Source organism: Pseudomonas sp. TH37, assembly GCF_016650735.1.
GTDB classification, from domain to species: Bacteria; Pseudomonadota; Gammaproteobacteria; order Pseudomonadales; family Pseudomonadaceae; genus Aquipseudomonas; species Aquipseudomonas farris.
Map to the genome: position 1 here is coordinate 1 of NZ_JAEKFD010000005.1, position 55,086 is coordinate 55,086.

Below are 55,086 nucleotides of genomic sequence, written 5' to 3' on the forward strand. Positions count from 1 at the left end.
ACACCCTACCAACTCCTTCTGGCTTCGATGAACTGAAGCGTAACCGCTGCCGGAAACTGCATAACTCTTTGTTTACCAAGGAGTTTTCCGCTTCGACTGCGCCGGAAGTGGGGCGAATTATAGACTTCCAGAATCTGCCGTCAACCCCTGATTACGCTTTTCTATCAATAACTTGCGAAAAGCCGGAAAACTGCGCATTCCCCTCTATATAGGAGAGCAAAACCAGCCCTGCTATATAGAAGGAATACTCAGAGCACTCCAGACGCCTTGAACCCAGCAACGACGCCGGCATCCAGACCCAACACCCGCTGCAGAACCTCCAGCGTGTGCTCACCCAACAAAGGAGGCGCGCTACGGTATTCCACCGGAGTCTCGGACAGACGAATCGGGCTCGCGACCTGCGGCACCTTCCCGGCCAAAGCATGAGGCAGCTCAATGGCCAACCCACGCGCCTGAACCTGAGGATCGGCAAACATCTGAGCCAGATCATTGATCGGTCCACATGGCACGCCTGCCTGCTCCAGCAGCGCCACCCATTCGGCAGTAGTCTTGAACACGGTTGCCTGGCGGATCAGCGGAATCAATACTGCTCGGTTAGCCACCCGCAATTTGTTGGTCGCAAAGCGCGGATCATCCGCCCACTGCGGCTGACCAGCCACCTGCGCAAACTTGCGGAACTGCCCATCGTTACCCACGGTGAGGATGAAATCGCCATCGGCCGTAGGAAAGTCCTGATAAGGCACGATATTCGGATGAGCGTTGCCCAGGCGTTTAGGCGCAACGCCTGTTGTCAGGTAGTTCATCGCCTGATTGGCCAGACAAGCCACCTGAACATCCAGCAATGCCATGTCTATATGCTGACCGCCACCGCCCTGATCCCGATGAGCCAAGGCCGCCAGGATCGCTACCGTTGAATAGAGACCGGTCAAAATATCTGTCAGCGCCACACCAACCTTCACCGGGCCCGCGCCTTCATCTCCTTCGGGACGACCGGTCAAACTCATCAGACCGCCCAAGCCCTGAATCATGAAGTCGTAACCCGCACGCTTGGCATACGGACCTGTCTGACCGAATCCAGTGATCGAGCAATAGATCAGCTTCGGATTAATCGCCTTGAGCGACTCATAGTCCAGCCCATAAGCCGCCAGACCACCGACCTTGAAGTTTTCAATAAGGATGTCCGACTTCGCCGCCAACTCACGCACCAACTGCTGCCCCTCTGGCCGCGTGAAGTCGATGGTCACTGATTGCTTGTTGCGGTTGGCGGACAAGTAATAGGCCGCCTCGCTGGTGTTCTCGCCATAGGCGTCTTTAAGGAACGGAGGCCCCCAGGCGCGCGTGTCATCGCCATTGCCCGGGCGCTCGACCTTGATGACTTCGGCGCCAAGGTCCGCCAGGATCTGCCCGGCCCAGGGCCCGGCAAGCACCCGCGATAAATCCAGTACCCGTAGATGCGAAAGCGCGCCCATGGCCGTTCTCCTATTAATAGAACGCCTGGATGCCGGTCTGCGCGCGACCGAGGATCAGCGCGTGGACGTCATGCGTACCTTCATAGGTATTCACCACTTCCAGGTTGACCAGGTGACGAGCGACACCGAACTCATCGGAGATGCCGTTGCCACCCAGCATGTCGCGCGCCATGCGGGCGATATCGAGGGATTTGCCACAGGAGTTGCGCTTCATCATCGAAGTAATCTCGACGGCAGCAGTGCCTTCATCCTTCATACGCCCCAGACGCAGGCAGCCTTGCAGCGCCATGGTGATTTCGGTCTGCATGTCAGCCAGCTTCTTCTGGATCAACTGTGTGGCCGCCAATGGACGACCAAACTGCTTACGATCCAGGGTGTACTGGCGAGCGGTGTGCCAGCAGAACTCGGCAGCGCCCAGTGCGCCCCAGGAAATGCCGTAACGCGCCGAGTTAAGGCAGGTAAAAGGACCTTTCAAGCCCCGGACATCCGGGAAGATGTTCTCTTCAGGGACAAACACGTTGTCCATGACGATCTCGCCGGTGATGGATGCACGCAGGCCAACCTTGCCGTGAATCGCCGGGGCGCTAAGGCCTTTCCAGCCCTTCTCCAGAACAAAACCACGAATATCGCCCGCGTCGTCCTTGCCCCAAACCACGAACACATCGGCGATCGGGCTGTTGGTGATCCACATTTTGCTGCCGGTGAGGCTGTAGCCGCCTTCCACTTTGCGTGCACGAGTAATCATCGCGCCCGGATCGGAACCGTGGTCAGGCTCGGTCAGACCGAAGCAACCGATCCATTCACCCGAGGCCAGCTTCGGCAGGTATTTCTGCTTCTGTGCTTCGGTACCGAATTCGTTGATCGGCACCATGACCAACGAGGACTGCACGCTCATCATCGAGCGATAGCCGGAGTCGACACGCTCGACCTCACGGGCAATCAGACCGTAGCTGACGTAGTTAAGGCCGCTGCCACCGTATTGCTCAGGAATGGTCGCACCCAACAGACCCACTTCACCCATCTCGCGGAAGATCGCCGGGTCGGTCTTCTCATGACGGAAAGCTTCGAGAACGCGTGGCGCGAGCTTCTGCTGAGCGAATTGCTGAGCGGTGTCGCGAATCATGCGTTCTTCTTCAGTGAGCTGTTGATCCAGCAGCAGGGGATCGATCCAGTTGAAGCTAGCTTTACCGCCCATGAGTGAGTCCTCTCGAATCGGGTCAAATAACGTGGAGTGATCCTAGGCCGGGTTCGGTTTCACGGCAAACGAGGATTTTGCATACTGCTGTGCTAATTTCTCACTCCGTAACGTCGCAAAAATAGCCTATATGCGATGTATTAGTGAGGTTGACGTACATGCGCAGGAAGATCCCCAGTACAACCGCCCTGATCAGCTTTGAAGCTGCAGCGCGCCACGAGAGCTTTACCAAGGCCGCCCAGGAACTTTCCCTTACGCAGGGAGCGATTTGCCGACAGATCGCCAGCCTAGAGGAGTTCCTCAGCGTCGAACTGTTCCGACGCTCCCGGCGCGGAGTGAAGCTGACGGAGGCCGGGCTTTCCTACAGCCGCCGAGTGGCCACCCAACTCGACGCGGTTGAACGCGACACCTTGTCAGTGATGGGCCAACAAGGCGCCAACGTGATCGAGCTGGCGGTGGTACCAACCTTTGGCACTCAATGGCTGCTGCCGCGACTCAAGGACTTTCAGCACAAACACCCGGAAGTGACGGTCAACCTCACCAACCGCACCCGCCCCTTCCTGTTTGCCGATACCGATTTCGATGCCGCAATCTATTTCGGCGACGCCGACTGGTCGGGTACCGAATCCCACAGGCTAATGGGCGAAAATCCGATGCCGGTGTGCAGTCCCACATTACTGGGTAAGAAAACCAATCTGAGCCCCAGTGAAATCGCCGAACTGCCCCTGCTTCAGCAGACCACACGCCCTTATGCCTGGCGCCAGTGGTTCAACTCTCAAAACCTGAATATCCCGCGAGACATGACAGGGCCTCGTTACGAGCTATTCTCCATGCTTGCTCAAGCGGCGATGCACGATATGGGGATCGCGCTGATTCCACCGTTCCTGATTCAGCGCGAATTGGCAGAGAAGCGCCTGGTGATTGCCAACGCCCAGGCACTATCGAGCATTAAGGCCTACTACCTGATGATTCCCGAGCGAAAGGTCGAATCAGCCTCTTTAAAGGCATTTCGCGATTGGCTGGTGAATCAGGCACAAAGCTACAGCCTAGAAGGATAAAGGCTCGCACTTATTAGCTGACCTCGTAGTCAGGAAAACAAAAGCACTACAGATGTAAGTATTTGTCGCATATTGGCAGACTGTACCGAGGAGTAGCACAAACGTCCTACAAAGGCCTGAATACGTGGCCTTGAGCCTCTATTGGCAGGCAATGACGCCTCATTCACCGTGCCGATGTGTAAATTCTTGAATTTTGGACAGAATCCTCGCAAGCCACGGCCTGCAAGGGATTGCCCCGATAAGTGCGACATTCGGTCACGGGGTGACTTGTAGTTAATTTTCCGTCACCCGTCATAATCCCTTGAAGGGCACAAAGTTCGCCTGCAAAATGCCGCGCCCCGCCCTGATTTGGCGGGATCGTGCTGATCGGCCGCCCCAGACGCACCATCCGAAGTGCTTGGGTTTACTCAATAAGATCACGCAGGAGATTTGACGTGCACATTGGTGTTCCTCTCGAAACCCAGACGGGTGAAACACGGGTTGCTGCAACCCCGGAAACCATCAAGAAGCTGATCGGCCAGGGTCATAAAGTCACTGTGCAAAGCGGCGCCGGTATTAACGCCAGCGTTGTCGACAGTGCTTATGAAGCGGCAGGCGCGACCATTGGCAGTGCCAATGATGCATTTGGCGCAGAGCTGATTCTCAAGGTGGTCGCCCCCAGCGACAGCGAGCTGACTCTGATCAAGAGCGGCACCGTTGTGGTGGGCATGCTCAATCCGTTCAGCAATGAAACCATTGCCAAGCTGGCTGAGTGCGGCATTACCGCTTTCGCACTGGAGGCCGCGCCGCGCACCTCCCGCGCTCAGAGCCTGGATGTGTTGTCCTCCCAGGCGAACATCGCCGGCTATAAAGCCGTGTTGCTGGCTGCTCACTACTATCCACGCTTCATGCCGATGCTGATGACCGCTGCGGGCACCGTGAAAGCGGCGCGTGTGCTGATTCTTGGCGCTGGCGTAGCCGGTTTGCAGGCGATTGCCACGGCAAAACGTCTGGGTGCAGTCATCGAAGCGTCCGACGTGCGTCCTGCCGTGAAGGAACAGATCGAATCCCTGGGTGCGAAATTCGTCGATGTGCCGTACGAAACCGATGAAGAGCGCGAATGCGCCGTCGGTGTCGGCGGTTACGCACGCCCCATGCCGGCCAGCTGGATGCAGCGCCAGGCCTTGGCCGTGCACGAACGCGCCAAGCAGGCTGACATTGTCATCACCACCGCACTGATCCCGGGCCGCAAGGCACCGACACTGTTGAGCGCCGAAACTGTGGCGCAGATGAAGCCCGGCTCGGTGGTCATCGACCTCGCGGCAGCCCAGGGCGGCAACTGCCCGCTGACTGTGGCCGACCAGGTAGTCGTCGAAAATGGCGTGACCATTTGCGGCCCGACTAACCTGGCCGGCGCAGTCGCGGCCGATGCTTCGGCCCTGTACGCGCGCAACCTGCTGGACTTCCTGAAGCTGGTCTTCAACAAAGAAGGCCAGTTTGAAGTGAACCTCGAAGACGACATCGTCGCCGCGTGCCTGATGTGCCGCGACGGCCAAGTCATCCGCAAAAACGCCTAAGCAGGGATTCAGACGATGGAAGAGCTTATCTCCCCCGGTATCTACAACCTGATCATCTTCGTGCTGGCGATTTATGTCGGTTATCACGTGGTGTGGAACGTTACACCTGCACTGCATACGCCGTTGATGGCGGTGACCAACGCCATTTCGGCGATTGTGATCGTCGGCGCCATGCTGGCGGCAGCTTTGACCGTCACCCCACTGGGCAAGACCATGGGCACCCTGGCGGTAGCTCTGGCAGCGGTGAACGTATTTGGTGGCTTCCTGGTTACCCGCAGAATGCTTGAGATGTTCAAGAAAAAAGCCCCGAAAGCCGTAAAAGAAGAGGCGCCCAAGTAATGAGCATGAATTTGGTAACGACGCTCTACCTGATCGCGTCGATCTGCTTCATCCAGGCCCTCAAAGGCCTGTCGCACCCAACCACGTCGCGGCGCGGCAATGTCTACGGCATGCTCGGCATGGCGTTGGCGATCCTCACTACCGTGGGCCTCATTTATAAGCTGGGCGCCGAGCTTGCTACTGCCGGCATCGGTTACGTCATCGTCGGTCTGTTGGTCGGCGGCACCGCCGGCTCGATCATGGCCAAACGCGTTGAAATGACCAAGATGCCGGAACTGGTCGCCTTCATGCACAGCATGATCGGTATGGCCGCAGTATTCATCGCCATCGCGGCGGTGGTCGAGCCGCAATCCCTGGGCATCGTCAAGGAACTGGGTGATTCCATTCCTGCCGGTAACCGCCTGGAACTGTTCCTCGGCGCGGCCATCGGTGCCATCACCTTCTCCGGTTCGGTGATCGCGTTCGGCAAGCTCTCGGGCAAGTACAAGTTCCGCCTGTTCCAGGGCGCACCGGTACAGTTCAGCGGTCAGCACAAGCTGAACCTGCTGCTGGGTCTGGCGACGCTGGCACTGGGCATCACCTTCATGCTGACCGGCAATCTAAGCGCGTTTGCTCTGATGCTGGCCCTGGCCTTCGTGATGGGCGTGCTGATCATCATCCCGATCGGCGGCGCAGACATGCCCGTCGTGGTGTCCATGCTGAACAGTTACTCCGGCTGGGCAGCAGCAGGCATCGGCTTCTCGCTGAACAACTCGATGCTGATCATTGCCGGCTCCCTGGTGGGCTCAAGCGGTGCGATTCTCTCGTACATTATGTGCAAGGCAATGAACCGTTCGTTCTTCAACGTTCTGCTCGGCGGTTTCGGTAACACCGCGGACGCGGCTGGCCCGGCTGGTTCGAAAGAAGCCCGCCCGGTGAAATCCGGCTCGGCTGACGACGCGACCTTCCTGCTGACCAACGCCGACACCGTGATCATCGTTCCGGGCTACGGCCTGGCGGTGGCTCGCGCGCAGCACGCATTGAAAGAGCTGACCGAGAAGCTGACCCACCGTGGTGTGACCGTGAAGTATGCGATTCACCCGGTTGCGGGTCGGATGCCTGGCCACATGAACGTATTGCTGGCCGAGGCCGAAGTGCCTTACGACCAGGTGTTCGAGATGGAAGACATCAACTCCGAGTTCGGTCAGGCCGACGTGGTGCTGGTGCTCGGTGCCAACGACGTGGTGAACCCGGCGGCCAAGAACGATCCGAAATCGCCGATTGCCGGCATGCCGATTCTCGAAGCGTTTAAAGCCAAGACCATCATCGTCAACAAGCGCTCGATGGCCAGCGGCTATGCCGGTCTGGACAACGAGCTGTTCTACCTGGACAAGACCATGATGGTTTTCGGTGATGCCAAGAAAGTCATCGAGGACATGGTTAAAGCCGTCGAGTAATACCCTTCGGCAATCTGAAACGCCCCGACTCGTCGGGGCGTTTTTGTTTGTGGCTGTTACCGATCCTGTAACGGTGTTTTGTCTGAAAGACCCAGAATAGACGCCTCGAATGCGACCTTGGTAGCGGGACGCAGGCTCATCAAATTCACTAGACTGCGCACCTTGCTTCCGTTGCCCCGAGAAAATAATTATGTACCGTGACCGTATTCGCTTGCCTTCGTTGCTGGACAAGGTGATGAGCGCCGCCGACGCTGCCGCTCTGATTCAGGACGGCATGACCGTCGGCATGAGCGGCTTTACCCGAGCCGGCGAAGCCAAGGCCGTGCCTCATGCACTGGCCGAGCGCGCCAAGGTCACGCCGCTGAAAATCACCCTGATGACCGGTGCCAGCCTGGGCAACGATCTCGACAAACAACTGACTGAAGCCGGCGTACTGTCGCGACGCATGCCATTCCAGGTGGACAGCACCCTGCGCAAGGCGATCAATGCCGGCGAAGTCATGTTCATCGACCAGCACCTGTCGGAAACCGTAGAGCTACTGCGCAACCAACAACTCAAGCTACCGGACATCGCAGTGATCGAAGCCGTGGCAATCACCGAGCAGGGCCATATCGTGCCGACCACCTCGGTAGGCAACTCGGCCAGCTTCGCGATTTTCGCCAAACACGTGATCGTCGAGATCAACCTGGCGCACAACCCGAATCTCGAAGGTCTGCACGACATCTATATCCCGACCTACCGGCCGACCCGCACGCCTATTCCGCTAGTGAAGGTCGACGACCGCATCGGCAGTACCGCCATCCCGATACCGCCAGAAAAAATCGTCGCGATTGTGATCACTAACCAGTCCGACTCGCCGTCCACTGTCTTGCCGCCGGACAGCGACACACAGGCCATCGCTGACCACCTGATCGATTTCTTCAAACAAGAAGTGGCTGCCGGTCGCATGACCAACAAGCTCGGCCCGCTGCAGGCCGGTATCGGCACTATCGCCAATTCGGTGATGTGCGGCTTGATCGACTCGCCGTTCGAAGACCTGACCATGTACTCCGAAGTGCTGCAGGATTCGACTTTCGATCTGATCGACGCCGGCAAGCTGAGCTTTGCTTCCGGCAGTTCGATCACCCTGTCGAGTCGGCGCAATGCCGATGTGTTCGGGAATCTGGAGCACTATAAGGACAAGCTGGTGCTGCGCCCTCAGGAAATCTCGAACCATCCCGAAGTGGTGCGACGCCTGGGCATTATTGGCGTCAACACTGCGCTGGAATTCGACCTGTACGGCAACGTCAATTCCACCCACGTCTGCGGCACGCGGATGATGAACGGCATCGGCGGCTCCGGCGATTTCGCGCGCAATGCGCACCTGGCGATCTTTGTCACCAAGTCGATTGCCAAGGGTGGCGCGATTTCCAGCGTGGTCCCCATGGTCAGCCACGTCGACCACACAGAACATGACGTCGACATTCTCGTGACCGAGATAGGCCTGGCCGACTTGCGTGGCCTGGCACCGCGTGAGCGCGCCCGGGTCATCATCGACAACTGCGTTCACCCGGACTATCGACCAGCCTTGAATGACTACTTCACTGCCGCTTGCGCAGTCGGCGGGCATACCCCGCACATTCTTCGCGACGCCCTGAGTTGGCACATAAACCTGGAAGAAACCGGGCGCATGCTGGCGGTGTAATTGATACAGATTGCAGCTGACGCAAACACAGTTTCGTCAGCTCGCGGTACTAACACTCCACACCGTCAAAAACTGTACTGCTGTACCGGTATTTTCCTACGGTATTTTCCTACCTTTTGTGCTGAATTGAGCAATAATGCACCATATTAGTGCTGACAGGTACAGTTGCCTCAATTTAGACCAGTACACTGCCTTTTAACAGTTAACTGGTCTCTCACAATACAGGTGAACTGTATCTACAGAGACTGGCCAAACGAGAGGATCATTGGCATCAGTTAAACCACTACCTAGTCCCGCCATAAGCGGAAGGATGTCAACCATGGAACGTACACTCAGTTCCGAACTGTTCTTCGAAGATACTGCTGCAAAAACCCAGGCTTCCATGCCTCTGCGCGTTATCGCCAACCTGATGCTGTGGCAGCGCCGCATCACCAGCCGCCATCAACTGGCTCGTCTGGATTCGCGTCTGCTGGCTGACGCCGGGATTAGCGAAGCACAACGCTACGAAGAGCTGAGCAAGCCGTTCTGGCGCTAAGTTAGCGTCGCTGGCTCTGATCCTCCGGATCCACCGCCAGCACCCCGAATTGAACAAACAAAACCCGTCGTGGGAAACCACGACGGGTTTTGTCGTTTTGGAGCTTTCATATTGGGCCGTATAGAAGAGATAAACACTGACAGGTACAGTTTATAAATGTACAAAATTAACCAGTACAATTTCATCGAAGGGTGTCTGTGCCCGCAGGCATTAGGGGGTCACCCTTGAATCCCGACAAATTGGCAAAAGGTCTCCATTAAAAGACGGGACTGTTCTAACCGAGGTGCATAGGCCTAATATCCAGATAGAACGTGGCGAACGCTTTACGACAGGCGTCTGAGCCTGAGCCACCTCTAAATCGGTCTATCCAAAGGAGCTACCCCATGTCCCGTCTACGTCTGCTCAGCGCTGCCGCCCTGCTTGCCGTTGCTGCCAATTCCCACGCCACCAGTTTTATCGTGACCACCGATTCCATTGTTGGCGGACTGAAGGCGTCCTCTGACGCAACGTCGGATGTCTCGTCTTCCTTTCGCGACGACAAAATCGTTCGTGCTGCTCGTGACGATGCCGCCAGCTTCGTCGCCAGTGAAGGCGCCATTCGTGGTGTGAAACTGGAAAGCGCGCTCGACCACATCCGCCAACAGACTCCACAACTGAATGCGACCGACGCACAGCTGGCTCAGGCCATCCTGACGATCTAAGCGACAGCTCTGACGGGACACGCCCTAATGCTGTTCAGTTAAACGCAATCCATGGGGGAGCGGGCTTGCTCTCGAAGGCGTCAGCACATCCAACATTGATGTCGCCTGACACACCGCCTTCGCGAGCAAGCCCCCTCCCACAGGTGTCCCAATGTTTCGGCACTGGCTCTAGTCCGGGCATTGCGCTAGCCTTGGGACTCGCTTTCAGCTAACGAGTCTCATGCGTTTTCTTTCCAATCTGTCGATCACTGCGGTTTTTCTTGCGGCTTGCTGGTCGGGTTCGGCCCACGCCTTCGATGCTTTCAACCTTTCTACGCAAGGCACCGTGGCCAGTGGTTATGCCTCCAGCATGGTGACCTCCGCGCCCTTCGACCATAAACTGCTGATCGCCGCCCGGGATGACGCTGCCGCGTTCGTTGCCAGCGACGGTCAGCTGCGTGGATCGCAACGGAGTCCGCCTTGATTTACCTGCGTCGGACCCAGCCAAAACTTCATGCCAGCGACCTTGAACTGGCGCAGGCAATTCTCGTCCAATAGTTATCCCTTGTTCCTCCGGAGTCGTTCCATGCGTAGCCCTCTGATTGCTGCCACCCTTGGCCTGCTGTTGTTGGCCGACGTGGCCCAGGCGCACACCCTGGTAGCCACCAGTAACATCCTCATCAACGCCACCCAGCGCACACTTGATTTCACGTCCGATACCACCACGTCCATCCGTGATTCGAAGATTGTCCGTGAAGCCCACGACGATGCGGCCAGTTTCGTCGCCAGCGACGGTGAAATCCGTGGCGCGCACCTGGAAGCGGCCCTCAACATGTTGCGCACCCGCGTACCGGAAGCCCGCGACGCCAGTGATCAGGTTCTCGCCGAAGCCATCCTCGCACTGTGAAGTCGCTAGGCGCCTGGCTGCTGACCGGGGTTGTATTGCTGCTTGGCAACACAGCTCAGGCCGGCCTGCAACTACGGCTCAAGACCGACGGTCTGAGCCCCGCGCAACAGCAGGCCAGTCAGGCGCTGCTTGATGAAGCCATGCAGGCGTTACCGCCGCGCTTCATCGAGCAACTGGACCGACGCATTGATGTCGGCTGGACCGACGACATGCCGAGCGATGCTTACGGTCAGGCATCGCTGGTGTCCGAGCTGGACCTGAATCGCAATCTGCTCGCCAGCCTCACCAACGGCAGCGCCGCGACCCAAAAAACGTATCGTCCCCACGGTACCGTGCGCCGGGAAATGCTCGCCACGGTGTTGCACGAACTCACCCATATTTATGACCGTGCGCGCCTGTGGCCAGCTGCCGAGCGCACACTGATCCAGCGTTGCATGCAACGTAACAGCAGCTCCGGGCTGATCGGCATCCCCGATCAATGCCGTGGGCAGACGGAGCGACGCTGGACCCTCAGCGATGACCCTCGTCTACTGGATTTGGCCGGTTGGCCGCAATACGTCGGTCGGCGCGGCGAGCGCGAACAGCACAACCGGCAGATTGCCCGCAGCCCGGACATCTACGAGACGAGCAGCCCGAAGGAGTTCGTCGCGGTCAATATGGAGTATTTCCTCCTCGACCCAAGCTATGCCTGCCGTCGTCCTGCGCTGTATCGCTACTACAAAGAACATTTCGGTTGGGCGCCCGCCGCCAAAGACACATGCGCCCAATCATTCGCCTTCCTCAATGCGGGTAACGACTTCGCCAAGCAGCCCCTGGGCCAGGTCGATCCGGAACGGGTTTACGCTGTTGACTATCTACTGGCGGAAGCCAACCAGAACTGGGTCAGCCGCTGGGGCCACAGCATGCTGCGACTGGTGATCTGTGCACCGGGTCGGCCTCGCGGGCCGGATTGTCGACTGGATCTGGATCAGCATCTGGTGTTGTCCTACCGCGCCTTCGTCGGTGACTTACAGCTGTCGAGCTGGGATGGGCTGGTGGGTAAATACCCGTCCCGCCTGTTTGTCTTGCCGCTGGCCCAAGTGATCGACGAATACACCAAGACCGAACTGCGCAGCCTGGCATCGGTGCCGCTGAACCTGTCGCACAGCGAGATCGAAGACGTGGTGGAACACGCCGCGGAGATGCACTGGAGTTACGACGGAAACTATTTTTTCCTGTCCAACAACTGCGCGGTAGAAGGCCTGAAATTACTGCGCAGCAGCACCAACAATGCGCAACTGGTTGGCCTCGACAGCATCATGCCCAACGGTTTGCTGGAAGTGCTCAAGGGCCGCGGATTGGCGAACACCAGCGTGCTGGACGATCCCCGCGAAGCGTTACGTCTGGGCTATCGCTTCGACTCCTTCCGCGAGCGTTATCAAGCGATGTTCGAAGTGCTGAAGAAGCATTTACCGATTAAGCAGAACAAGGTCGAGGACTGGCTGTCCTTGAAAGCTGAGGAACGCCGCAAATGGATTGATCAGGCTGACTTACGCACCAGCGCGGCATTGCTGCTGCTGGAGCAGGCCAGTTTCCGTCAGCAGATGGTACTGGCCCAAGACGAAGTGAAACAACGTTATCTGGGCGCTCGGGAACTGAAGAATCGCGGCATGGATAAAGCCAATGCGACCTTGCAGGAGATTCTAGCCAACAGCGGCTTCCTCAGCCGTCCGGCCGAACTGCTCGGCACCGATGGTTATGGTTTGCCGCAACCGAACGAGTGGACGCGTCTGGAGTCGGAAAGCAACCTGCGCCAGAAGCAGCTGCAAGCGCTAACTGGGGATCTCGACAAGGAAGTGAGAGCGTTGCTCGAGCCGAGTCGTGCCGCCGAGATGGCCGCCAACGAAGCCAACCTGAAGCAGGTTGGCGAGCATTTGCGGAAGCTGCACAAGGCTGCAGGTGGGTTGGAGCTGCCCTGAAACCCAGGACCCCGAAAGAGCTGAAGCCTCTGGGCGAGGGAGCTTGCTCCCGTTCAACGGCAAAGCCGTCGCTATAAGGTGTCTGGTCGATTCTAGGGCCGCTTCGCGCCCCAGCGGGAGCAAGCTCCCTCGCCACAGTGGGTCGCCTGATTGCTTAGCTGTGGGTCAATACAAAACCCCATCAAGAATCTCATAAACAATCCCGGTGCCTACGGCGATCAGCACAATATCGCCGCCCGCACGACGCCACTCGTAACCCGGGTAATGCGGCAGTCGGCCCAACGCGCGGTTATCCAGGCGTTCGCCGTAATAACCGTGAGGCAACGGCCGGCCACGGACCAGATGAACACCTGGAGGTGGCGGCGCACCGCGTACGAAATAACCATGGTTATCATGGATGGTCTGGCGAACCGGGCCGAAATCTCGTGGCGGACCGCCGCGATGATTGTCCTGCGGGCCACGGTGATCATCGCCACGATTGTCACCGCGGTTATCGTAATGGCCCTGCTGCGGCCCGCCTCGGTCGTTATCGTCGCGCTGATCGGCGCTGGCGTGCAGCAATGGAGTCGCACTGAGCATCAGCACACCCAGGCTGGCAATCAGACGTTTCGGCATTTTCATCAGGTCTTTCCTCACAGCCATACAGCAAAAAGGGCTTCAGAACGTAGTCCTGAAGCCCTCGGTCTTGCTGTTTAGTCTGTGCTGCGAGGCTCTAATTCCTCTGTATCAGGAACTTTACCTTCAGCTGACCCGCGCTTTACGTACGCCGTCAGACAAGGCTGCGCACAGGCTGAGTACACCCTCCACAGCCTGATCCGGCGTTGAGGCATTGGCGATGTGGTCGATCAGTGCCGACCCCACCACCACACCGTCGGCCAGACGCGCGATGGACGCCGCTTGCTCCGGTGTGCGGATACCAAAACCGATGCTGATCGGCAGATCGGTATGGCGACGCAGACGGGTGACGGCTTCTTCGACATGTTCCAGAGTCGCCGCGCCCGCACCGGTCACACCCGCCACCGACACGTAGTAAACAAAGCCGGAACTGCCGTTCAATACAGTCGGCAAGCGCACGTCATCAGTCGTCGGAGTGGTCAGACGGATGAAGTCCAGGCCCGCCGCCTGTGCCGGGTCGCACAGCTCGCCGTTATGCTCGGGCGGCATGTCGACCACGATCAAGCCATCGACACCGGCCTCTTTGGCTTCAGCGATGAAACGCGGCACGCCGTACATGTGAATCGGGTTGAAATAACCCATCAGCACCAGCGGAGTCTCGTTATTGCCTTCGCGGAACTCGCGAACCATTTGCAGGGTTTTCGCCAGGTTCTGTTTGGCGCCCAAGGCACGAATGTTGGCCAGTTGAATCGCCGGGCCATCGGCCATCGGATCGGTGAAGGGCATGCCCAACTCGATCACGTCGGCACCCGCTCCCGGCAAGCCTTTGAGGATCGCCAGAGACGTGTCGTAGCTTGGGTCGCCAGCGGTCACGAAGGTCACCAGGGCGGCGCGGTTCTGTTCCTTGAGTTCGGCAAAACGCGTTTGCAGGCGGCTCATCAGTGTTTCTCCTGCTTGGATTGCTCTTGTTGAGAGTGTTCCATGTGGTGCATCACGGTTTGCATGTCTTTGTCGCCACGGCCGGACAGGTTGACCACCATCAAGTGATCTTTCGGCAGCGTCGGTGCGCGTTTGAACACTTCGGCCAGGGCATGGGCGCTTTCCAGTGCAGGAATAATCCCTTCCAGACGGCAGCATTTGTGGAACGCGTCGAGGGCTTCATCGTCGGTCACCGAGGTGTACTGGACGCGGCCGATGTCATGCAACCAGGCGTGTTCCGGGCCGATACCCGGATAGTCGAGGCCGGCGGAAATCGAATGAGCGTCGATGATCTGGCCGTCGTCGTCCTGCAGCAGGAAAGTACGGTTGCCGTGCAGAACACCCGGTACGCCGCCGTTCAGGCTGGCCGCGTGCTTGCCGGTTTCGATGCCATAACCGGCAGCTTCGACGCCGATGATCTCAACGCTCTTGTCATCGAGGAACGGGTGGAACAGGCCCATGGCGTTGGAACCACCGCCAATGCACGCCACCAGGCTGTCGGGCAGACGGCCTTCCTGGGCTTGCAACTGCTCGCGGGTTTCCTTGCCGATCACAGCCTGGAAGTCGCGAACCATGGCAGGGTACGGGTGCGGGCCAGCGACGGTGCCGATCAGGTAGAAGGTGCTGTCGACGTTGGTCACCCAGTCACGCAGGGCTTCGTTCATCGCATCTTTGAGGGTGCCGGTGCCGGCGACCACCGGGATCACTTCGGCGCCCAGCAGCTTCATGCGAAACACGTTGGCTTGCTGACGTTCGATGTCGGTGGTGCCCATGTAGATCACGCAATCGAGGCCGAAACGCGCAGCCACGGTGGCGGTCGCCACGCCGTGCATGCCAGCGCCGGTCTCAGCGATGATGCGTTTCTTGCCCATGCGCCGCGCCAGCAGGATCTGGCCGATGCAGTTGTTGATCTTGTGCGCGCCGGTGTGGTTCAGCTCTTCGCGCTTGAGGTAAATCTTCGCGCCGCCGCAGAACTCTGTCAGACGCTCGGCGAAATACAGTGGGCTTGGACGTCCGACGTAATCTCGTTGGAAGTAGGCCAATTCTTCTTTGAACGCCGGATCTTCCTTGGCCGCTTCGTATTCGCGGGCCAGATCGAGGATCAACGGCATCAGGGTTTCGGCGACGTAGCGGCCGCCGAACGCGCCAAACAGGCCGTTGGCGTCGGGGCCGTTGCGCAGATTAGTCTGGGTCATGGGTCGCTCCAGTTGTATTCGAGAGGTGACGATGGGGTTCACTCTACCCCTGACATCCCGCACTGAAAACCGATAAGATCGCCACAACCTGTCAGGAAAACTCACAGATCCCATGAGCCACGACCTTCCGCCACTGAACGCTCTTCGCGCCTTCGAAGCCACTGCCCGCCTGAACAGCGTCAGTCAGGCCGCCGAACAGCTGCACGTCACTCATGGTGCGGTCAGCCGACAACTCAAGGTGCTGGAAGAGCACCTCGGCGTGAGTCTGTTCATCAAGGATGGACGCGGCCTGAAACTCACAGATGCCGGAGTCCGTTTGCGCGATGTCAGCGGCGAAGCCTTCGAGCGATTGCGCAGCGTTTGCGCCGAACTAACCCAAAGCACCGCCGATGCGCCATTCGTGCTCGGCTGCTCGGGCAGCCTGCTGGCGCGCTGGTTCATTCCGCGTTTGGGGCGGCTCAATGCAGACCTGCCGGATCTGCGTTTGCACCTGTCGGCTGGCGAAGGCGATCTCGATCCACGGCGGCCCGGCCTGGATGCTTTGTTGGTATTTGCCGAGCCGCCATGGCCGGCGGACATGCAGGTCTACGAATTGGCCAGCGAACGCATCGGCCCGGTCATGAGCCCACGATTCGTCGGCTACGAAAGGCTGCAGAACGCACCGGCAAACGCACTGTTGACCGAACCCTTGCTGCACACCACCTCACGCCCGCAAGCCTGGCCGAGTTGGGCGCAGCAAAGCGGCCTCGACGCCAAGGCGCTGAAGTATGGTCAGGGGTTCGAGCATTTGTATTATTTGCTGGAGGCGGCAGTGGCCGGGCTGGGTGTAGCCATCGCGCCCGAGCCGCTGGTGGCCGAGGATTTGAAAGCCGGTCGCCTGGTTGCGCCATGGGGTTTCTGTGAAACCCCGGCGCAACTGGCGTTATGGCTACCCAAGCGCGCCGCGGACGGGCGCGCTCGGCAATTGGCGCAGTGGCTTAAAAACGAACTGCGTCAGGCACCTTAATTACCGCGTTTGCACAGCAGGTAGGCTGCCAGAAGACCCAGCGCACCAACGGCGACGCCGGCTGTAGTCCAAGGATGTTCCTGGGCGTAGTCACGTGTCGCGATCCCGGTTTCACGGGTTTTGACCTTGACCTCTTCATAGGCATCGGAAAGCAGATGACGCGAATGCTTCAGCGCGTTCTCGGCGTTGATTTTCAGCGTTTTAAGGGTTTTACGCGACTCGTCCGAGGCGTCGTCCTTCAGGCTTTCCAACGATTTCAGCAGACTCTCGATCTCGGCTTCCATGCTTTGCAATGAGGCTTTGCGTAACGAGGTATTGGCCATGGTGGCTCTCCTGCATTGTTGATGAGTGGCGTGTGTTGGTTGGGACTTCAAGGGTTCGAGAAAGTGCAGTAAATCTGAACTTCCCCCCGGATTAGTCGACAGAAGAAATAAGAAAAATCACTGCTAGGCTGTATTTCACACCTCAAGGAGAACGCCATGACTGACCATCACACCTACAAGAAAGTCGAGCTGGTTGGCTCATCCACCACCAGCATTGAAGATGCGATCAACAACGCCCTGGCCGAAGCCAACAAAAGTCTCAAGTACATGGAATGGTTTGAAGTGACCGAAACCCGTGGGCACATCAAAGACGGCAAAGCTGCACACTTCCAGGTGACGCTCAAAGTCGGATTCCGGATTGCCAGTAGCTGAGTTTGAGCTGGTTTTCTGAACTTGCGCGCCGGCCGAATGCCATAGGGAAGGGCAAAGCGCTACGCGGTGAGCGCATCCAGCCGATAGCTGGATGCCCTCCCCCTATTGATCCGACCAGAGAGTGCAACCCATGAAGAAGTTTATTTTGGCGGTAGGTTTGTTGAGTCTGGCGGGAACAGCCTTTGCCCAGGGCAAGTCGTGCGACGAGCTGAAAGCCGAAATCGCAGCGAAACTGGATGCCAAGGGTGTTTCCAATTACACACTGGAGATCATCGACAAAGGCGCTGCTGCTGACGGAAAAGTCGTCGGCACCTGTGAAAAAGGCTCCAGGCAAATCGTCTACAAGCAGGGCTGACCGCCCTCGAAAATGAAAAAGCCGACGCAATGGCGTCGGCTTTTTTGTGGGTGCGGTTTGCGCCTCAGCCTTTCATGACCTGCGCCAGCAACTCATAGGAATGCAAGCGATCGGCATGTTCGTACAGGTCACAGGTAAAAATCAGCTCATCGGCCTGAGTCTGTTCGATCAGCACTTCCAGCTTGGCGCGGATTTTTTGCGGGCTGCCGACCATGGCCAGGCCAAGGAAATCACCGACCGCTTCTTTCTCATGGGGCAGCCACAGGCCCTCCATGGTCTTCACTGGCGGGCGTTGCACCAGGCTCTGGCCACGCATCAACGCGAGAATCCGTTGGTAGACCGAGGTTGCCAGGTAATCGGCCTGCTCGTCAGTGTCTGCGGCCACCAGTGGCACGCCGAGCATCACGTACGGCCTATCCAAAACCGCTGAAGGCTTGAAGTGGTTGCGGTAAACGCGAATCGCCTCATGCATGAAGCGCGGTGCGAAATGTGAGGCGAAGGCGTAGGGCAAACCGCGCTCACCGGCCAACTGAGCACTGAATAAACTCGAACCCAATAACCAGATCGGAACGTTGGTGCCGGTACCCGGCATGGCAATGATCCGCTGGTCCGGCGTGCGCGGGCCGAGGTAGCGCATCAGTTCAGTCACGTCTTCCGGGAAGTCGTCGGCGCTGCCGGAGCGCTCACGACGCAAGGCGCGGGCGGTCATCTGATCGGAGCCGGGGGCGCGCCCCAGGCCCAGGTCGATCCGTCCCGGATACAGGCTTTCAAGGGTGCCGAACTGCTCGGCGATCACCAGTGGCGCGTGGTTGGGGAGCATCACGCCACCCGAACCGACACGAATGGTCGAAGTTCCGCCAGCCAAGTAGCCCAGCAGGACCGAGGTCGCCGAACTGGCGATCCCGTCCATGTTGTGGTGCTCGGCGACCCAAAAACGGTTGTAGCCGAATTTTTCGACGTGCTGCGCCAGGTCCAGGGAGTTGTGCAGGGACTGGGCTGCACTACCGTTTTCCCGCACGGGCACCAGATCGAGGGTCGAAAACTTGATATCGGATAGTCGTTTCATGAACCTGCTTCTCCAATGGGTAAGCAGGTTTTTTCACGAACGAAAACCTGCCGAGTCTATAAGCGTGTTCTATGCAATGAGGGCATATACCCGAGTTTCAATAGGAGAGACAAAATTCCTACGCAATTAGAAGACTGATCAGATGAGGTGAACTTTGCCGGACGGTCTATCCTCAGAACCCTGGTAACCGAAAACCACGAAGGCGCGACGTTTCGCGCCGGATCTTGAGGAGGCAGACATGGCGATCACAAAGAAAGCATCGGCTCATTGGGAAGGTGATCTGAAAACCGGTATCGGCTCGATTTCCACGGAAACCGGCGTTCTCAGAGACGCGCCCTACGGCTTCAAGGCTCGTTTCGAAGGGGGTAAAGGCACCAATCCGGAAGAGCTGATCGGCGCGGCTCACGCGGGCTGTTTCTCCATGGCGTTTTCAATGATTCTCGGCGAGGCCAACCTTAAGGCCGACAGTATCGACACCACTGCTGAAGTTACCCTGGACCAGGTAGACGGTGGCTTTGCAATCACAGCGGTAAAACTGATTCTCAAGGCGAAAATCCCCGGGGCGACCCAGGCGCAATTCGAGGAACTGAGCAACAAAGCCAAAGAAGGCTGCCCGGTGTCCAAAGTGCTGAATGCGAAAATCAGCCTGGATGCGACGTTGGTCAGCTGATAATGGGTTGATACGTTAGCGGGTAAAAGATCGCAGCCTTCGCGGGCTCCCTTCCGCAGGTTGCGGTCTTTTTTTGCCCTGAAACATAACCTGACAGACAAAACTGTGGTCGAATAAATGACAGCAGCTTCAGCGCATCACCATGCGCGCTGCCTTAAGGGAGCTTCAACCATGAAACGTTTTGCCTTGGCGGTTATCTGTTGCACGCTGGCCACATCGGCCTTCGCGGCACCGAAATCCTGTGAGGAACTCAAGGCCGAGATCGAAGCCAAGATCCAGGCCAACAACGTCTCGTCCTACACACTGGAAATCGTCACCAACGACGAAGTGCACGATCAGAACATGGTCGTCGGCTCATGCGAAGGCGGCACCAAGAAAATCATCTACCAAAAAAATGACCGTTGATTCGTCTCACATGACGCAATTGGTCAGTCGATCCTCGGCGACAATCTCCCGCTTGGCGTTGTACAGCCGGGCGCTGGGGGTGAACGCTATAGAACGCGCTTCCAGCAGGTAACGCTGGCCGGCCTCGAAATGGTCGTAGTTGATGGTCAGGTAGCACAGCCGCTCCAGCGGAGCATTCATCAAGCCCGAGCCACCACCAAACACCTCAAAATCGAAACGTACCCTCAGTTCATGGCTACCCGGGGTGACCTGGAAGTAACGCCCGTCGCTCAGTCGCTGGTTGTCCAGCCGTTCGGCCATCAGCAGTTTCCCGCCGGGGCTCGGCGTAGCGAAGTCGACCCAGGCCATCTGCGGATCGACCGCCGGCAACGGACTCGTGCAACCGACAAAGGCGCCTGCAGCGAGCAACAGCAACAACCTGCGCATGATGAATTTCCCAAGGACTGATAATTCAGCATAGCGTCGATCAAGTACGTTGGCAGCCTGCCGGTGTGCCCTGCCCAATCACTTTTCGCTGTTGATCATAGAGCTTCGCCCACGGCCGAAAGCCGATATATCCCGCTTGCAGCTGATATCGCTGACCGGCGTTGAATTCCTTGAATTTCACATTCAACTGGCAGTCGCGCCACAGCGGCTCGGCGTTGGGGCCAATGTTGGTCGGCTGGACAGCAAACAAGTAGCGAACTGTCAGCTCATGGCTACCGGGCTGCACCTCGAAGTAACGCTTGTCGATGGAAGCCTTGTCATCGACTTCTACCGCTTGCAGCGCGGTGTCTTCCTGCCGTGAATCCAGATCGATCCACGCCTGCGAAGGATCAGGGGTGGGCAGTCCAGCACAACCGGCCAGCATCAGCAGGCCTCCCGTCAGCATCAACTTGCGCATAGCGGAGCTCCAATAGGCGGGATAGTCTTGCGGGCAGACTTTCCAGGGATGATTCATTTTGATCAGGCCGCGTCCAAGCCTTGGGTTACTTGATCGCGTTTTACGCATTTTGTTTCCGGGGATGTTTCTTTTGTTATTGAACGGCTGCACCAGCATCAGCTATTACGGCCAATTGGCCAGTGGTCAGCTGCACTTGCTGCGGGCACGTGAGCCGGTTTCCAGTGTGATTGCCGATCCCGGCCGCGATCAGCAATTGCGCGCGCATCTGACCCAATCACAAAAGGCCCGGACATTCGCCAGCCAACGCCTGCACCTGCCGGACAACCAGAGCTACCGCTTGTACGCCGACATCGACCGACCGTTTGTAGTCTGGAACGTCTTTGCCACGCCGGAGTTTTCGCTGAAGCCGCAGAACCATTGTTTCCCCATCGCTGGCTGCGTCGCCTATCGCGGGTATTACAGCCAGAGCGCTGCCCGCGGTGAGGCCGCGTTGCAACGATTGCAAGGTATGGACGTGTCGATTGGCGGCGTCGAGGCCTATTCGACGCTCGGTTGGTTCAACGACCCGATCATGAGCTCGATGATGGGTTTGGGCGACGAACGGTTGGCCACGCTGATTTTCCACGAACTCGCCCATCAACGTTTTTATGTGAAAGACGACACCGAGTTCAACGAGTCCTTCGCCACCTTCGTCGAGCAGGAAGGCACTCGGCAATGGCGCGCATTCCGAGGCATGCCGCCGGATAATGGAGCTTTGGAGCAGCAACGCGATCAGTTCATCCAGTTGGTGCTGGACACCCGCACCAGGTTGGAACGGCTTTACGCCCTGCCGCTGCCTGCCGAACAAATGCGCGAGCAAAAAGCGGCAGAGTTCGAACAATTGCGCCGTGAATACCGGACACTACGCGACAGCCAATGGGCTGGGAACAAACGCTACGATGCCTGGATCAACACCCCGATGAACAATGCTCGACTGCTCCCGTTTGGTTTGTACGACCAGTGGGTGCCGGCATTTGCCGCGTTGTTCGGGCAGGTCGATGGGGATTGGGTCCAGTTTTATGCAGCGGTGGAGAAGCTGGGCGCGTTACCGGTTGAGGAGCGTAAGGCGGCGTTGAAGGTGTTGGCCGGATCATGAATTTTTGGTGACTGAACGGGCCTCTTCGCGGGCAAGCCCGCTCCCACATTAGGTCGGTGTATGCCGATGTCCTGGGCGAAAACCCACGGTTTGGAAGTCGCGATGTACAGCTGTCGCCCTTGCCCACCGAGGGTTTCCAGCAGCGGCGTGACGCCGTCGAACACGCGGTTCTCATACAGGCCGGTGACCTTGAAGCGCTCGCGATAGAAGTTCACCGCTTCCCAGGCCTTGGGCTCGTCGAAGTCGTAGAACTGCATGAACGCCTGCAACAACGGCGGGCCGATGAAGTGCTCGAGCCTGGTCAGGTCCGGTTCATCGATGCCCAATTTGCTCAGGGCGAACTGGATGGAGCGGGTGATGCCTTCGCGCGGGTCGGTCAGCGTGCCATCGAGGTCGAACAGTACGGTTTGGTAATGCATGAAAACTCCTGAGCAATAGGGAGACACTTTCCATTATCAGGAGGCTTAGAGCTGGTCGTAGCCTTCGGCCAGATGCAGATCCTTGAGCTTCACGTAGTTCGCCGCACTGTAGGTGAAAAAGGCTTTTTCCTTGTCAGTCAGCGGCCGGATCTGTTTCACCGGGCTACCGACGTAGAGGAAACCGCTTTCCAGACGCTTGCCCGGGGGTACCAGACTGCCGGCGCCGATGATCACATCGTCCTCGACCACCGCACCGTCCATGACGATGCTGCCCATGCCGATCAGAATCCGGTTACCCACGGCACAACCATGAAGCATGACTTTATGCGCGATGGTCACATCGTCACCGATCAGAAGCGGGAAGCCATCGGGGTTGAATGGTCCGGCGTGGGTAATGTGCAACACGCAGCCGTCCTGCACGCTGGTGCGTGCACCGATTCGGATGCGATGCATGTCGCCGCGGATCACTGTCAGGGGCCAGACGGAGCTGTCTTCGCCGATTTCGACGTCGCCGATCACCACTGCCGAGCCGTCGACAAAGGCACCTTTGCCCAGCAGCGGCGTGTGGTTCTGATACTTGCGAAGGGTCACGATAGGCTCTCTCTCTTTTGCTGATAGCTGCGGTGAGCGTCGATTGTAATTAAGATGGGGCCATGTTTCTTCCCGCATGTTTTCCAGCCAAGGTGCCAACCGTGAGCGTGAACAACCCTCTTCTGCAGTCCTACGACCTGCCGCCGTTCTCGGCGATCCGTGCCGAACACGTGCAACCGGCCATTGAAAAGATCCTGGCTGACAACCGCGCCGCCATCGTCGATATCCTCAAAATCCAGGGTAAACAACCGACCTGGGCCGGCCTGGTGCTGGCGATGGATGAGCTCAACGATCGTCTGGGCGCCGCCTGGAGCCCGGTCAGCCACCTCAATGCCGTGTGCAACAGCGCCGAGTTGCGCGAAGCCTACGAGTCCTGCCTGCCGGCCTTGAGCGCCTACGCCACCGAGCTGGGCCAGAACCGTGAACTGTTTCAGGCCTATGAAGCGCTGGCCAACAGCCCAGAGGCCGCCGGTTTCGACGTGGCGCAGAAAACGATCCTGGAACACGCCCTGCGTGACTTCCGTCTGTCGGGTATCGACCTGCCTGTGCCTGAGCAAAAGCGTTACGCCGATGTGCAGAGCAAACTGTCGGAGCTGGGCAGCCGCTTCTCCAATCAATTGCTCGACGCCACCCAGGCCTGGACCAAGCACGTCACCGACGAAGCCGCCCTCGCCGGCCTGACTGAGTCGGCCAAGGCGCAAATGGCCGCCGCCGCGCAAGCCAAAGAGCTGGATGGCTGGTTGATCACCCTGGAATTCCCGAGTTACTACGCGGTGATGACCTACGCCCAGGACCGCGCCCTGCGTGAAGAAGTCTACGCCGCCTACTGCACCCGTGCGTCGGACCAAGGCCCGAATGCCGGTCAGAATGACAACGGTCCGGTCATGGAAGAAATCCTCGACCTGCGTCAGGAACTGGCAAAACTCTTGGGCTTCACCAGCTTCTCGGAGCTGAGCCTGGCCACCAAAATGGCCGAGTCCAATGATCAGGTGCTGAGTTTCCTGCGCGACCTGGCCAAACGCAGCAAGCCGTTCGCCGCCCAGGATCTACAACAGCTCAAGGCCTACGCCGCCGAGCAAGGTTGCCCGGATCTGCAAAGCTGGGACAGCGGTTTCTACGGTGAAAAACTTCGCGAGCAGCGCTACAGCGTCGCCCAGGAAACCCTTCGCGCGTACTTCCCGATCGACAAGGTTTTGGGTGGGCTGTTCAGCATTGTCCAGCGCCTGTACGGCATCGAGATCGCCGAGCTGAAAGGCTTCGATACCTGGCACCCGGACGTTCGCCTGTTCGAAATCAAGGAAAACGGCCAGCACGTCGGCCGATTCTTCTTCGACCTGTATGCCCGCGCCAACAAGCGCGGCGGGGCCTGGATGGACGGCGCCCGCGATCATCGCCGCACAATCAACGGCATGCTGCAAAGCCCGGTGGCGAATCTGGTGTGCAACTTCACCCCCGCCGACAGCGGCAAGCCAGCCCTGCTGACCCACGATGAAGTGACTACGCTGTTCCACGAATTCGGCCACGGCCTGCATCACCTGCTGACCCGAGTCGAGCATGCTGGCGTGTCCGGCATCAATGGCGTGGCTTGGGATGCGGTCGAGCTGCCAAGCCAGTTCATGGAAAACTGGTGCTGGGAGCCAGAAGGTCTGGCACTGATTTCCGGTCACTACGAAACCGGCGAGCCGTTACCTCAGGATCTGCTGGAGAAAATGCTCGCGGCGAAGAACTTCCAGTCCGGCCTGATGATGGTCCGCCAGCTGGAGTTCTCGCTGTTCGACTTCGAATTGCACGCCACCCACGGCGACGGTCGTAGCGTGCTGCAAGTGCTCGAAGGTGTGCGCGACGAGGTTTCGGTCATGCGTCCGCCGGCCTACAACCGCTTCCCCAACAGCTTCGCCCACATCTTTGCCGGCGGTTACGCGGCGGGTTACTACAGCTATAAATGGGCTGAAGTATTGTCGGCCGATGCCTTCTCGAAATTCGAAGAAGAGGGCGTGCTCAATGCCGAGACCGGGCGCGCCTTCCGCGAAGCGATCCTGGCGCGGGGCGGTTCCCAAGAACCAATGGTGCTGTTCGTCGACTTCCGTGGCCGTGCGCCATCGATTGACGCACTCTTGCGCCACAGCGGCCTGAGTGAGGACGCGGCAGCATGAGTGAGGGACCTGTGATCACCAAAAAACGCTTTATCGCCGGGGCGGTCTGCCCGGCCTGCAGCGAGCCGGACAAGTTGATGATGTGGAGCGAAGACACCGTTCCGCATCGCGAGTGCGTGGCCTGCGGTTATTCCGATACGCTGAATGAACAAGGTCTGTCGGTGCCCAAGGAATTGGGCACGCGGGTCAATACTTCGGCAATCAAGGTGCCGGACACCAAGGTCCAGGCCGTGCAGTTTTTTCCGAACCCGAAGTTGAAGAAGAAGCCAGACGAGCAACACTGAGTGCTGGAAACAACCTTCCACTGCGCAATGCAGTGGGAGGTATTACTTACTCGACATGGGCCGATTTGAACCAGTTCTTCATCGAGCAACTGGCAAATGGACTCGTGCTGCAATCACCGTTGGCCAGTGCCGTACGAAGTTTGTCGACATCGACCTGCATCATGTAACGCACTCCCTCCTTGAAATGGGTGCTGTCACCAAAGCCGCCTTGGGTCATTTCATTCAGCGCGTCTTCCTTGCTCCAACCCTGCACAACCACCCGGTACATTGCGGCCATCAGGCCGGTGCGATCAGAGCCGTGCTTGCAGTGCATAAGCACAGGACCTTTGGCCTCGGCGGTCTGAATCGTGCGAAGGGCCTTGAGTACGTCCGCATCATCCACGTGATTGGTGCGATAAGGCAGCTGTACCTGTGCGATACCTGGTGTGGATAACCAGCGTGAATCCGATTCGGGCAGGAAGTTGATAACGGTTGCGACCTTGAGCCTTTTCAGCAACGGCACCGCCCCCCGGTCCGGTAATGCGCTGCGATAGAGCGTCGGGGACATTTGATAGAGGTTGTATTGCACCTCGACTGATTGAGCCCACTCTGCCGGGCGAGGCAAAGCAGTGTCGTCAGCGAATACCGGTGTCAGGTTGAAAAATGCGATCAGCGATAGGCCCATCACAAAGATATAACGCGGTAGGGACATGCTCGGGCGACCGTTCAGGGAGGCTGGATATTGGCGTCGAGCTTGCGCCCTGAACGGTCAAAGAGCTGTGAGGGAGGTGTCAATGAAACGTGAAACGACTCTGCCGGGATTGCCTGACAGCCAATGAGCGTCGAGTTCTGGTTCTTCACCATCTTCCAGATCCAGTACTTCAATTCGCCGAACGGCACTAGCCCGCCGACAACCCTCGGGATACTGTATGCACATACAGCAATCAGGACCTCTCCCATGAATGCGCCATTGCCCCCTCGCGGCCGCGGCACCGCCACCAACCCGCACAACCGCTTCGCGCCTAACCGTTCAGTGGCCGAGGATGACGGCTGGTATCAGGAAGCGCCGATAACCCAAGGCACCGAGGTGCGCATCGAGACCGCGAAAACCATCATCACCCGTAACAATTCGCCGGATTTACCCTTCGATCGCTCGATCAATCCCTATCGCGGCTGCGAGCATGGCTGCATCTATTGCTACGCACGGCCCAGCCACGCCTATTGGGACCTGTCACCGGGGCTGGATTTCGAAACCAAACTGATCGCCAAGACCAACGCCGCCGATGTGCTGGAAGAACAACTGTCCAAGCGCGGCTATCAATGCGCGCCGATCAACCTGGGCTCCAACACTGACCCTTATCAGCCGATCGAACGCGAACACAGAATCACCCGCAAGACACTCGAAGTGCTGCTGCGTTACCGCCATCCGGTGACCATCATCACCAAGGGCTCGCTGATTCTTCGCGATCTGGACTTGCTGGCCGAACTCGCCGAACAAAGGCTGGTGGCGGTGATGATCAGCCTGACCACGCTGGATGATGAGCTCAAACGCATCCTCGAACCGCGCGCCGCGGCACCCAAGGCACGACTGCGGGCGATCCGGGTGATGCGCGAAGCCGGGATTCCGGTGGGCGTTTTGTGCTCACCGATGATTCCAATGATCAACGACAGCGAACTCGAAAACCTGCTGACCGAAGCCCATGCGGCCGGCGCGCAAAGCGCGGCCTACATGATGTTGCGCCTGCCGCTGGAAGTGGCGCCGCTGTTCGAAGAGTGGCTGGCCGCCCACTATCCTCAGCGTGCAGCTCATGTGTTGAGCCTGATCCGCCAAAGCCGTGGTGGTGAGCTCTACGACAGCCGGTTCGGCGCGCGAATGCGCGGTGAAGGGCCGTTTGCCGATCTGTTGGCGCAACGCTTCGCCAAAACCATCAAGCGCCTGGGGCTCAATCGTCGGGAAGGTTTCAATCTGGATTGCGAAGCCTTTTGTCCGCCGGGTCGCCAAATGTCATTGATTTAAAGACAATTGGCCCTATGGTTGAGCAGAGAAAACGATACACCGCGTTTAGGCTGGTCACATTTCTGGTGACCTGGAACACTCGTTCTAGAGCGCTTTATTCAGTTTGAGTTAAGTTTCAACAGCTACCTTGTTCATCGAGTGACTGACGGGTCTGGCCTTTCGACCTGGATGTTTTTTAAACAGCCACTGGCTTCATATCGGACAAAACGGGAAAATTCCCTGACTCCGCCAAAGAGGATGAATTATGAGTGACAAGGATAAACAGCCGTTGGCTGCGTCGGCTTCAGCCCAACCCGAGGCGGAAACCGCCGATGCAGCGCTGAAGCATATCGTTGACGGCTTTTTGCACTTTCATCACGAGATCTTTCCGCAGCAGGAAGAACTCTTCAAAAAACTCGCCACGGCCCAGCGGCCTCGGGCGATGTTCATCGCGTGTGCCGATTCACGCATCGTTCCCGAACTGATTACCCAAAGCGCCCCTGGCGACTTGTTCGTAACCCGCAACGTCGGCAACGTCGTGCCGCCCTATGGGCAAATGAACGGCGGCGTTTCCACAGCCATCGAATACGCAGTGCTGGCTCTCGGCGTGCAGCACATCATTATCTGCGGGCACTCCGACTGTGGCGCCATGCGCGCAGTGCTCAACCCGCAGAGCCTGGAAAAAATGCCGACGGTAAAGGCCTGGCTGCGTCATGCGGAAGTGGCGAAAACCATGGTTCAGGACAACTGCCATTGCACTGATGAAAACGAGAGCATGCATATTCTCACCGAGGAGAATGTGATCGCTCAGTTGCAGCATTTGCGCACGCACCCATCGGTGGCCTCACGCATAGCCAACGGTCAGCTGTTTATCCATGGTTGGGTCTACAGCATCGAAACCAGCGAAATCAAAGCTTACGACGCGGATCAGGGGTGTTTCCTGCCACTCGATGGCAGTCATCCGATTCCGGTGGCGACGCCTAAAGCGCGCTTCTAAATCCTCCGTGTGGTTTAGTCGAGGCTGCTGAACTGGCAGCCTGCTTTGCCATGCCTGAAGAAAACTTCGGGAGAGTCACCATGCGTGCTGCTCAACTAAAAGCTGTTCTGCCACGGGAGCTGCTGGCTTCGGTGGTTGTATTTCTGGTCGCCCTGCCCTTGTGCATGGGTATCGCCATCGCCTCAGGGCTGCCACCGTCCAAAGGACTGATCACTGGCATCATCGGTGGCCTGGTGGTCGGCTGGCTTGCCGGATCGCCGCTGCAAGTCAGCGGCCCGGCGGCAGGTCTGGCGGTATTAGTGTTCGAACTGGTGCGCCAGCATGGTATCGCCATGCTCGGGCCAATCCTGCTGCTGGCGGGTTTTCTGCAATTGGTGGCCGGACGCTTGAAGCTGGGCTGCTGGTTTCGGGTCACTGCGCCAGCGGTGGTGTACGGCATGCTCGCCGGGATCGGGGTACTGATCGTGCTGTCACAGGTGCATGTGATGCTTGATGCCGTGCCCAAGCCGTCGGGGCTGGATAACCTGGCGGCCTTCCCCGCAGCAGTGATTCAGGCTTTGCCTTCGTTTGGCTGGCAAGCGGGTTTGCTTGGGCTGTCGACCATTGCCGTGATGTGGCTGTGGGAAAAATTTCGCCCGCACTCCCTGCGTTTCGTTCCCGGAGCATTACTGGGGGTTGGTCTGGCTACGGTCGCCAGCCTGGTGCTCGCCTTGCAGGTCAAACGTGTGGAAGTTCCGGCCAACCTGGCGGAAGCCATCGATTGGCTGCGCCCGGCGGATCTGCTCAACCTCGCAGACCCGGCTTTGCTGATCGCCGCCTTCGCCGTGGCCTTCATTGCCAGCGCCGAAACCCTGCTCTCGGCCGCCGCCGTGGATCGCATGCACAGTGGCCAGCGCTCGGACTTCGACCGCGAATTGTCGGCGCAAGGTGTGGGCAACATGTTGTGTGGGTTGCTCGGCGCGCTGCCGATGACCGGGGTGATCGTGCGCAGTTCGGCCAACGTTCAGGCCGGCGCCACCACTCGACTATCTACCGTGTTCCATGGTCTGTGGTTGCTGGCCTTCGTGCTGCTGCTATCGAGCGTGCTGCAAAGCATTCCGGTGGCGAGTCTGGCGGGGGTTCTGGTTTACACCGGTTTCAAACTGGTAGACCTCAAGGCCTTTCGCGGTCTGGGCCGTTATGGCCGGATGCCGATGTTCACCTATGCGGCGACCGCACTGGCAATCATCTTCACCGACCTGCTGACCGGCGTGCTGATCGGCTTTGGCCTGACACTGGCCAAACTGGCCTGGAAGGCTTCGCGCCTGAAAATCAGCCTGATCGATCTTCCGGCAGACGGCGAGATGGAACTGCGACTGGTGGGGGCGGCGACCTTTCTCAAGGTACCGGCGCTGACCCAAGTGCTGGGCAGCATTCCGGCAGGCGCAACGGTGCATGTGCCGCTCAATAACCTGAGCTATATCGATCACTCGTGTCTGGAGTTGCTGGAGGAGTGGGGTCGGGCCAATGCGGCCAAGGGTTCGAAGCTGTTAATCGAAGCGCGGGGATTAAAGCGCAGGCTTGAAGGACGGTTGCGTACCACAACCGGCGTAGGCTCAGCCGGCTGAGTAACCTTGAGGGAGCAGGCTTCTGTGGCGAGGGGGCTTGCCCCCGTTCGGCTGCGAAGCAGTCGCAAAGTTTTTGGGGCCGCTTCGCGCCCCAACGGGGGCAAGCCCCCTCGCCACAGAAGCCCGCTCCCACAGGTGTTCAATTGCTAGCGTTGAATCAAGCCGCGGGCTGATCCAGCTCAAGGCCCACGCCCAACTGGCGCGACAGGCACGGCCAGCGCTTCCACGCGGCGCCGGTGTCCGGGCTGTTGAGTTTTTCGCGGTAGGCTTCTACCGACTCCAGCGCGAAACTTTCATCGTTAAGCATCTCGTCCACAGCGTGATGCACCGCCTCATCCAGTTGATTGGCAAATTCCTCGCCGATCAGTTGGTGGGCAATCAGGTTGGCAACAGTCATGTCCAAGGGGATCAATGGCTGGCCAAAATGCTTGATGTACAGATCGTTGACCTCTTCGACCAACCGATGCGCCAGATAAGCTTCATCCAGCAGGCCGTCCAGGCCGATATGACCGGCCATGATCGCCGGCGGCTGGAGGAAGAACTGCTCGGCGATTTTCAATACCGGCTTGATCTGCGATTCGATGCCCGCTTCCCTGGCGACTTCATTGGCTGCGTCCAGCAGGTCCGGCACTTGTTCTATATACGCGGCCACAAAACGCGTCATCACGCCGTTGGCATCGACATCCGGCAATTGGATGGCGGAGTGAAGGTGCGGCAGTTGGGTTTCCAGCTGACGAGTCAACAGGCCGGTCTCGGCCTCATGTTGTTGGGCTTTTTGGATCTGCTCGCGCAATGCGGCGGTGTTCATGAAAACTCCAGGAAACAAGGCAATGAAATAGGGAAGACATAACTTAGCTGGCTTACGAAAGAGGCTAAGACGTATTTGTCATAATTATTTCATCCTTGAGACGCCTACGTTATATCGATTTGACACCACTCGTCTGCATCCTTCTCCATTCGTGACCTGCAACGCAAGTCCAACCTGTTTCGGTTGATTTACGCCATCGCGTTGCGAGGTGGCAGTCGCTGTCTATACTCGGTTCTGAATGGAGTTAGCTGATGACGCCCGACTGCATATGCAGCAAGGCTCGGCGATTCAAGTTCGTAGTCTGAAAAAGCCGCTCCCTTGCCGCAGGTGAAAGCCGGCGGGATAAAAAGAACTATAAGGGGAACCCGCAATGATGCGACATCCACAAGTCTGGATGGGCCTCCTGTTGTGGTCGATTTTCAGTCAGGCGCAAGCGGCCTGGACTGTGAATATGGCGCCTGGAGCGACTGAAATCAGTCACGCAGTATTCGACCTGCACATGACCATTTTCTGGATCTGTGTAGTGATCGGCATCATCGTCTTCGGCGCTATGTTCTGGTCGATGATCCTCCACCGCCGCTCTACCGGGCAGGTGGCCGCAAAATTTCATGAAAGCACCACCGTCGAAATTCTCTGGACCATCGTGCCCCTGCTTATTCTGGTGGCCATGGCGGTCCCGGCAACCGCCACCCTGATCCAGATGTACGACAACACTGAGCCGGATATCGATATCCAGGTCACCGGTTATCAGTGGAAGTGGCACTACAAATACCTGGGCCAGGACGTCGAATTCTTCAGCAACCTGGCCACCCCCGCCGATCAGATCCAAAACAAGGAAACCAAGGGCGAGCATTACCTGTTGGAGGTCGACAAGCCCCTGGTGCTGCCGATCGGTGCCAAGGTGCGCTTTCTGGTGACCTCCGCCGACGTCATCCACTCCTGGTGGGTGCCGGCCTTCGCGGTCAAGCGCGATGCGATTCCGGGCTTCGTCAATGAATCCTGGACCCGTGTCGAAAAGCCCGGCATCTACCGTGGCCAGTGCGCCGAGCTGTGCGGCAAGGATCACGGCTTCATGCCGATCGTGGTCGAGGTCAAGGAAAAGGCCGATTACGAAACCTGGCTGGCCGAGCGCAAGGCGGAAGCTGCACAACTCAAAGAGCTGACCAGCAAGGAATGGACCCTCGATGAGCTCAAGGAGCGCGGCGACAAGGTCTATCACACCACCTGCGTGGCCTGTCACCAGGCTGAAGGCCAGGGCCTGCCGCCGATGTTCCCGGCACTCAAGGGCTCGAAAATCGCCACCGGGCCGATCAAGGATCACCTGAACATCGTCTTCCACGGCAAGCCCGGCACCTCCATGGCGGCGTTCGGCAAACAGCTGTCGGAAGTCGATATCGCAGCGGTCGTGACCTACGAACGTAACGCCTGGGGCAACAACAAAGGCGACATGGTCACCCCTAAAGAAGTGCTGGAGCTGAAACAGGCGGAAAGCAAATGACCCGGTTTATTGCGCACGTAAGGAACCGCTCGGGGCATGACGCCCCGGCCAGCCCAGCCCATCCGTTTGCAGGAGGCAGGACATGACTGCTGTAGTCGATGACCATGTTCATACCGGCACCGCCCACGCCCACGGCCCCGCCAAAGGCCTGATGCGCTGGGTGCTAACCACCAACCACAAGGATATCGGCACGCTGTACCTGTGGTTTGCGTTCTCCATGTTCCTGTTGGGCGGCTCGTTCGCCATGGTGATCCGTGCCGAGCTGTTCCAGCCGGGACTGCAAATCGTCCAGCCGGAATTCTTCAACCAGATGACCACCATGCACGGCCTGGTGATGGTGTTCGGTGCGGTGATGCCGGCCTTCGTCGGCCTCGCCAACTGGATGATCCCGTTGATGATCGGCGCGCCGGACATGGCCTTGCCGCGGATGAACAACTTCAGCTTCTGGCTGTTGCCGGCCGCGTTCCTGCTGCTGGTATCGACCCTGTTCACCCCCGGCGGCGGGCCGAACTTCGGCTGGACCTTCTATGCCCCGCTATCGACCACCTACGCGCCGGAAAGCGTGACGTTCTTCATCTTCGCCATCCACTTGATGGGGATCAGTTCGATCATGGGGGCGATCAACGTGATCGCGACCATCCTCAACCTGCGCGCCCCCGGCATGACGTTGATGAAAATGCCGCTGTTTGTCTGGACCTGGCTGATCACCGCGTTCCTGCTGATCGCAGTGATGCCAGTGCTGGCCGGCTGCGTGACCATGATGCTGATGGACATTCACTTCGGCACCAGCTTCTTCAGTGCCGCCGGTGGCGGAGACCCGGTGTTGTTCCAGCATGTGTTCTGGTTCTTCGGTCATCCCGAGGTGTACATCATGATCCTGCCGGCCTTCGGTGCCGTCAGCTCGATCATCCCGGCGTTTTCGCGCAAGCCATTGTTCGGCTACACCTCGATGGTCTACGCCACGGCGAGTATTGCGTTCCTGTCGTTCATCGTCTGGGCGCACCACATGTTCGTGGTCGGCATTCCGCTGGTGGGCGAGTTGTTCTTCATGTACGCCACGCTGCTGATCGCGGTGCCCACCGGGGTCAAGGTGTTCAACTGGGCCAGCACCATGTGGCAAGGCTCGCTGACCTTCGAGACGCCGATGCTGTTCGCCGTGGCGTTCGTCATTCTGTTCTCCATTGGCGGGTTCTCCGGGTTGATGCTGGCCATCGCCCCCGCGGACTTCCAGTACCAGGACACCTACTTCGTGGTCGCGCACTTCCATTACGTGCTGGTGCCGGGGGCGATCTTCGGGATCTTCGCCTCGGCCTACTACTGGCTGCCGAAATGGACCGGCCACATGTACGACGAAACCCTCGGCAAGCTGCACTTCTGGCTCTCGTTCATCGGCATGAACATGGCGTTCTTCCCGATGCACTTCGTGGGCCTGGCAGGCATGCCGCGGCGGATTCCGGACTACAACCTGCAATTTGCCGACTTCAACATGGTGTCGTCGATCGGGGCGTTCATGTTTGGTGCCACGCAGATCTTCTTCCTGTTCATCGTGATCAAGACCATTCGTGGCGGCGAGCCGGCACCGGCCAAGCCGTGGGATGGCGCCGAAGGCCTGGAATGGAGCATTCCGTCGCCGGCGCCGTATCACACCTTCACCACGCCGCCGGAAGTGAAATGAAACGCCTCGGTCTTGTGGGAATTCCTGTGGGAGCGGGCTTGCCTGCGATGCATGCGGCGCGGTGTGTCAGACATATCGCTATCGCGGGCAAGCCCGCTCCCACAGGGTTCCGCGTAGAGGGCTCGTGCGATGGCTGATTCGATTTCGATGAAAAAACTGGTCACCCGCCTGTTGCTGGTGGTGGTAGCAATGTTTGTCTTCGGTTTTGCCCTGGTGCCGATCTACGACGTGATGTGCAAGGCGTTCGGCATCAATGGCAAAACCTCCGGGCAGTATGAAGGAGAGCAAACGGTCGACGCCTCGCGGCAGGTTCGCGTGCAGTTTCTGTCGACCAACGCCGCCGACATGACCTGGGATTTCTATCCCAAGGGCGACGAATTGGTTGCGCATCCGGGGGCGGTGAACGAGATGATTTTTATCGCCCACAACCCGACTGATCGCCCGATGAGCGCTCAGGCGGTGCCGAGCATCGCGCCCAGCAACGCAGCCGCGTACTTCCACAAGACCGAATGTTTCTGCTTTACCCAGCAAGTGCTGCAGCCCGGTCAGCGAATCGAGATGCCGGTACGGTTCATTGTTGACCGCGACATGCCCAAGGAAGTGAAGCACCTGACGCTGTCCTACACGCTGTTCGATATCACCGCACGTCATCCGCCCGTGGCTGTTGCAGCAAGCACAGGCGGCTAGGCGTTAAAGCGTGCCCGATAAGGAGAACAATAAATGGCAACTCACGAACATTATTACGTTCCAGCCCAAAGCAAATGGCCGATTATCGCCACAGTCGGCATGTTCGTCACGGTGTTCGGCCTGGGCACCTGGTTCAACGACCTGAAGGCCGCGCGGCCGGAATCCCACGGCCCGCTGATCTTTTTCGTCGGCGGATTGCTGCTGGCCTACATGCTGTTCGGCTGGTTCGGTACGGTGATCAAGGAAAGTCGCCAAGGGTTGTACAGTGCACAGATGGACCGCTCGTTCCGCTGGGGCATGAGCTGGTTCATTTTCTCGGAGGTGATGTTCTTCATCGCCTTTTTCGGTGCGCTGTTTTATGTGCGCAACATCACGGGCCCGGCACTGGGCGGTGAAGGCACTAAAGGCCTCGCTCACATGCTGTGGCCAACGTTTGAATTCACCTGGCCGCTGCTGAACAACCCGGACCCGAAACTCTTTCCTCCACCCAAGGAAGTCATCAGCCCCTGGGGCCTGCCGCTGCTCAATACCGTGCTGCTGGTGAGTTCCAGCGTCACTGTGACCATCGCTCACCACGCCTTGAAGAAGGGCCATCGCGGCGCACTGAAAATCTGGCTGGCGCTGACCGTGTTACTCGGTTGCGCGTTCCTCGGTTTCCAGGCCGAAGAATACCTGCATGCCTACCACGAGCTGGGCCTGACCCTGGGTTCCGGCATCTACGGCGCGACCTTCTTCATGCTCACCGGTTTCCACGGCGCCCACGTGACCATGGGCACCATCATTCTGTTCGTGATGCTGATGCGGGTCATGCGCGGGCACTTCGATGCCGATCATCAATTCGGCTTCGAGGCGGCGAGCTGGTACTGGCACTTCGTGGACGTGGTGTGGATCGGTTTGTTCGTTTTCGTCTACGTGCTCTGAGCCTTGGCTCTGGACTACCAAGGCACGTGAGACACCAACTGGCCGCTGAAAAAACCCCAGGCGATCAAGCCGACAGTGGTCGCGGCCAGCGCAACACGGACACTCAAGGCGATGACCAGGCGATTGGAATGGCTGTCGTCCTTGACCAGAAAAAACAGGCCGCTGAACAGGCTGACAACCGTGGCAATCAGCATCAGGACGATGGCTGCTTTGAGCATGGTGACACTCCGGGGGACAGGCGATGCATTTGAGTATAGCTATCGCGATTACCGACTTTCTGGCGATGCCATGAAACGCTTCCGGCCGGGCCTCCTGCCAACCCTGGTGGTCGCGATGCTGCTGCCTTTGCTGGTGTCACTCGGGTTCTGGCAGTTGAGCCGGGGCGCGGAGAAAAGCGCGCTGCTGCAAAGCTACGCCGAGCGCCGGGCGGCCGAACCGATGGCCAGCACTGAATTGCAACACACCGAAGATCCGGCCTTCCGCCGGGTTCGCCTGCACGGCCAGTTCGATGCCGAACACAGCCTGCTGCTGGACAACCGTCAGCGCGACGGCAAGGTCGGGGTCGAACTACTACAACCGTTTCAGGACCGGGCAACCGGGCTCTGGCTGCTGGTCAATCGCGGCTGGTTGCCGTGGCCGGATCGGCGTACACCACCGTCATTCACCACACCGACTCAGGCATTGAGCCTCGACGCCTGGGTCTACGTCTCCCCCGGCGCAACGTTCCAGTTGCACGCCGACCCAGACGCCACGACCTGGCCACAACTGGTCACCGCCATTGAACCGGCCAGGCTCTGGGCAGCGCTTGATCGCTACGGTTTCGCCTACGAATTACGCGCGCAAAGCGGTCCCGCGACCTACCAGGCCGATTGGCCGGTGGTGGCCATGGGGCCGGAAAAACACTTGGCTTATGCCGTGCAGTGGTTCGCCCTGTCGATAGCCCTGCTCGGCCTTTACCTCTATCTCGGCTGGCACAACGCAAAGGAGAAAAATAATGGGAGCGGCCATGAATCCACCCGGCATGTCTGAGGCGAAAACGCCGGTAAATCGTCGGCGCGGGCGCTTGCAGTTGTTACTGATCCTGTTGGGAGTGATCGGTCCGATGATCCTCGCCACCGGCATGTACAAATTGCAGTTCTGGGTGCCGGAGGGCCGCAGTTATCACGGTGAACTGATCGGCAACGGCCAGACCCGCGCCGACATCGGCGTACCGGCGCAAGAAGACCGCTGGCAGTTACTGGTGACAGCGCCCAAGGACTGTTCGGTGGACTGCCAGCAGTTGGTGTATCTGGCGCGCCAGATCCAGATCGGCCTCGGTCGTGATGCCTCCCGCGCCAGCCATGCGCTGGCCATCGCGCAGCCGCTGAACAGCGATTACGCGACTAAACTTCAACGCGAGTACCCGCAGTTGCAGCGCTATTCGCTGGACCCGCCGACCTACATCAAAGGCGCTCGGAGCAATGACACGCCGCACCTGTGGATCATCGACCCTCACGGCAATTTGGTGCTGCGCTACGACCCGACGGTGAAGGGCAAGGACCTGCTCAACGACCTGCGCCATTTGCTGAAACTGTCGAACATCGGATAAGGGCATCGTCATGGCCAAACCTGGATTTCGCCTCGCGCTGTTTGCCACCTTGCTGGCACTGATTGTGGTGTTGCTCGGCGCCTACACACGCCTGACCCATGCAGGCCTCGGCTGTCCGGACTGGCCCGGCTGCTACGGCTTTATCAGCGTACCGAACAGCGAAGCCCAACTGGCCCATGCCGAACTGCATTTTCCCGATACGCCGGTAGAAGCCCACAAAGGCTGGAACGAGATGCTTCACCGCTACTTCGCCGGCACATTGGGCCTATTGATCACGGTGCTGGCGGGCCGGGCCTGGACCCATCGTCATCACCCGGGGCAGCCGGTGAAATTACCGTTGTTCTTGCTGGTGGTGGTGTTCGCCCAAGCGGCGTTCGGCATGTGGACGGTGACGCTCAAGCTGTGGCCGCAAGTGGTCACCGGGCATTTGCTCGGCGGCTTTGCGACTTTGAGCCTGTTGTTTCTGCTGACCTTGCGCCTGTCCGGTGTGTTGCCAGCGCTGACCGTGCCACGGCGTTTGCAGCACTGGGCGACCGCCGGGTTGTTGCTGGTGATCCTGCAAATTGCCCTGGGTGGCTGGGTCAGTTCCAATTACGCGGCGGTGGCCTGCATCGACTTTCCGACCTGCCACGGGCAATGGCTGCCACCGGCTGATTTCGCCAACGGCTTTCACCTGACCCAACACATCGGCCCCAATTACCTGGGCGGGCAACTGGACAGCGATGCCCGCACCGCGATTCACCTGACTCATCGCATCGGCGCGTTACTGGTCACCCTCGTTCTGCTCGGTCTGGCCTGGCAACTGAAGGTCGTTGGCATGACGCGCCTGGCCGCCATGGTGCTGATCGCCCTGGCCGCACAAATCACCCTGGGCATCAGCAATGTGGTGTTCCACTTGCCACTACCGGTGGCCGTCGCCCACAACGCCGGTGGCGCAGCGCTGTTGCTGACGATGGTGCTGGTCAATTATCACGCACGAACCAGTCTGGTTCGGGTCAAGCATCAGCCCCCAGTGCGTTGGCGTCTCAGCCTGCGTAAACACTCGGCCGGGCCCATAACAATAAAAGGAGAAATGCCATGGCGACCTTGATCGGCGAACGTCACAGTCAGGCAATCTGGCGCGATTACCTGGAGCTGACCAAGCCGAAAGTGGTGGTGCTGATGCTCATCACCTCGTTGGTCGGCATGTTTCTCGCGACGCGCGCCGGGGTGCCGTGGACGGTGCTGGTGTTCGGCAATCTGGGGATTGCCTTGTGTGCCGGCGGTGCGGCAACGGTCAACCATGTGGTGGACCGGCGCATCGATGCTGTCATGGCCCGGACCCACAAGCGGCCCTTGGCCGAAGGTCGGGTTTCTCCAACCGCTGCGCTGACTTTCGCTCTGGTGCTGGCAGTGCTCGGCCAGTCTTTGCTGCTGGCCTTCACCAACCCGTTGACGGCATGGCTGACCCTCGCGTCCTTGCTCGGTTATGCCGTGGTTTACACCGGTTTCCTGAAACGTGCGACGCCGCAGAACATCGTTATCGGCGGTCTCGCTGGTGCGGCCCCGCCGCTGCTCGGCTGGACCGCCGCCACCGGTCATGTCAGTGCCGAACCGTTGCTGCTGGTGCTGATCATCTTCGCCTGGACCCCGCCGCACTTCTGGGCACTGGCGATTCATCGCAAAGAGGAATACGCCAAGGCTGACATTCCGATGTTGCCGGTGACCCATGGCGAGCACTACACCAAAGTCCACATCCTGCTTTATACCTTTGCGCTGCTGGCTGTCAGCCTGATGCCCTACGTAATCCACATGAGCGGCGTGCTCTACCTGATTTGTGCCCTCGCACTGGGCGCGAGGTTTCTGCAATGGGCCGTGGTGCTGTACCGTGGCACTCGGCCGCACGCGGCGATCAACACGTTCAAGTACTCTATTTACTACTTGTTCCTGCTGTTTATCGCGCTGCTCGTAGACCACTACTTACTGTTGAACCTATGACTCGAACCCAGAAAACCGTCTTCATTCTCGTCGCCTTGATCGCGCTGATCCTGGGCCTGACCATCAATAAAGTACTGACCGGAAAAAACCAGGGCGACCCGACGGCACTGATCGATGCGGGGATCATCCTGTTGCCCCAAAGCCGTAACCTGCCAGACGTGAAGATGACCGATCAGGACGGTAAGCCGGTGGCGGTCAACGAGCTGAAAGGCAAATGGAGCGTTTTGTTCTTCGGCTACACCTTCTGCCCGGACATCTGCCCGACCACCCTCGCCCAACTGCGGCAGATCAAGAGCGAACTGCCGGCGGATGCTGTGGACAAGTTGCAGGTCGTTCTGGTCAGCGTCGACCCGAACCGCGACACGCCCAAGCAACTCAAGCAGTACCTGGGCTACTTCGATCCTCAGTTCATCGGGCTGACTGCATCCTCGGTCGAAGACATTCAGAAACTGGCCAATGCGGTGAGTATTCCGTTTATTCCGGCGGACACCAGCAAGCCTAATTACACCGTCGACCACAGCGGCAACCTCGCGGTGATTGGCCCGGACGGGACTCAACGCGGGTTCATTCGTGCACCGTTGAACAACCAGAAGCTGGTGGCGCAGTTGCCGGTGATGCTCAAGCGCGAGTAACCGACACAATACCTGTGGGAGCGGGCTTGCCCGCGATGACAGAGCATCATTCAACATTGATATCGACTGTTTCACCGCCATCGCGGGCAAGCCCGCTCCCACAGGTACGGTGTTTCAGGCACAAAAAAGGGGCGCAGTGATTGCGCCCCTTTTTTCGTTTAGATCAGCTGATCAGAACGCCGGCAATACCGCGCCTTTGTACTTCTCGAGAATGAAGGCTTTCACTTCCGGGCTGTGCAGGGCAGCAACCAGTTTCTGCATCGCGGCGCTGTCCTTGTCGTCCGGACGGGCAACGAGGATGTTCACGTACGGCGAGTCGTTGCCTTCGATGACCAGCGCATCCTTGGACGGATCAAGCTTGGCTTCCAGCGCGTAGTTGGTATTGATCAGCGCCAGATCGACCTGAGTCAGCACGCGCGGGATGGTCGCGGCTTCCAGTTCACGGAATTTCAGGTCCTTGGTGTTCTCGGTGATGTCCTTCACGGTCGACAGGATGTTGTTCGAATCCTTCAACTTGATCAGGCCAGCCTTGGCCAGCAGCAGCAGCGCACGGCCGCCGTTGGTGGCGTCGTTCGGGATCACCACGTTGGCGCCGCCCGGCAGCTCGGTCAGGGCTTTGTACTTGCTGGAGTAAGCGCCCAGCGGTTCCAGGTGCACACCGGCAACGCTGACAAGGTTAGTGCCCTTGGCCTTGTTGAACTCATCCAGGTACGGTTGATGCTGGAAGAAGTTGGCGTCCAGACGCTTCTCGGCCACCTGCACGTTCGGCTGGATGTAGTCGGTGAAGACTTTGACCTTCAGGTCCACGCCTTCTTTGGCCAGGGCCGGTTTAACGAACTCGAGGATTTCCGCGTGAGGCACCGGAGTGGCCGCGACCGTCAGGGTGTCGGCAGCGTGTGCGGAAAAGGCTGCAACGGCAGCGAACGCGACGAGTAGTTTTTTCATTCAGCTAACTCCTTGTGAGGCGCCCGTTTGGCGCCTGCCAGCGAATGGCCGGCTCATGACTTATTTACGTGAGAAGTGGACAACCAATTTGTCGCCAACGGTTTGCAGCACTTGAACCAGCATCAGCAGCAACACCACCGTCACAACCATCACATCCGTCTGGAACCGCTGGTAACCGAAACGGATCGCCAGGTCGCCCAGGCCGCCAGCGCCGACCACACCGGCCATTGCCGTGTAGGACACCAGTGTAATCGCTGTCACCGTAATCGCCGCGAAGATGCCCGGGCGGGCTTCCGGCAGTAAGGCATTGATGATGATCTGACGTGTCGTCGCACCCATGGCCTGGGTTGCCTCAATGATGCCGCGATCCACTTCACGCAGGGCGGTTTCCACCAATCGTGCGAAGAACGGCGTGGCGCCCACCACCAAGGGTGGAATCGCACCGGCGACACCCAGGGAGGTGCCAGTGATCAACACGGTGAACGGAATCATCACGATCAGCAAAATGATGAACGGCAGCGAGCGCAGAATGTTCACCACCAGCGACAGCATTGCATAGACGCCTTTGGCTTCCAGCAATTGGCGCGGGCTGCACAGGAACAACAGCACGCCCAGCGGCAATCCCAGCAGCACCGTGAACAACAACGAACCGCCGAGCATCAGCAGGGTGTCGCCGGTGGCCAGCCAGATTTCGTACCAGTCGATATTGGAAAAGAAACTCATCAGGACTTCCATCAGCGCAGCACCTCCATGTGAACGTCAGCCGCAGTGAAGTGCGCAAACGCCGCTTCCATGTCGCCACCGGTGATCGCCAGGGTCAGTTGCCCGTAGGGAATGTCTTTGATGCGATCGATACGACCGGCCAGGATGCTGTAGTCCACGCCCGTTTCCCGGGCGACGGTACCCAGCAACGGCGCGTAGGTCGCTTCGCCCTGGAAGGTCAGACGCACGATGCGCCCCGGTACGTGAGCGAAGTCATCGCGCTGTTCGCTTTCGTCGATCTGCTCGTCTTCCTGCACGAAGCGCTTGGTGGTCGGGTGCTTGGGGTGCAGGAACACCTCGGCCACCGAACCTTGCTCGACGATCTTGCCGGCATCCATCACCGCTACCTGATCGCAGACCCGACGGATCACATCCATTTCGTGGGTGATCAGGACGATGGTCAGTTTCAGTTCGCGGTTGATCTCGGCCAGCAGTTGCAGGACCGACGCCGTGGTTTGCGGGTCCAGGGCACTGGTGGCTTCATCGCACAGCAGAATTTTCGGTTTGGTTGCCAGGGCGCGGGCGATGCCGACACGCTGCTTCTGACCACCAGACAGTTGCGCCGGGTACTTTTTCGCATGGTCAGACAGACCGACCCGCGCCAGCAACTCCGCCACACGCCGGTCGATTTCGCTACGGGACAGTTCACCGGCGAGAGTCAGCGGCAGCGCGACATTATCGGCCACGGTTTTGGAGGCCAGCAGGTTGAAGTGCTGGAAAATCATCCCGACCTGCTGACGGAAGCGCCGCAGGCTATTGGCATCCAGCGCGGTGACTTCTTCGCCATCGACGATGATCTTGCCGCCACTGGAGTTCTCCAGGCGATTGATCAGACGCAGCAGGGTACTTTTTCCCGCGCCGGAATGGCCGATCAGGCCAAAGACCTGACCATTATCAATCGTCAGACTGGTCGGATGCAGGGCGGGAATATCCTTACCGGCGACGCGGTAAGTTTTGTGGACGTTTTGAAACTCGATCACGTAGCGAACCTTGTGGGGCGCGTTAGAAAAGGATCAGCGGTTAGCCGGGCGCGCATTTTAGCCTGTCCGTATAGAGGTTCTTAGCATTTATTTCGCATTCACCCAGCGATTTGGCAATAACGCGATCAAAGGTCAGAAAAAAGGAACGGCGCCAACTCCTCATCAGTCACTGATTAAGCAACTCGAGAATGCCTGGATACCGTGTCTGGGCAATACCTCACAACCCTTGGCCCGACGGGAATCGCCACGAGGAGTTTACGTCTGATGAGTACTAAAAAGCCTGCCGCCCCTAAAAGCGCACTGGCCGGGACCGATACCCTGGACCGCGGCAACACCAACGCCAAGCTCGACAGCCTGGAAAAATTTCGCTCCGATGCCACCGAACAGGCCTTGCGCACCAACCAGGGCGTGAAGGTCGCGGACAATCAGAACACGTTGAAGGGCGGTGCCCGCGGGCCGTCGTTGCTGGAAGACTTCATCATGCGTGAAAAGATCACGCACTTTGACCATGAACGCATTCCCGAGCGCATCGTCCATGCCCGTGGTACCGGCGCCCATGGTTACTTCCAGCCATACGAAACCCATTCCGTACTGACCAAGGCCGGGTTCCTACAAGACCCAAGCCAAAAAACGCCGGTTTTTGTGCGCTTTTCCACGGTGCAGGGCCCACGCGGGTCAGGCGATACCGTGCGGGACGTACGAGGTTTCGCGGTGAAGTTTTTCACCGACGAAGGCAACTTCGATCTGGTGGGCAACAACATGCCGGTGTTCTTCATTCAGGATGCGATCAAGTTTCCTGACTTCGTACATGCGGTAAAACCCGAGCCCCACAACGAAATTCCTACCGGCGGTTCGGCCCACGATACTTTCTGGGATTTTGTTTCTCTGGTGCCGGAATCCGCGCACATGGTGATGTGGACCATGTCCGACCGGGCGATCCCCAAAAGCTTGCGCACCATGCAAGGCTTCGGCGTACACACGTTTCGCATGATCAATGCCGAAGGCAAGGCGCGTTTCGTAAAATTCCACTGGCGCCCTGCCGCTGGTACCTGCTCGCTGGTGTGGGACGAGGCGCAGAAACTCGCCGGCAAAGACACCGACTTCCACCGTCGTGATCTCTGGGAGTCCATCGAGATGGGGGACTACCCGGAATGGGAATTGGGCGTACAGGTCATCGAGGAAGAAAGCGAACATGCCTTCGATTTCGACCTTCTCGACCCAACCAAACTCATTCCCGAGGAAGTCGTCCCTATCACTCCGCTGGGCAAGATGGTGCTCAACCGCAACCCGGACAACTTCTTCGCCGAAACCGAGCAAGTTGCCTTCTGCCCCGGGCATATCGTGCCGGGGATCGACTTCTCCAATGACCCGTTGCTGCAAGGTCGGTTGTTTTCCTACACCGATACGCAGATCAGCCGACTGGGTGGGCCGAATTTTCATGAGATCCCGATCAACCGCCCGGTAGCACCGTTCCATAACGGTCAACGAGATGCGCAGCACCGCACCACCATCGACAAGGGACGCGCCTCGTACGAGCCGAACTCTATCGACAGCGGCTGGCCGAAGGAAACCCCACCGGCAGCGCAGGACGGCGGCTTCGAGACTTATCCGGAGCGCATCGACGCTGCGAAAATCCGTCAGCGCAGCGAGTCGTTCGCCGACCACTTCTCCCAAGCTCGGCTGTTCTTTCACAGCATGAGCAAGCACGAGCAGGAACACATCATTACCGCTTACAGCTTTGAGCTGGGCAAGGTCGAACGCGAATTTATTCGTGCGCGGCAGGTGAATGAGATTCTGGCCAATATCGATCTGGAACTGGCCAAACGCGTGGCACAGAACCTGGGCTTGCCGGTACCGAAGGCCGGAACGGTCGAGGTGCGTAAAACGTCACTCGACCACTCCCCCGCCCTGAGCCAGGCCAACCTGCTGTCGGGGGATATCAAAACCCGAAAAGTGGCCATTTTGGCGGCCAACGGGGTGGATGGCGCCGCGATTGATGCGATGAAGAAGGCTTTGATGGCCGAAGGCGCGCACGCCAAACTGCTCGGCCCGACCTCGGCCCCCGTGACAACCGCCGATGGCAAAGCGCTGCCGGTGGATGCGTCGATGGAAGGCTTGCCTTCTGTAGCGTTCGACGCCGTGTTCGTGCCGGGTGGCGCGGCGTCGATCAAGGCGCTGAGTACCGATGGTGTAGCGCTGCATTATCTGCTGGAGGCGTACAAACATTTGAAGGCCATCGCGCTGCATGGCGAAGCGAAGCAGTTGCTGGATGTGTTGAAGCTGGAGACTGATGCAGGGCTGATCCTGGGTAACGATGCCAAGCTGTTCAAAACGTTTTTTGCCGCGATCGGTCAGCATCGGGTATGGGATAGGGAGCCAAAGGCCAAGGCGGTTCCGGCTTAAGGATTTTTATCGAACAGGAGGACGTCTTCGCGGGCAAGCCTCGCTCCTTGGGTTTACGCTGCACCTGTAGGAGCGAGGCTTGCCCGCGAAGCTTTTAAGGCTTACGCGGACTCAAAACCACCTGCGCCGGAATGTTGCGCAGAATCTGCTTCTCCAGCTTCAGATCAAACTCCGAATCCAGCTTCTTCACCCGTTTGGTCAGCAGCGTGGCCAGCCATGGGTAATCCTGAGTGCGCGGAGCCTGAATGCTCACGTCGCACTGATAATTCACCACATCGGCGGCGATGGCATCCAGTTGACGACGGAGCTTGCTCATATCGGTGAGGTTCAACGCCACCGTGGTGCTTTCAGCCGTGGGGTCGATGACTTTGGCCTGAGGTTTGGCTTCGGCAGCCTTGAGAGCCGCTTCGGCTTTATCCAGTTCAGCCTTGCGCGCATGGACAATGGCGCTGTTGACGCCACCGGTCAGCGCCGGGGCCTTGGGCATCAAAACCCGGGCACGGCTGAGGGCGGTGGCTGCTGCATTCACATCACCTTTTTGCAACACGATCTGACTACGCAGCAAATACGCTTCGGCCAATTGCCGCTGGTATTGCTCGAGGGATTGATCGTTGGGCGACTCGGCCTGCAAGGCCGCCAATTGCCCTTCGGCGGTGGCCAGTTCGCTGCTGGCCAGGCTTTGTTCCAGCTGTGCGATAGCCGTGGCCCGCGCATCGGGGACCTCGGTGGCCGCCGGTGGCGTGCTTTGGCAAGCGCCCAGTAGCAGCGAAAATGCGACAAGGAGCAGATAACGGGAGGCGAACAGCTTCATTCCTGCGACTCTCTATTTGCGCAAAAAACGAGCAAGTCTACACCCCTCGACGGGGCAGGACAAAACTCAGCAGAAACAGCGCGGCGGCCGTCACCACAATCGACGGGCCGGCCGGGGTGTCCTTGAACCAGGACAACGCCAGCCCGCCACACACCGCGAGCATGCCCAGCAGGCTCGCGCCCAATGCCATCTGCTCCGGCGAGCGGGCGTGACGCTGTGCCGCAGCCGCCGGAATAATCAGTAACGAAGTAATCAGCAACACGCCGACGATTTTCATCGCCACCGCAATCACCACAGCGATCAGCAACATCAGGGCCAGGCGCAACGCCGCCACTGGCAAACCTTCCACTTTGGCCAGCTCTTCATGCACCGTGATCGCCAGCAAGGGTCGCCACAACGTGACCAGCAATGCCAGTACCGCCGCGCTACCCCCGAGGATCCAGGCCAGATCGGTCGGGCTGATCGCCAGCAAGTCGCCGAACAGATAGGCCATCAGGTCGATCCGCACTTCATGCATGAAGCTTAGTACCACCAAGCCAAGCGAGAGCGTGCTCGGTGCGAGAATTCCCAAAAGCGTGTCGGACGCCAGTGGCTGCCGTTGTTGCAACGTCACCAGCAATACCGCCAGCAACAAGCAGCCTACCGTGACGGCAACGGTCGGGCTGACATCCAGCAGAAACCCCAGCGCCACGCCGAGCAGCGCGGCGTGGGACAGGGTGTCGCCGAAATAGGCCATGCGCCGCCAGACCACGAACGACCCCAACGGGCCTGCGACCAGCGCCAGGGCCAGACCTGCAAGCAGGGCAAAGAGCAGAAAGTCAGCCATGCTTGCAGCTATCTCCATGAACGTGGGTAGGGGCCGACGGGGCGGCGCTGACCACCGAGCCATGCAGATCGTGGGCGTGGTCGTGGTGGTGGTGATAAATCGCCAGGCTTTGTGCGTTCTTTCCGAACAACTCGACGAATGCCGGATCGCCGCTGACTTGCTCGGGATGTCCGGAACAGCAGACGTGGCGGTTCAGGCACACCACCTGGTCGGTGGTGCTCATCACCAGATGCAGATCGTGAGAGACCATCAAAACGCCGCAACCATGACGGTCGCGCAAGCGTGTAATCAGGCTGTAGAGCTCGGCTTGACCGGCCACATCGACGCCTTGCACCGGCTCATCAAGCACCAGCAGTTCCGGCTCGCGCAACAATGCCCGCGCCAGCAACACTCGCTGCATTTCGCCACCGGAAACACTTTGCACCGGGCTGTCGATGACCTGTTCGGCACCGACTTCCTTGAGAGCGGCCAAGGCGCGAGCGCGGTCCACGCCCGGCACCAGACGCAAGAAGCGCAGCACCGAAAGCGGCAGGGTTGGGTCGACATGAAGTTTTTGCGGCATGTAACCGACGCGCAACTTCGGCTTGCGCCAGACGCTACCGCTGTCCGGTTTCAGCAAACCGAGCACCGCGCGCACCAGCGTGGTTTTACCGGCACCGTTGGGGCCGATCAAGGTGACGATCTGCCCCGGCTCGACGCTCAGCTCGATGTTGTCCAGCACGTTTTGCCCGGCAAAGGTGACAGCCACCTGCTCGAGGCGAATCAGCGCATTGCTCATCAAGCCCCCTGGCAACCCGAGCAGAGACCGATGACTTCAACGGTCTGGGCCTCGACGATAAATCCGACATCTTTGGCGCTATTGATGATCGCGTCGCTGATGGATTTCTGTTCGAGTTCGATGGCGGCGTGGCATTCGCGGCAGATCAGGAACTGGCCCTGGTGAGCGTGTTCCGGGTGATTGCAGCCGACGAAGGCGTTCAGCGAGGAGATGCGGTGTACCAAGCCGTTTTCCAGCAGGAAATCCAGCGCGCGGTACACGGTCGGAGGTGCGGCGCGGCGGCCGTCCTGCTCACTGAGCACCGCCAGAATGTCATAGGCACCCAACGGTTTGTGGCTTTGCCATACCAGTTCCAGCACTCGCCGGCGCAAAGCGGTCAGACGCAGCCCCTGACGTGCGCACAAGGCATCGGCCTCAGACAATGCGCTATGCACGCAATGAGAGTGGTCGTGGGGACGGCTGGCAATCGGTGTTTTAGGCATGAGCGGCGACGAGTTTTGTGAGAGACGTTATTATGTTACCCGTTCTCGCCTCTTCGAGTGGTCATCGTGTCCCGACTTTTTTCTATCTTTGTCGCATTTGTCGCAAGTTTTCTGCTGATTGGCTCAGCGCAAGCCGAAGTCAAAGTCCTCACCAGCATCAAGCCCCTGCAGCTGATCGCCGCGGCGGTGCAGGACGGCGTAGCGGTTCCGGAAGTCTTGCTGCCGCCCGGCGCTTCGCCCCATAACTATGCCTTGCGCCCTTCCGACGTACGGAAAGTGCAATCGGTGGAGCTGGTGTACTGGATCGGCCCGGACATGGAAGGTTTCCTGCCTCGCGTGCTGAAAGGTCGTACGCTGCCCAGCATCGCGGTGCAGGATTTGCCCGGCCTGAAACTGCGACATTTCGCCGAAGATAACCACTCCGACGCCGAAGAAGCCGACGAGCATGATCACGATCACCGCCCCGGCAACCTGGATGCGCATTTGTGGTTGTCACCGATCAACGCCCGCGTGATCGCCAGCAAAATGGCCACCGATTTGAGTGCTGTAGATCCGGCCAACGCGGCGCGTTACCAGAGCAACCTCAAGGCGTTCGATGAGCGTCTCGATGCTTTGGACTTGCGCCTGAAGGCTCGCCTGGCGGGCATCGCGGGTAAACCTTACTTCGTGTTCCACGAAGCCTTCGATTACTTCGAAGACGCTTACGGCCTCAAGCACACCGGCGTGTTCAGTGTCGCAGCCGAAGTGCAGCCCGGTGCCCAGCACGTGGCAGCGATGCGCACGCGGTTGCAGGAAGTCGGCAAGACCTGCGTGTTCAGCGAACCACCGCTGCGCCCGCGCCTGGCAGAAACCCTGGTGGCAGGGCTGCCGGTGAAACTGGCGGAACTGGATGCACTGGGCGGCTACACGCCAGCAACCGCTCAGGGGTATGAGCAGTTGCTGGAAAAGCTGGGGAATGATTTGGCGGGGTGTCTGGAGTCGTTGTAACCGTCCCGCAGAACTGTGGCGAGGGGGCTTGCCCCCGTCGGGCTTCGAAGCAGCCCCCGCTCAATGAGTTTGCAGGGGAGCGCTTCGCGCTCCAACGGGGGCAAGCCCCCTCGCCACAATTTAAAGCGCGAACGGCAACGGCGTGCTGACCTTCTGCCGCTGCGCCAAGCGCAGCTGAAACTCCATCGGATCGTGAATCAACACGTCCTGCCCGGCGAAAGACTCCGCGGCAATCAACCGCGACAACCAGAACCGTACGCACGCCACACGCAGCATGGTCGGCCATAGCTCGGCTTCGGCAGCGGTAAACGGTCGCAACGCGGCATAAGCGCCCAGCAATGCCCGCGCCCGAGCGCCATCAAGCTGCCCTTGTTCGTCCGAACACCAATCGTTCAAGGCAATCGCCACGTCATAGAGCATCGGCCCCGAACAGGCGTTGTAGAAGTCGATCAACCCGGTCAGGTGTGTGCCTTCGAACATCGCGTTATCGCGGAACAGATCCGCGTGGATGTTGGCTCGCGGCAGCGCCAGAATTTTCGTCTTCTGTTGTGTGATTTCATCCAGCGCCCGTTGCAGCAAATCGCTTTGCTCGGCATTCAGATGCGAAAGCAACTGCGTGCCCTCTTCCAGCATCCAGTCCAGGCCGCGATCGGTTTTGCGTTTGATCATGTTGGCCTGGGTCGCCAAGTGCAGATGAGCCAGCAGCTCGCCGACCTGAGCACAATGCTGCGCGTTAGCGTCCTTGATGTGCTTGCCCGCCAGACGTGGCTGCAGCAGCGCAGGTTTGCCGGCCAGTTCGCGCAAGGCGACGCCGTCGGTGGTGCGCAGGGCATAAGGCACCGGCAGGTTGGCGTCGTGCAGCACGTCGAGCAGCTCGATGAAGAACGGCATCTCCTGCACCGGACCACGCTCGACCAGGGTCAGGACAAATTCGCCCTGCTCCAGGCTGATAAAGAAATTGGTGTTTTCGCTACCGGCGGCGATCCCCTGGAAATCAAGCAGGCGGCCAAGCCCGTAAGGGGCGAGAAAGGTTTCCAGCTCGGGCCGAGCCAGGGGGGTGAACACAGACATGGTTAAAACTGCCAGTACGGGCGCCGCGACTGCCAGCGCCGATTTAAGTTAGGAGCGGTTTACCACTCGAATATTTTCCACGACGGAATCAGCATATCCGGCTGGTCCGAGCGGATGAAGTTACCGTCCGAGCCATCAGCACGCACCAGGAAATACGGTTTACCGACTTTCGGGGTCACCTTGATGGCGTACAAAAAGCCATTTTGCCGATATTCCTGAATGGTTTTGTCACCTTCAGTGCGGATTGTTACATCTGGGTCCGCCGAGGGCGCGTCGTCCGCCGCCATGACAGCCAATGGAGTGATTGCAAACAAGCCAGCCAGCAACAAGCGATTTAGTGTGCGCATGATAACCTTGTCCCTTTGTCGTCAACGGTCCCGCTATTCTAGCGCCGGACCCGCCGAAAAGGTTGATCCTGCTCATGAGCCAAGCCCCCCTCGTCCTGGTGGACGGTTCTTCTTATCTGTACCGCGCCTTTCACGCGCTGCCACCGCTGACCACGTCCAAAGGCCTGCCGACCGGAGCGGTCAAAGGCGTATTGAACATGCTCAAGAGTCTGCGCAAGCAGTACCCGGACAGCCCGTTCGCCGTGGTATTCGACGCCAAGGGCGGGACGTTCCGCGACGCGATGTTCGCCGAATACAAGGCCAATCGCCCAAGCATGCCCGACGACATGCGGGTCCAGATCGACCCGCTGCACGCCAGCGTCAAAGCCCTGGGCTTTCCATTGCTGTGCGTGGACAACGTTGAAGCCGACGACGTGATCGGCACCCTGGCCCGCAGCAGCGCGGCCGCCGACCGCCCGGTGGTGATCTCCACCGGCGACAAGGACATGGCGCAACTGGTCGACGGGCACATTACCTTGGTCAATACGATGACCGGTAGCGCGCTCGACGTGGAAGGCGTGAAGGAGAAATTCGGCGTCGCTCCCGAGCAGATCATCGATTATCTGGCACTGATGGGCGATTCGTCCGACAACATCCCGGGCGTTCCGGGTATCGGCCCCAAGACTGCTTCCGGCCTGTTGGTCGGTGTGAACGGCGGCCTGACCGAGCTCTATGCGCAGCTCGACATCGTCCCGACCCTGCCGATTCGCGGCGCCAAAACCCTGCCGGCCAAGCTCGAAGAGCATAAGGAGATGGCGTTCCTCTCCTATCAACTGGCAACCATCAAGATCGATGTGCCACTGGACATCGGTCTCGATGACCTGCAAATGGGCAAGCCGGATCACGACAAGCTCGCCGAGCTCTACACCCTGCTGGAATTCAAAAGCTGGTTCGAAGAGAACCAGCGCGACGCGAAGCGATCGGGTCAGGAAATTGTCGAGGTCGCCCAAGAACAGCCGGGCGCCGCCGAAGCGAAATACGAAACCATCCTCGACCAGCAGCACTTCGAGGCCTGGCTGGCCAAGCTCGACAAAGCGCCACTGATCGCCTTCGTCACCGAAACCAATGGCACCGATGCTCAACATGCACAACTGGTGGGTCTGTCGTTTTCCGTCGCGGCCAATGAAGCGGCCTACATTCCGCTGACCCATTCCTACATGGGCGTGCCGGAGCAACTGGATCGCGACACCGTGCTGCTGGCACTGAAGCCGCTGCTGGAAAATCCGAACAAACTGAAAGTCGGCCAGCACGCCAAGTTCGAAACCAATATCCTCGCCAACTGCGCCATCGGTGGCGATCAGAGCAACGGGATTATTGTTCAGGGTATTGCTTACGACACCATGCTCGAGTCTTACGTCCTGGACTCGACGGCCACCCGCCATGACATGGACAGCCTGGCGCTCAAGTACCTGGGCCAAAGCAAGACCGACATTCAAGGGATCGCGGGCAAAGGCGTCAAACAGCTGACTTTCGACCAGATCTCTCTTGAGCTGGCCGGCCCCTATGCTGCCGAAGATGCCGATGTCACCTTCCAGTTGCACCTGGCTTTGCAGGAAAAACTGGCAGCAACGCCAAGCCTGGGCAAAGTGCTCAACGAGATTGAAATGCCGCTGATGCCGGTTCTGGCCCGTATCGAGCGCCAGGGCGCGCTCGTGGATGCCAACCTGCTGGGCATCCAGAGCGTCGAGCTGGGCGAGAAACTGGTCGCCCTTGAGCGTGAGGCGTTCGCCATTGCCGGTGAAGAATTCAACCTGGGTTCGCCGAAGCAGCTGGGCGTGATCCTCTACGAAAAGCTCGGTTTGCCCGTACTCAGCAAAACCGCCAAGGGCCAGGCTTCGACTGCCGAAGCGGTGTTGGCCGAGTTGGCCGAACAAGACTACCCGCTGCCCAAGGTGCTGATGCAGTACCGCTCGCTGAGCAAGCTTAAAAGCACCTATACCGACCGTTTGCCAGAGCAGATCAATGCTCGTACCGGGCGCATTCATACGTCTTACCAGCAAGCCGTCGCCGCTACCGGACGTTTGTCGTCCATCGACCCGAACCTGCAGAACATTCCGATTCGCACTGCCGAAGGTCGTCGGATTCGTCAGGCGTTCGTCGCGCCGAAAGGCTACAAGCTGCTGGCCGCGGACTACTCGCAAATCGAACTGCGGATCATGGCGCATCTGGCCAAGGATGAAGGCTTGCTGCACGCCTTCCGCAACAACCTCGATGTACACCGGGCAACGGCCGCAGAGGTGTTTGGCGTCGAGCTGGACGAAGTCACTAACGATCAGCGTCGTAGCGCGAAAGCGATCAACTTCGGTTTGATCTACGGCATGAGCGCGTTTGGCCTGGCCAAGCAGATCGGCGTTGACCGTAAACAATCCCAGGCCTACATCGACCGCTATTTCGCCCGTTATCCCGGTGTACTGGAATACATGGAGCGCACGCGCGCCCAGGCCGCCGAGCAAGGTTTCGTCGAAACCATCTTTGGTCGTCGCTTGTACCTGCCGGAAATAAACGCGAAAAACCAGGCCCTGCGCAAAGCTGCCGAGCGCACAGCGATCAACGCCCCGATGCAAGGCACCGCGGCGGACATCATCAAGAAAGCCATGGTAACCGTGGATAACTGGCTGACATCGTCAGGCCTGGACGCCAAAGTCATCCTGCAGGTACACGATGAATTGGTGCTTGAGGTGCGTGAGGACTTGATCGACCAGGTGCGTGAGGAGATTCGCGTACACATGAGCAGCGCCGCACAACTGGATGTACCACTTCTGGTCGAGGTAGGCGTAGGCAACAACTGGGATGAAGCGCACTGATCGGCTGAAAGACGCCTGTGCTGCGGCCTTATGCCGCAGCACAAAATAACGAAGGGCTATAGTGCGGAAAATGACATCGATTATTTCCAATGGTTTTTGAAAATAGTCTGAACTAAATCCGTGAACCGCCACTCAGAGATACTGAATGGTTGGTGAAGCCCTTCGATGCTCCTATGTTGTGTTAAGTGTTGGCAGATATCTGGACCCCGCCCTAGCGGTCCGGAGCTTGAACCCCGGAACTTCTCCCTCCCCATATGAAGTCCGGGGTTTTTTTTGCCTGCAGATTTGTCCGGAGAGCGTTACTCGGCAGTCTCAGCGCCCTTGTCCGCCAACTCCATCCAGCCCGCCAGAACAGTGTAGGCGTCTTCCAGGCCCATGCGTTTCGGTGCCGAAAACAGCTGGATAGTGATCGTATCGCCCCAGCCCTTGCGGATTTCCGCCTGAACCTTGAGCAGCGCGTTTTTCGCCGCGCCGTAGGTCAGCTTGTCTGCCTTGGTCAGCAAAATATGCATCGGCATGCCACTGGCGATGGCCCAATCGAGCATCAGCAGGTCGAAATCGGTCATTGGATGACGGATGTCCATCATCAGAATCAAACCTTTCAAACTCTCGCGACCGCCCAGATAGGCTTCCAGGTGACGCTGCCAGTGCAGCTTCAACGGGATTGGTACTTTCGCGTAACCGTAACCCGGCAGGTCGACCAGACGGCGTTCATCGTCTAGCTTGAAGAAGTTCAATAGCTGCGTGCGACCCGGTGTTTTCGAGGTCCGCGCCAGGCTGGCGTGTGTCAGGGTGTTCAACGCGCTGGACTTACCGGCGTTGGAACGCCCGGCGAAGGCCACTTCAAAGCCTTCGTCGTCGGGGCATTGGTCGACTTTGGCGGCGCTGAGCATAAAGGTGGACTGTTGGCACAGGCCGAGGATGGGGTTCTTGAGTTGCATGGGATTTCCGATGTGGGCGGCGCCGGGAATGGACGCGGCAAGCAGTGTCGTTTCCGTTTCAGTGACGCCAGTATATAATGCCGCAGATTTTGTGTGCGCTTTGTCCCAGCGTAGGATGAAGTTCACGAGAGCGATTAACCTTGATTGCGCACTAGAACGCAGCACGCTCTCAACCCTGAAAAGGTCGTTTTATGACGAAATGGCTGCTAGCTGCCGGTGTCTTGATGCCGCTTTACAGCGCTCAGGCTACACAGGATCCGGAAGCTGTGTACAACCGTGTTTGTGGTGCCTGTCATTCCGGCCAACTACCCATGGCGCCCCGCAAGGGCGATCAGGAAGCTTGGACGCCGAGGTTGGCGAAAGGTATGGAGACGCTGGTGCAACACGTGACCCAGGGTTTCAAGGCGATGCCGCCGCGTGGTTTGTGCATGGACTGCAGTGCCGAGGATTACCGAGCCATCATCCACTGGATGAGCGAGTAAACCCGGCCCATAACTCTTTAACCCTTAGCCGTAGTTGGATTAGCTGATGAACAAATTGATCGTGAGTCTGCTGTTGACCGTGGGGATCTCCGGCATTGCCCATGCTGCAGGTGATGCGACTGCTGGTCAGGCGAAAGCCGCAGTATGTGGCGCCTGTCATGGCCCGGATGGCAACAGCATGGCGCCTAACTTTCCGAAACTGGCAGGCCAGGGCGAGCGTTATCTGAACAAACAGCTGCACGACATCAAGTCCGGCAAGCGCACGGTACTGGAAATGACTGGCCTGCTGACCAACCTGAGCGATCAGGATCTGGCTGATATCTCCGCCTACTTCGCCAGCCAAAAAGGCAGCGTCGGCGCCGCCGACCCGAAAGTCGTGGCTCGCGGTGAAGCACTGTTCCGTGGTGGCGACCTGGCCAAGGGTCTGCCAGCCTGCACCGGCTGCCACTCTCCAGATGGCAAGGGCAACGCAGCTGCCGGCTTCCCGCATCTGGGCGGCCAGCATGCTCAGTACGTCGGCAAGCAACTGACCGACTTCAGAAAAGAAGAAGGCGGCCGGACCAACGACGGCGATACCAAACCGATGCAGAGCATCGCTAAAAAGCTGAGCGACGAAGATATCGCCGCAGTCTCCAGCTATATTCAAGGCTTGCACTAAGGTTTGTGATCGAGCGTTGTGAGGGGTGTACATCTCTTGCAACGTTAACACTCGATTAATCCGTCGATGCAAACATAAAAAGGGTGGCTTTGGCTGCCCTTTTTTGTGGCCGCTGCCGTTACACTACAAACTCAAGC

At 58.8% G+C, this 55,086-nt stretch carries 58 protein-coding genes and 2 pseudogenes; 36 read left to right on the forward strand and 24 right to left on the reverse strand.

The genetic code is table 11. From position 1 onward, the window contains the following. On the forward strand, positions 1–212 hold a 212-nt coding region (locus JFU11_RS27975; RefSeq protein WP_207188986.1), incomplete at its 5' end, for a hypothetical protein. A gap of 36 nt (positions 213–248) precedes the next feature. Here JFU11_RS27975 and JFU11_RS14370 read toward each other — a convergent pair. Both JFU11_RS14370 and JFU11_RS14375 read right to left on the reverse strand, forming a co-directional pair. Next, positions 249–1,469, reverse strand: coding sequence for a CaiB/BaiF CoA-transferase family protein (locus JFU11_RS14370; protein WP_123720032.1), 1,221 nt, complete (start codon positions 1,467–1,469; stop codon positions 249–251). Positions 1,470–1,482: 13 nt separating this feature from the next. Further along, positions 1,483–2,664 carry an acyl-CoA dehydrogenase gene (locus JFU11_RS14375; RefSeq protein WP_007897013.1) on the reverse strand — a complete coding sequence of 394 codons (1,182 nt, stop codon included), beginning with the start codon at positions 2,662–2,664 and terminating at the stop codon, positions 1,483–1,485. 158 nt (positions 2,665–2,822) lie between these two features. On the opposite strand from JFU11_RS14375, the gene JFU11_RS14380 reads away from it, so the two are divergent. The 10 genes and pseudogenes from JFU11_RS14380 (at position 2,823) to JFU11_RS14425 (ending at position 12,817) form a co-directional block, all read left to right on the forward strand. Beyond that, entirely contained in the window at positions 2,823–3,722 is a 900-nt protein-coding gene (locus JFU11_RS14380; RefSeq protein ID WP_052963602.1) for a LysR family transcriptional regulator, read from the forward strand. A gap of 434 nt (positions 3,723–4,156) precedes the next feature. Further along, positions 4,157–5,278, forward strand: a complete 1,122-nt coding sequence (locus JFU11_RS14385; protein WP_123358427.1) for a Re/Si-specific NAD(P)(+) transhydrogenase subunit alpha — start codon at positions 4,157–4,159, stop codon at positions 5,276–5,278. 15 nt (positions 5,279–5,293) lie between these two features. After that, positions 5,294–5,617 carry an NAD(P) transhydrogenase subunit alpha gene (locus JFU11_RS14390; RefSeq protein WP_003187010.1) on the forward strand — a complete coding sequence of 108 codons (324 nt, stop codon included), beginning with the start codon at positions 5,294–5,296 and terminating at the stop codon, positions 5,615–5,617. Continuing rightward, complete coding sequence (locus tag JFU11_RS14395) at positions 5,617–7,053, forward strand: NAD(P)(+) transhydrogenase (Re/Si-specific) subunit beta (RefSeq protein WP_123720033.1); 1,437 nt, start codon at positions 5,617–5,619, stop codon at positions 7,051–7,053. The genes JFU11_RS14390 and JFU11_RS14395 overlap by 1 nt, the downstream gene beginning before the upstream one ends. Positions 7,054–7,243: 190 nt before the next feature. After that, positions 7,244–8,737 (forward strand): acetyl-CoA hydrolase/transferase family protein, encoded by a 1,494-nt coding sequence (locus tag JFU11_RS14400; protein ID WP_123720034.1) that lies wholly within the window; start codon positions 7,244–7,246, stop codon positions 8,735–8,737. A 319-nt stretch (positions 8,738–9,056) separates the two neighbouring features. After that, entirely contained in the window at positions 9,057–9,272 is a 216-nt protein-coding gene (locus tag JFU11_RS14405; RefSeq protein WP_030129620.1) for a DUF1127 domain-containing protein, read from the forward strand. A gap of 383 nt (positions 9,273–9,655) precedes the next feature. Then, complete coding sequence (locus JFU11_RS14410) at positions 9,656–9,973, forward strand: DUF2388 domain-containing protein (RefSeq protein WP_007902756.1); 318 nt, start codon at positions 9,656–9,658, stop codon at positions 9,971–9,973. A gap of 220 nt (positions 9,974–10,193) precedes the next feature. Further along, a pseudogene (locus JFU11_RS14415) lies at positions 10,194–10,510 on the forward strand (DUF2388 domain-containing protein). A gap of 28 nt (positions 10,511–10,538) precedes the next feature. Further along, positions 10,539–10,859, forward strand: coding sequence for a DUF2388 domain-containing protein (locus JFU11_RS14420; protein WP_201060998.1), 321 nt, complete (start codon positions 10,539–10,541; stop codon positions 10,857–10,859). Next, entirely contained in the window at positions 10,856–12,817 is a 1,962-nt protein-coding gene (locus tag JFU11_RS14425) for a DUF4105 domain-containing protein (protein ID WP_201061000.1), read from the forward strand. Before JFU11_RS14420 ends, JFU11_RS14425 begins: the two co-directional genes overlap by 4 nt. A gap of 165 nt (positions 12,818–12,982) precedes the next feature. On the opposite strand, the gene JFU11_RS14430 is transcribed toward JFU11_RS14425, so the two are convergent. The 3 genes from JFU11_RS14430 to trpB all read right to left on the reverse strand — a co-directional run bounded on the left by JFU11_RS14430 (position 12,983) and on the right by trpB (position 15,606). Then, positions 12,983–13,438, reverse strand: coding sequence for an anti-virulence regulator CigR family protein (locus JFU11_RS14430; protein ID WP_123720037.1), 456 nt, complete (start codon positions 13,436–13,438; stop codon positions 12,983–12,985). Between the two features lie 120 nt (positions 13,439–13,558). Beyond that, on the reverse strand, positions 13,559–14,371 hold the full coding sequence (gene trpA / locus JFU11_RS14435; protein WP_201061002.1) for a tryptophan synthase subunit alpha: 813 nt from the start codon (positions 14,369–14,371) through the stop codon (positions 13,559–13,561). Beyond that, on the reverse strand, positions 14,371–15,606 hold the full coding sequence (gene trpB / locus JFU11_RS14440) for a tryptophan synthase subunit beta (RefSeq protein WP_007902766.1): 1,236 nt from the start codon (positions 15,604–15,606) through the stop codon (positions 14,371–14,373). The genes trpA and trpB overlap by 1 nt, the downstream gene beginning before the upstream one ends. Positions 15,607–15,718: 112 nt before the next feature. On the opposite strand from trpB, the gene JFU11_RS14445 reads away from it, so the two are divergent. Next, positions 15,719–16,612, forward strand: coding sequence for a LysR family transcriptional regulator (locus JFU11_RS14445; protein WP_201061004.1), 894 nt, complete (start codon positions 15,719–15,721; stop codon positions 16,610–16,612). Here the strand turns inward: JFU11_RS14445 and JFU11_RS14450 are convergent. Then, positions 16,609–16,935 carry a DUF883 family protein gene (locus tag JFU11_RS14450; protein WP_007902771.1) on the reverse strand — a complete coding sequence of 109 codons (327 nt, stop codon included), beginning with the start codon at positions 16,933–16,935 and terminating at the stop codon, positions 16,609–16,611. The two genes, JFU11_RS14445 and JFU11_RS14450, sit on opposite strands and share 4 nt — an antisense overlap. A 156-nt stretch (positions 16,936–17,091) precedes the next feature. Between JFU11_RS14450 and JFU11_RS14455 the strand changes: the two genes are divergently transcribed. Together JFU11_RS14455 and JFU11_RS14460 are read left to right on the forward strand one after the other, a co-directional pair. Next, the gene (locus JFU11_RS14455) at positions 17,092–17,307 is read left to right on the forward strand and encodes a dodecin (protein WP_007902773.1); all 216 of its coding nucleotides are present in this window, start codon (positions 17,092–17,094) and stop codon (positions 17,305–17,307) included. Between the two features lie 130 nt (positions 17,308–17,437). Beyond that, the gene (locus JFU11_RS14460) at positions 17,438–17,662 is read left to right on the forward strand and encodes a DUF1161 domain-containing protein (protein ID WP_201061006.1); all 225 of its coding nucleotides are present in this window, start codon (positions 17,438–17,440) and stop codon (positions 17,660–17,662) included. 64 nt (positions 17,663–17,726) lie between these two features. On the opposite strand, the gene JFU11_RS14465 is transcribed toward JFU11_RS14460, so the two are convergent. Next, complete coding sequence (locus JFU11_RS14465) at positions 17,727–18,728, reverse strand: LLM class flavin-dependent oxidoreductase (protein ID WP_201061008.1); 1,002 nt, start codon at positions 18,726–18,728, stop codon at positions 17,727–17,729. A 238-nt stretch (positions 18,729–18,966) separates the two neighbouring features. Between JFU11_RS14465 and JFU11_RS14470 the strand changes: the two genes are divergently transcribed. Beyond that, positions 18,967–19,398, forward strand: a complete 432-nt coding sequence (locus tag JFU11_RS14470) for an OsmC family protein (RefSeq protein WP_008008030.1) — start codon at positions 18,967–18,969, stop codon at positions 19,396–19,398. A gap of 171 nt (positions 19,399–19,569) precedes the next feature. Next, positions 19,570–19,803: a DUF1161 domain-containing protein gene (locus JFU11_RS14475; RefSeq protein WP_123720042.1), complete on the forward strand. Its 234-nt coding sequence runs from the start codon at positions 19,570–19,572 to the stop codon at positions 19,801–19,803. A 6-nt stretch (positions 19,804–19,809) separates the two neighbouring features. Here JFU11_RS14475 and JFU11_RS14480 read toward each other — a convergent pair whose 3' ends face one another. Both JFU11_RS14480 and JFU11_RS14485 read right to left on the reverse strand, forming a co-directional pair. Then, entirely contained in the window at positions 19,810–20,229 is a 420-nt protein-coding gene (locus JFU11_RS14480; RefSeq protein WP_123720043.1) for a hypothetical protein, read from the reverse strand. A gap of 40 nt (positions 20,230–20,269) precedes the next feature. After that, positions 20,270–20,686 carry a hypothetical protein gene (locus JFU11_RS14485; RefSeq protein WP_123720044.1) on the reverse strand — a complete coding sequence of 139 codons (417 nt, stop codon included), beginning with the start codon at positions 20,684–20,686 and terminating at the stop codon, positions 20,270–20,272. Between the two features lie 58 nt (positions 20,687–20,744). Here JFU11_RS14485 and JFU11_RS14490 point away from each other — a divergent pair, with 58 nt between their 5' ends. Beyond that, positions 20,745–21,821 (forward strand): aminopeptidase, encoded by a 1,077-nt coding sequence (locus JFU11_RS14490; protein ID WP_201121316.1) that lies wholly within the window; start codon positions 20,745–20,747, stop codon positions 21,819–21,821. A gap of 65 nt (positions 21,822–21,886) precedes the next feature. On the opposite strand, the pseudogene JFU11_RS14495 reads toward JFU11_RS14490, so the two are convergent. Both JFU11_RS14495 and JFU11_RS14500 read right to left on the reverse strand, forming a co-directional pair. Next, positions 21,887–22,240 (reverse strand): annotated as a pseudogene (locus tag JFU11_RS14495) (HAD hydrolase-like protein); the annotation flags it as partial. A 45-nt stretch (positions 22,241–22,285) separates the two neighbouring features. Then, entirely contained in the window at positions 22,286–22,831 is a 546-nt protein-coding gene (locus JFU11_RS14500; protein ID WP_007902790.1) for a gamma carbonic anhydrase family protein, read from the reverse strand. 62 nt (positions 22,832–22,893) lie between these two features. Between JFU11_RS14500 and prlC the strand changes: the two genes are divergently transcribed. Then, complete coding sequence (prlC, locus tag JFU11_RS14505) at positions 22,894–24,984, forward strand: oligopeptidase A (protein ID WP_201121317.1); 2,091 nt, start codon at positions 22,894–22,896, stop codon at positions 24,982–24,984. After that, positions 24,981–25,268 (forward strand): YheV family putative zinc ribbon protein, encoded by a 288-nt coding sequence (locus JFU11_RS14510; RefSeq protein ID WP_123720048.1) that lies wholly within the window; start codon positions 24,981–24,983, stop codon positions 25,266–25,268. The genes prlC and JFU11_RS14510 overlap by 4 nt, the downstream gene beginning before the upstream one ends. Before the next feature lie 46 nt (positions 25,269–25,314). Here JFU11_RS14510 and JFU11_RS14515 read toward each other — a convergent pair whose 3' ends face one another. After that, positions 25,315–25,959, reverse strand: a complete 645-nt coding sequence (locus JFU11_RS14515) for a tyrosine-protein phosphatase (RefSeq protein ID WP_123720049.1) — start codon at positions 25,957–25,959, stop codon at positions 25,315–25,317. A 246-nt stretch (positions 25,960–26,205) separates the two neighbouring features. Here JFU11_RS14515 and JFU11_RS14520 point away from each other — a divergent pair, with 246 nt between their 5' ends. The 3 genes from JFU11_RS14520 (at position 26,206) to JFU11_RS14530 (ending at position 29,847) form a co-directional block, all read left to right on the forward strand. Then, positions 26,206–27,264, forward strand: a complete 1,059-nt coding sequence (locus JFU11_RS14520) for a PA0069 family radical SAM protein (RefSeq protein ID WP_201061013.1) — start codon at positions 26,206–26,208, stop codon at positions 27,262–27,264. Positions 27,265–27,508: 244 nt separating this feature from the next. After that, positions 27,509–28,240 (forward strand): carbonic anhydrase, encoded by a 732-nt coding sequence (locus JFU11_RS14525; protein ID WP_123720052.1) that lies wholly within the window; start codon positions 27,509–27,511, stop codon positions 28,238–28,240. An 80-nt stretch (positions 28,241–28,320) separates the two neighbouring features. Further along, positions 28,321–29,847: a SulP family inorganic anion transporter gene (locus JFU11_RS14530; RefSeq protein ID WP_201061014.1), complete on the forward strand. Its 1,527-nt coding sequence runs from the start codon at positions 28,321–28,323 to the stop codon at positions 29,845–29,847. Between the two features lie 157 nt (positions 29,848–30,004). On the opposite strand, the gene JFU11_RS14535 is transcribed toward JFU11_RS14530, so the two are convergent. After that, positions 30,005–30,655: a hypothetical protein gene (locus tag JFU11_RS14535; RefSeq protein WP_048397324.1), complete on the reverse strand. Its 651-nt coding sequence runs from the start codon at positions 30,653–30,655 to the stop codon at positions 30,005–30,007. Positions 30,656–31,025: 370 nt separating this feature from the next. On the opposite strand from JFU11_RS14535, the gene coxB reads away from it, so the two are divergent. From coxB to JFU11_RS14555, 4 genes are all read left to right on the forward strand, one after another. Then, a complete protein-coding gene (gene coxB / locus JFU11_RS14540; protein ID WP_201061015.1) occupies positions 31,026–32,153 on the forward strand; it encodes a cytochrome c oxidase subunit II in 1,128 nt (375 codons plus the stop codon). 82 nt (positions 32,154–32,235) lie between these two features. Then, on the forward strand, positions 32,236–33,828 hold the full coding sequence (gene ctaD / locus JFU11_RS14545) for a cytochrome c oxidase subunit I (protein WP_123720055.1): 1,593 nt from the start codon (positions 32,236–32,238) through the stop codon (positions 33,826–33,828). 129 nt (positions 33,829–33,957) lie between these two features. Next, entirely contained in the window at positions 33,958–34,515 is a 558-nt protein-coding gene (locus tag JFU11_RS14550; protein ID WP_038980327.1) for a cytochrome c oxidase assembly protein, read from the forward strand. Between the two features lie 33 nt (positions 34,516–34,548). Then, a complete protein-coding gene (locus JFU11_RS14555) occupies positions 34,549–35,436 on the forward strand; it encodes a cytochrome c oxidase subunit 3 (protein WP_201061017.1) in 888 nt (295 codons plus the stop codon). 14 nt (positions 35,437–35,450) lie between these two features. Here JFU11_RS14555 and JFU11_RS14560 read toward each other — a convergent pair whose 3' ends face one another. Then, complete coding sequence (locus JFU11_RS14560; RefSeq protein ID WP_030129650.1) at positions 35,451–35,654, reverse strand: twin transmembrane helix small protein; 204 nt, start codon at positions 35,652–35,654, stop codon at positions 35,451–35,453. 70 nt (positions 35,655–35,724) lie between these two features. Here JFU11_RS14560 and JFU11_RS14565 point away from each other — a divergent pair, with 70 nt between their 5' ends. Genes JFU11_RS14565 through JFU11_RS14585 form a run of 5 tightly spaced genes read left to right on the forward strand, consistent with a single transcriptional unit; the run spans position 35,725 to position 39,633 of the window. Next, positions 35,725–36,465, forward strand: a complete 741-nt coding sequence (locus JFU11_RS14565; protein ID WP_201061019.1) for an SURF1 family protein — start codon at positions 35,725–35,727, stop codon at positions 36,463–36,465. Further along, positions 36,431–37,024, forward strand: a complete 594-nt coding sequence (locus JFU11_RS14570; protein ID WP_123720058.1) for a hypothetical protein — start codon at positions 36,431–36,433, stop codon at positions 37,022–37,024. The genes JFU11_RS14565 and JFU11_RS14570 overlap by 35 nt, the downstream gene beginning before the upstream one ends. Before the next feature lie 10 nt (positions 37,025–37,034). Next, a complete protein-coding gene (locus JFU11_RS14575) occupies positions 37,035–38,114 on the forward strand; it encodes a COX15/CtaA family protein (protein WP_038980331.1) in 1,080 nt (359 codons plus the stop codon). Then, positions 38,102–39,001, forward strand: coding sequence for a heme o synthase (gene cyoE, locus JFU11_RS14580; RefSeq protein WP_038980332.1), 900 nt, complete (start codon positions 38,102–38,104; stop codon positions 38,999–39,001). The genes JFU11_RS14575 and cyoE overlap by 13 nt, the downstream gene beginning before the upstream one ends. After that, positions 38,998–39,633, forward strand: coding sequence for an SCO family protein (locus JFU11_RS14585; RefSeq protein WP_048397331.1), 636 nt, complete (start codon positions 38,998–39,000; stop codon positions 39,631–39,633). Before cyoE ends, JFU11_RS14585 begins: the two co-directional genes overlap by 4 nt. A gap of 171 nt (positions 39,634–39,804) precedes the next feature. Here JFU11_RS14585 and JFU11_RS14590 read toward each other — a convergent pair whose 3' ends face one another. From JFU11_RS14590 to JFU11_RS14600, 3 genes are read right to left on the reverse strand one after another with little or no spacing between them, the layout of a single operon-like run. Beyond that, positions 39,805–40,578, reverse strand: a complete 774-nt coding sequence (locus JFU11_RS14590; protein ID WP_123356916.1) for a MetQ/NlpA family ABC transporter substrate-binding protein — start codon at positions 40,576–40,578, stop codon at positions 39,805–39,807. A 60-nt stretch (positions 40,579–40,638) separates the two neighbouring features. After that, positions 40,639–41,313, reverse strand: coding sequence for a methionine ABC transporter permease (locus JFU11_RS14595; RefSeq protein WP_123500528.1), 675 nt, complete (start codon positions 41,311–41,313; stop codon positions 40,639–40,641). Next, complete coding sequence (locus JFU11_RS14600; protein ID WP_201061026.1) at positions 41,313–42,320, reverse strand: methionine ABC transporter ATP-binding protein; 1,008 nt, start codon at positions 42,318–42,320, stop codon at positions 41,313–41,315. The genes JFU11_RS14595 and JFU11_RS14600 overlap by 1 nt, the downstream gene beginning before the upstream one ends. Before the next feature lie 264 nt (positions 42,321–42,584). Here JFU11_RS14600 and katE point away from each other — a divergent pair, with 264 nt between their 5' ends. Next, a complete protein-coding gene (katE, locus tag JFU11_RS14605) occupies positions 42,585–44,723 on the forward strand; it encodes a catalase HPII (protein ID WP_201061028.1) in 2,139 nt (712 codons plus the stop codon). Positions 44,724–44,817: 94 nt separating this feature from the next. On the opposite strand, the gene JFU11_RS14610 is transcribed toward katE, so the two are convergent. Genes JFU11_RS14610 through zur form a run of 4 tightly spaced genes read right to left on the reverse strand, consistent with a single transcriptional unit; the run spans position 44,818 to position 47,620 of the window. Then, positions 44,818–45,534 (reverse strand): PA5502 family lipoprotein, encoded by a 717-nt coding sequence (locus JFU11_RS14610; protein WP_201061030.1) that lies wholly within the window; start codon positions 45,532–45,534, stop codon positions 44,818–44,820. Positions 45,535–45,571: 37 nt separating this feature from the next. Next, the gene (znuB, locus tag JFU11_RS14615; RefSeq protein ID WP_123500522.1) at positions 45,572–46,360 is read right to left on the reverse strand and encodes a zinc ABC transporter permease subunit ZnuB; all 789 of its coding nucleotides are present in this window, start codon (positions 46,358–46,360) and stop codon (positions 45,572–45,574) included. After that, positions 46,353–47,138 (reverse strand): zinc ABC transporter ATP-binding protein ZnuC, encoded by a 786-nt coding sequence (gene znuC / locus JFU11_RS14620; protein WP_008007978.1) that lies wholly within the window; start codon positions 47,136–47,138, stop codon positions 46,353–46,355. Before znuC ends, znuB begins: the two co-directional genes overlap by 8 nt. After that, on the reverse strand, positions 47,138–47,620 hold the full coding sequence (zur, locus tag JFU11_RS14625; RefSeq protein WP_007902861.1) for a zinc uptake transcriptional repressor Zur: 483 nt from the start codon (positions 47,618–47,620) through the stop codon (positions 47,138–47,140). The genes znuC and zur overlap by 1 nt, the downstream gene beginning before the upstream one ends. 66 nt (positions 47,621–47,686) lie before the next feature. Here zur and JFU11_RS14630 point away from each other — a divergent pair, with 66 nt between their 5' ends. After that, positions 47,687–48,607 carry a zinc ABC transporter substrate-binding protein gene (locus JFU11_RS14630; protein ID WP_201061032.1) on the forward strand — a complete coding sequence of 307 codons (921 nt, stop codon included), beginning with the start codon at positions 47,687–47,689 and terminating at the stop codon, positions 48,605–48,607. Positions 48,608–48,727: 120 nt separating this feature from the next. Here the strand turns inward: JFU11_RS14630 and JFU11_RS14635 are convergent, their stop codons facing one another. Together JFU11_RS14635 and JFU11_RS14640 are read right to left on the reverse strand one after the other, a co-directional pair. Continuing rightward, positions 48,728–49,678 carry a homoserine kinase gene (locus JFU11_RS14635; RefSeq protein ID WP_038980340.1) on the reverse strand — a complete coding sequence of 317 codons (951 nt, stop codon included), beginning with the start codon at positions 49,676–49,678 and terminating at the stop codon, positions 48,728–48,730. A gap of 59 nt (positions 49,679–49,737) precedes the next feature. Next, the gene (locus JFU11_RS14640; protein WP_008076254.1) at positions 49,738–50,025 is read right to left on the reverse strand and encodes a DUF2782 domain-containing protein; all 288 of its coding nucleotides are present in this window, start codon (positions 50,023–50,025) and stop codon (positions 49,738–49,740) included. A gap of 74 nt (positions 50,026–50,099) precedes the next feature. Between JFU11_RS14640 and polA the strand changes: the two genes are divergently transcribed. After that, positions 50,100–52,868, forward strand: coding sequence for a DNA polymerase I (gene polA / locus JFU11_RS14645; protein ID WP_123720063.1), 2,769 nt, complete (start codon positions 50,100–50,102; stop codon positions 52,866–52,868). Positions 52,869–53,167: 299 nt separating this feature from the next. Here the strand turns inward: polA and yihA are convergent, their stop codons facing one another. Further along, positions 53,168–53,809 (reverse strand): ribosome biogenesis GTP-binding protein YihA/YsxC, encoded by a 642-nt coding sequence (yihA, locus tag JFU11_RS14650; RefSeq protein ID WP_123720064.1) that lies wholly within the window; start codon positions 53,807–53,809, stop codon positions 53,168–53,170. A 191-nt stretch (positions 53,810–54,000) separates the two neighbouring features. On the opposite strand from yihA, the gene JFU11_RS14655 reads away from it, so the two are divergent. Together JFU11_RS14655 and JFU11_RS14660 are read left to right on the forward strand one after the other, a co-directional pair. Next, positions 54,001–54,291 (forward strand): c-type cytochrome, encoded by a 291-nt coding sequence (locus tag JFU11_RS14655; protein ID WP_038980343.1) that lies wholly within the window; start codon positions 54,001–54,003, stop codon positions 54,289–54,291. A gap of 46 nt (positions 54,292–54,337) precedes the next feature. Further along, complete coding sequence (locus JFU11_RS14660) at positions 54,338–54,949, forward strand: cytochrome c4 (protein ID WP_007902879.1); 612 nt, start codon at positions 54,338–54,340, stop codon at positions 54,947–54,949. Positions 54,950–55,086 lie beyond the last annotated feature (137 nt).

What these genes read in the sequence shown, in the direction of transcription:
- JFU11_RS14470 (WP_008008030.1), top strand. Translation starts at nt 18,967, where the DNA reads ATGGCGATCACAAAGAAAGCATCGGCTCATTGGGAAGGTGATCTGAAA.
- JFU11_RS14480 (WP_123720043.1), bottom strand. Translation starts at nt 20,229, where the DNA reads ATGCGCAGGTTGTTGCTGTTGCTCGCTGCAGGCGCCTTTGTCGGTTGC.
- JFU11_RS14455 (WP_007902773.1), top strand. Translation starts at nt 17,092, where the DNA reads ATGACTGACCATCACACCTACAAGAAAGTCGAGCTGGTTGGCTCATCC.
- JFU11_RS14635 (WP_038980340.1), bottom strand. Translation starts at nt 49,678, where the DNA reads ATGTCTGTGTTCACCCCCCTGGCTCGGCCCGAGCTGGAAACCTTTCTC.
- JFU11_RS14410 (WP_007902756.1), top strand. Translation starts at nt 9,656, where the DNA reads ATGTCCCGTCTACGTCTGCTCAGCGCTGCCGCCCTGCTTGCCGTTGCT.
- JFU11_RS14465 (WP_201061008.1), bottom strand. Translation starts at nt 18,728, where the DNA reads ATGAAACGACTATCCGATATCAAGTTTTCGACCCTCGATCTGGTGCCC.
- JFU11_RS14560 (WP_030129650.1), bottom strand. Translation starts at nt 35,654, where the DNA reads ATGCTCAAAGCAGCCATCGTCCTGATGCTGATTGCCACGGTTGTCAGC.
- coxB (WP_201061015.1), top strand. Translation starts at nt 31,026, where the DNA reads ATGATGCGACATCCACAAGTCTGGATGGGCCTCCTGTTGTGGTCGATT.
- JFU11_RS14595 (WP_123500528.1), bottom strand. Translation starts at nt 41,313, where the DNA reads ATGGAAGTCCTGATGAGTTTCTTTTCCAATATCGACTGGTACGAAATC.
- JFU11_RS14590 (WP_123356916.1), bottom strand. Translation starts at nt 40,578, where the DNA reads ATGAAAAAACTACTCGTCGCGTTCGCTGCCGTTGCAGCCTTTTCCGCA.
- trpB (WP_007902766.1), bottom strand. Translation starts at nt 15,606, where the DNA reads ATGACCCAGACTAATCTGCGCAACGGCCCCGACGCCAACGGCCTGTTT.
- znuB (WP_123500522.1), bottom strand. Translation starts at nt 46,360, where the DNA reads ATGGCTGACTTTCTGCTCTTTGCCCTGCTTGCAGGTCTGGCCCTGGCG.
- JFU11_RS14460 (WP_201061006.1), top strand. Translation starts at nt 17,438, where the DNA reads ATGAAGAAGTTTATTTTGGCGGTAGGTTTGTTGAGTCTGGCGGGAACA.
- ctaD (WP_123720055.1), top strand. Translation starts at nt 32,236, where the DNA reads ATGACTGCTGTAGTCGATGACCATGTTCATACCGGCACCGCCCACGCC.
- yihA (WP_123720064.1), bottom strand. Translation starts at nt 53,809, where the DNA reads ATGCAACTCAAGAACCCCATCCTCGGCCTGTGCCAACAGTCCACCTTT.
- JFU11_RS14525 (WP_123720052.1), top strand. Translation starts at nt 27,509, where the DNA reads ATGAGTGACAAGGATAAACAGCCGTTGGCTGCGTCGGCTTCAGCCCAA.
- znuC (WP_008007978.1), bottom strand. Translation starts at nt 47,138, where the DNA reads ATGAGCAATGCGCTGATTCGCCTCGAGCAGGTGGCTGTCACCTTTGCC.
- JFU11_RS14430 (WP_123720037.1), bottom strand. Translation starts at nt 13,438, where the DNA reads ATGAAAATGCCGAAACGTCTGATTGCCAGCCTGGGTGTGCTGATGCTC.
- JFU11_RS14530 (WP_201061014.1), top strand. Translation starts at nt 28,321, where the DNA reads ATGCGTGCTGCTCAACTAAAAGCTGTTCTGCCACGGGAGCTGCTGGCT.
- JFU11_RS14420 (WP_201060998.1), top strand. Translation starts at nt 10,539, where the DNA reads ATGCGTAGCCCTCTGATTGCTGCCACCCTTGGCCTGCTGTTGTTGGCC.
- JFU11_RS14390 (WP_003187010.1), top strand. Translation starts at nt 5,294, where the DNA reads ATGGAAGAGCTTATCTCCCCCGGTATCTACAACCTGATCATCTTCGTG.
- JFU11_RS14445 (WP_201061004.1), top strand. Translation starts at nt 15,719, where the DNA reads ATGAGCCACGACCTTCCGCCACTGAACGCTCTTCGCGCCTTCGAAGCC.
- JFU11_RS14660 (WP_007902879.1), top strand. Translation starts at nt 54,338, where the DNA reads ATGAACAAATTGATCGTGAGTCTGCTGTTGACCGTGGGGATCTCCGGC.
- JFU11_RS14375 (WP_007897013.1), bottom strand. Translation starts at nt 2,664, where the DNA reads ATGGGCGGTAAAGCTAGCTTCAACTGGATCGATCCCCTGCTGCTGGAT.
- JFU11_RS14475 (WP_123720042.1), top strand. Translation starts at nt 19,570, where the DNA reads ATGAAACGTTTTGCCTTGGCGGTTATCTGTTGCACGCTGGCCACATCG.
- JFU11_RS14640 (WP_008076254.1), bottom strand. Translation starts at nt 50,025, where the DNA reads ATGCGCACACTAAATCGCTTGTTGCTGGCTGGCTTGTTTGCAATCACT.
- JFU11_RS14570 (WP_123720058.1), top strand. Translation starts at nt 36,431, where the DNA reads ATGGGAGCGGCCATGAATCCACCCGGCATGTCTGAGGCGAAAACGCCG.
- JFU11_RS14515 (WP_123720049.1), bottom strand. Translation starts at nt 25,959, where the DNA reads ATGTCCCTACCGCGTTATATCTTTGTGATGGGCCTATCGCTGATCGCA.
- JFU11_RS14585 (WP_048397331.1), top strand. Translation starts at nt 38,998, where the DNA reads ATGACTCGAACCCAGAAAACCGTCTTCATTCTCGTCGCCTTGATCGCG.
- JFU11_RS14655 (WP_038980343.1), top strand. Translation starts at nt 54,001, where the DNA reads ATGACGAAATGGCTGCTAGCTGCCGGTGTCTTGATGCCGCTTTACAGC.
- JFU11_RS14485 (WP_123720044.1), bottom strand. Translation starts at nt 20,686, where the DNA reads ATGCGCAAGTTGATGCTGACGGGAGGCCTGCTGATGCTGGCCGGTTGT.
- katE (WP_201061028.1), top strand. Translation starts at nt 42,585, where the DNA reads ATGAGTACTAAAAAGCCTGCCGCCCCTAAAAGCGCACTGGCCGGGACC.
- zur (WP_007902861.1), bottom strand. Translation starts at nt 47,620, where the DNA reads ATGCCTAAAACACCGATTGCCAGCCGTCCCCACGACCACTCTCATTGC.
- JFU11_RS14380 (WP_052963602.1), top strand. Translation starts at nt 2,823, where the DNA reads ATGCGCAGGAAGATCCCCAGTACAACCGCCCTGATCAGCTTTGAAGCT.
- JFU11_RS14405 (WP_030129620.1), top strand. Translation starts at nt 9,057, where the DNA reads ATGGAACGTACACTCAGTTCCGAACTGTTCTTCGAAGATACTGCTGCA.
- JFU11_RS14520 (WP_201061013.1), top strand. Translation starts at nt 26,206, where the DNA reads ATGAATGCGCCATTGCCCCCTCGCGGCCGCGGCACCGCCACCAACCCG.
- JFU11_RS14400 (WP_123720034.1), top strand. Translation starts at nt 7,244, where the DNA reads ATGTACCGTGACCGTATTCGCTTGCCTTCGTTGCTGGACAAGGTGATG.
- JFU11_RS14555 (WP_201061017.1), top strand. Translation starts at nt 34,549, where the DNA reads ATGGCAACTCACGAACATTATTACGTTCCAGCCCAAAGCAAATGGCCG.
- polA (WP_123720063.1), top strand. Translation starts at nt 50,100, where the DNA reads ATGAGCCAAGCCCCCCTCGTCCTGGTGGACGGTTCTTCTTATCTGTAC.
- JFU11_RS14550 (WP_038980327.1), top strand. Translation starts at nt 33,958, where the DNA reads ATGGCTGATTCGATTTCGATGAAAAAACTGGTCACCCGCCTGTTGCTG.
- cyoE (WP_038980332.1), top strand. Translation starts at nt 38,102, where the DNA reads ATGGCGACCTTGATCGGCGAACGTCACAGTCAGGCAATCTGGCGCGAT.
- trpA (WP_201061002.1), bottom strand. Translation starts at nt 14,371, where the DNA reads ATGAGCCGCCTGCAAACGCGTTTTGCCGAACTCAAGGAACAGAACCGC.
- JFU11_RS14575 (WP_038980331.1), top strand. Translation starts at nt 37,035, where the DNA reads ATGGCCAAACCTGGATTTCGCCTCGCGCTGTTTGCCACCTTGCTGGCA.
- prlC (WP_201121317.1), top strand. Translation starts at nt 22,894, where the DNA reads ATGTTTCTTCCCGCATGTTTTCCAGCCAAGGTGCCAACCGTGAGCGTG.
- JFU11_RS14370 (WP_123720032.1), bottom strand. Translation starts at nt 1,469, where the DNA reads ATGGGCGCGCTTTCGCATCTACGGGTACTGGATTTATCGCGGGTGCTT.
- JFU11_RS14565 (WP_201061019.1), top strand. Translation starts at nt 35,725, where the DNA reads ATGAAACGCTTCCGGCCGGGCCTCCTGCCAACCCTGGTGGTCGCGATG.
- JFU11_RS14450 (WP_007902771.1), bottom strand. Translation starts at nt 16,935, where the DNA reads ATGGCCAATACCTCGTTACGCAAAGCCTCATTGCAAAGCATGGAAGCC.
- JFU11_RS14510 (WP_123720048.1), top strand. Translation starts at nt 24,981, where the DNA reads ATGAGTGAGGGACCTGTGATCACCAAAAAACGCTTTATCGCCGGGGCG.
- JFU11_RS14535 (WP_048397324.1), bottom strand. Translation starts at nt 30,655, where the DNA reads ATGAACACCGCCGCATTGCGCGAGCAGATCCAAAAAGCCCAACAACAT.
- JFU11_RS14610 (WP_201061030.1), bottom strand. Translation starts at nt 45,534, where the DNA reads ATGAAGCTGTTCGCCTCCCGTTATCTGCTCCTTGTCGCATTTTCGCTG.
- JFU11_RS14395 (WP_123720033.1), top strand. Translation starts at nt 5,617, where the DNA reads ATGAGCATGAATTTGGTAACGACGCTCTACCTGATCGCGTCGATCTGC.